Annotated in this window: 50 protein-coding genes (2 of these 50 cut by a window edge); 18 read left to right on the top strand and 32 right to left on the bottom strand. The window is 56.8% G+C overall.

Annotated elements, in window-relative coordinates; all coding sequences use genetic code 11:
* From ACR0I1_RS07590 to ACR0I1_RS07575, 4 genes are all read right to left on the bottom strand, one after another.
* Nucleotides 1–57 carry the beginning of an EF-hand domain-containing protein gene (locus ACR0I1_RS07590; RefSeq protein WP_480705697.1) on the bottom strand. It extends 198 nt beyond the left edge of the window, so 57 of the gene's 255 nt are visible here — the first part of the coding sequence; the start codon lies at nucleotides 55–57; its stop codon lies off the left edge, out of view.
* A 603-nt stretch (nucleotides 58–660) separates the two neighbouring features.
* Entirely contained in the window at nucleotides 661–1,932 is a 1,272-nt protein-coding gene (locus ACR0I1_RS07585; RefSeq protein WP_480705695.1) for a pyridoxal phosphate-dependent decarboxylase family protein, read from the bottom strand.
* A 588-nt stretch (nucleotides 1,933–2,520) separates the two neighbouring features.
* A complete protein-coding gene (locus ACR0I1_RS07580; protein ID WP_170799680.1) occupies nucleotides 2,521–3,060 on the bottom strand; it encodes a GNAT family N-acetyltransferase in 540 nt (179 codons plus the stop codon).
* A 199-nt stretch (nucleotides 3,061–3,259) separates the two neighbouring features.
* Nucleotides 3,260–4,048, bottom strand: coding sequence for a WD40 repeat domain-containing protein (locus ACR0I1_RS07575; RefSeq protein WP_480705693.1), 789 nt, complete (start codon nucleotides 4,046–4,048; stop codon nucleotides 3,260–3,262).
* Between the two features lie 261 nt (nucleotides 4,049–4,309).
* Here ACR0I1_RS07575 and ACR0I1_RS07570 point away from each other — a divergent pair, with 261 nt between their 5' ends.
* Together ACR0I1_RS07570 and ACR0I1_RS07565 are read left to right on the top strand one after the other, a co-directional pair.
* Nucleotides 4,310–4,735, top strand: a complete 426-nt coding sequence (locus ACR0I1_RS07570; RefSeq protein WP_480438842.1) for a CAP domain-containing protein — start codon at nucleotides 4,310–4,312, stop codon at nucleotides 4,733–4,735.
* A 1,091-nt stretch (nucleotides 4,736–5,826) separates the two neighbouring features.
* Complete coding sequence (locus ACR0I1_RS07565) at nucleotides 5,827–7,920, top strand: 3-hydroxyacyl-CoA dehydrogenase NAD-binding domain-containing protein (protein ID WP_170636480.1); 2,094 nt, start codon at nucleotides 5,827–5,829, stop codon at nucleotides 7,918–7,920.
* 153 nt (nucleotides 7,921–8,073) lie between these two features.
* On the opposite strand, the gene rpe is transcribed toward ACR0I1_RS07565, so the two are convergent.
* The 8 genes from rpe to ACR0I1_RS07525 form a co-directional block, all read right to left on the bottom strand.
* The gene (rpe, locus tag ACR0I1_RS07560) at nucleotides 8,074–8,763 is read right to left on the bottom strand and encodes a ribulose-phosphate 3-epimerase (RefSeq protein WP_170511244.1); all 690 of its coding nucleotides are present in this window, start codon (nucleotides 8,761–8,763) and stop codon (nucleotides 8,074–8,076) included.
* A gap of 125 nt (nucleotides 8,764–8,888) precedes the next feature.
* Nucleotides 8,889–9,365, bottom strand: coding sequence for a class I SAM-dependent methyltransferase (locus ACR0I1_RS07555; RefSeq protein ID WP_480705691.1), 477 nt, complete (start codon nucleotides 9,363–9,365; stop codon nucleotides 8,889–8,891).
* 19 nt (nucleotides 9,366–9,384) lie between these two features.
* Nucleotides 9,385–10,137, bottom strand: a complete 753-nt coding sequence (locus ACR0I1_RS07550) for a polysaccharide deacetylase family protein (RefSeq protein WP_480705689.1) — start codon at nucleotides 10,135–10,137, stop codon at nucleotides 9,385–9,387.
* The gene (locus ACR0I1_RS07545) at nucleotides 10,134–11,276 is read right to left on the bottom strand and encodes a glycosyltransferase family protein (RefSeq protein ID WP_480705687.1); all 1,143 of its coding nucleotides are present in this window, start codon (nucleotides 11,274–11,276) and stop codon (nucleotides 10,134–10,136) included. Before ACR0I1_RS07545 ends, ACR0I1_RS07550 begins: the two co-directional genes overlap by 4 nt.
* A gap of 2 nt (nucleotides 11,277–11,278) precedes the next feature.
* Entirely contained in the window at nucleotides 11,279–11,857 is a 579-nt protein-coding gene (locus ACR0I1_RS07540) for a histidine phosphatase family protein (RefSeq protein ID WP_170404636.1), read from the bottom strand.
* Entirely contained in the window at nucleotides 11,857–12,930 is a 1,074-nt protein-coding gene (locus tag ACR0I1_RS07535) for a glycosyltransferase (RefSeq protein WP_170404633.1), read from the bottom strand. The genes ACR0I1_RS07540 and ACR0I1_RS07535 overlap by 1 nt, the downstream gene beginning before the upstream one ends.
* Nucleotides 12,930–14,177 carry a glycosyltransferase gene (locus ACR0I1_RS07530; RefSeq protein WP_480705685.1) on the bottom strand — a complete coding sequence of 416 codons (1,248 nt, stop codon included), beginning with the start codon at nucleotides 14,175–14,177 and terminating at the stop codon, nucleotides 12,930–12,932. The genes ACR0I1_RS07535 and ACR0I1_RS07530 overlap by 1 nt, the downstream gene beginning before the upstream one ends.
* A complete protein-coding gene (locus ACR0I1_RS07525) occupies nucleotides 14,174–15,388 on the bottom strand; it encodes a hypothetical protein (protein ID WP_170424455.1) in 1,215 nt (404 codons plus the stop codon). The genes ACR0I1_RS07530 and ACR0I1_RS07525 overlap by 4 nt, the downstream gene beginning before the upstream one ends.
* A 382-nt stretch (nucleotides 15,389–15,770) precedes the next feature.
* On the opposite strand from ACR0I1_RS07525, the gene ACR0I1_RS07520 reads away from it, so the two are divergent.
* Nucleotides 15,771–18,167 (top strand): mechanosensitive ion channel family protein, encoded by a 2,397-nt coding sequence (locus ACR0I1_RS07520; RefSeq protein WP_170397663.1) that lies wholly within the window; start codon nucleotides 15,771–15,773, stop codon nucleotides 18,165–18,167.
* Nucleotides 18,168–18,254: 87 nt separating this feature from the next.
* Here the strand turns inward: ACR0I1_RS07520 and ACR0I1_RS07515 are convergent, their stop codons facing one another.
* The 5 genes from ACR0I1_RS07515 to ACR0I1_RS07495 are packed head-to-tail and all read right to left on the bottom strand — an operon-like array spanning nucleotide 18,255 to nucleotide 25,480.
* Complete coding sequence (locus ACR0I1_RS07515; protein WP_480705683.1) at nucleotides 18,255–19,610, bottom strand: CoA transferase; 1,356 nt, start codon at nucleotides 19,608–19,610, stop codon at nucleotides 18,255–18,257.
* Nucleotides 19,607–20,761: an ABC transporter permease gene (locus ACR0I1_RS07510; RefSeq protein WP_170663923.1), complete on the bottom strand. Its 1,155-nt coding sequence runs from the start codon at nucleotides 20,759–20,761 to the stop codon at nucleotides 19,607–19,609. The genes ACR0I1_RS07515 and ACR0I1_RS07510 overlap by 4 nt, the downstream gene beginning before the upstream one ends.
* Nucleotides 20,758–21,786 carry an ABC transporter permease gene (locus tag ACR0I1_RS07505; RefSeq protein ID WP_170397654.1) on the bottom strand — a complete coding sequence of 343 codons (1,029 nt, stop codon included), beginning with the start codon at nucleotides 21,784–21,786 and terminating at the stop codon, nucleotides 20,758–20,760. The genes ACR0I1_RS07510 and ACR0I1_RS07505 overlap by 4 nt, the downstream gene beginning before the upstream one ends.
* Before the next feature lie 15 nt (nucleotides 21,787–21,801).
* Nucleotides 21,802–23,715 (bottom strand): ABC transporter substrate-binding protein, encoded by a 1,914-nt coding sequence (locus ACR0I1_RS07500; RefSeq protein WP_480705681.1) that lies wholly within the window; start codon nucleotides 23,713–23,715, stop codon nucleotides 21,802–21,804.
* Nucleotides 23,708–25,480: an ABC transporter ATP-binding protein gene (locus tag ACR0I1_RS07495; RefSeq protein WP_480705679.1), complete on the bottom strand. Its 1,773-nt coding sequence runs from the start codon at nucleotides 25,478–25,480 to the stop codon at nucleotides 23,708–23,710. The genes ACR0I1_RS07500 and ACR0I1_RS07495 overlap by 8 nt, the downstream gene beginning before the upstream one ends.
* A gap of 228 nt (nucleotides 25,481–25,708) precedes the next feature.
* Here ACR0I1_RS07495 and ACR0I1_RS07490 point away from each other — a divergent pair, with 228 nt between their 5' ends.
* From ACR0I1_RS07490 to ACR0I1_RS07465, 6 genes are all read left to right on the top strand, one after another.
* Nucleotides 25,709–26,206, top strand: coding sequence for a class I SAM-dependent methyltransferase (locus ACR0I1_RS07490; RefSeq protein ID WP_170564502.1), 498 nt, complete (start codon nucleotides 25,709–25,711; stop codon nucleotides 26,204–26,206).
* 93 nt (nucleotides 26,207–26,299) lie between these two features.
* Nucleotides 26,300–26,929 carry a glutathione S-transferase gene (locus ACR0I1_RS07485; protein WP_170564505.1) on the top strand — a complete coding sequence of 210 codons (630 nt, stop codon included), beginning with the start codon at nucleotides 26,300–26,302 and terminating at the stop codon, nucleotides 26,927–26,929.
* 98 nt (nucleotides 26,930–27,027) lie between these two features.
* A complete protein-coding gene (locus ACR0I1_RS07480) occupies nucleotides 27,028–29,430 on the top strand; it encodes a GcvT family protein (RefSeq protein ID WP_480705677.1) in 2,403 nt (800 codons plus the stop codon).
* A 2-nt stretch (nucleotides 29,431–29,432) separates the two neighbouring features.
* Nucleotides 29,433–30,977 (top strand): trimethylamine methyltransferase family protein, encoded by a 1,545-nt coding sequence (locus ACR0I1_RS07475; RefSeq protein WP_480705675.1) that lies wholly within the window; start codon nucleotides 29,433–29,435, stop codon nucleotides 30,975–30,977.
* Entirely contained in the window at nucleotides 30,978–31,661 is a 684-nt protein-coding gene (locus tag ACR0I1_RS07470) for a TetR/AcrR family transcriptional regulator (RefSeq protein WP_170397633.1), read from the top strand. It begins immediately after the preceding gene.
* Entirely contained in the window at nucleotides 31,648–32,952 is a 1,305-nt protein-coding gene (locus ACR0I1_RS07465) for an FAD-dependent oxidoreductase (RefSeq protein WP_170736580.1), read from the top strand. The genes ACR0I1_RS07470 and ACR0I1_RS07465 overlap by 14 nt, the downstream gene beginning before the upstream one ends.
* On the opposite strand, the gene ACR0I1_RS07460 is transcribed toward ACR0I1_RS07465, so the two are convergent.
* Nucleotides 32,949–36,344, bottom strand: a complete 3,396-nt coding sequence (locus ACR0I1_RS07460) for an indolepyruvate ferredoxin oxidoreductase family protein (protein WP_480705673.1) — start codon at nucleotides 36,342–36,344, stop codon at nucleotides 32,949–32,951. The two genes, ACR0I1_RS07465 and ACR0I1_RS07460, sit on opposite strands and share 4 nt — an antisense overlap.
* Before the next feature lie 146 nt (nucleotides 36,345–36,490).
* On the opposite strand from ACR0I1_RS07460, the gene ACR0I1_RS07455 reads away from it, so the two are divergent.
* Nucleotides 36,491–36,952: an Lrp/AsnC family transcriptional regulator gene (locus ACR0I1_RS07455; RefSeq protein ID WP_170511280.1), complete on the top strand. Its 462-nt coding sequence runs from the start codon at nucleotides 36,491–36,493 to the stop codon at nucleotides 36,950–36,952.
* Nucleotides 36,953–36,955: 3 nt separating this feature from the next.
* Here ACR0I1_RS07455 and ACR0I1_RS07450 read toward each other — a convergent pair whose 3' ends face one another.
* A complete protein-coding gene (locus ACR0I1_RS07450) occupies nucleotides 36,956–37,345 on the bottom strand; it encodes a DUF3307 domain-containing protein (protein ID WP_170397621.1) in 390 nt (129 codons plus the stop codon).
* 169 nt (nucleotides 37,346–37,514) lie between these two features.
* Here ACR0I1_RS07450 and ACR0I1_RS07445 point away from each other — a divergent pair, with 169 nt between their 5' ends.
* Nucleotides 37,515–40,556, top strand: coding sequence for an ABC transporter transmembrane domain-containing protein (locus ACR0I1_RS07445; protein ID WP_480705670.1), 3,042 nt, complete (start codon nucleotides 37,515–37,517; stop codon nucleotides 40,554–40,556).
* A gap of 23 nt (nucleotides 40,557–40,579) precedes the next feature.
* Here ACR0I1_RS07445 and ACR0I1_RS07440 read toward each other — a convergent pair whose 3' ends face one another.
* The 7 genes from ACR0I1_RS07440 to ACR0I1_RS07410 all read right to left on the bottom strand — a co-directional run bounded on the left by ACR0I1_RS07440 (nucleotide 40,580) and on the right by ACR0I1_RS07410 (nucleotide 47,216).
* Nucleotides 40,580–41,812 (bottom strand): mandelate racemase/muconate lactonizing enzyme family protein, encoded by a 1,233-nt coding sequence (locus tag ACR0I1_RS07440; protein WP_480705668.1) that lies wholly within the window; start codon nucleotides 41,810–41,812, stop codon nucleotides 40,580–40,582.
* Between the two features lie 21 nt (nucleotides 41,813–41,833).
* On the bottom strand, nucleotides 41,834–42,928 hold the full coding sequence (locus ACR0I1_RS07435) for a Zn-dependent alcohol dehydrogenase (RefSeq protein WP_480705666.1): 1,095 nt from the start codon (nucleotides 42,926–42,928) through the stop codon (nucleotides 41,834–41,836).
* 214 nt (nucleotides 42,929–43,142) lie between these two features.
* The gene (locus tag ACR0I1_RS07430; RefSeq protein WP_480705664.1) at nucleotides 43,143–43,856 is read right to left on the bottom strand and encodes an alpha/beta fold hydrolase; all 714 of its coding nucleotides are present in this window, start codon (nucleotides 43,854–43,856) and stop codon (nucleotides 43,143–43,145) included.
* Nucleotides 43,857–43,867: 11 nt separating this feature from the next.
* The gene (gene pcaD / locus ACR0I1_RS07425) at nucleotides 43,868–44,656 is read right to left on the bottom strand and encodes a 3-oxoadipate enol-lactonase (protein ID WP_480705662.1); all 789 of its coding nucleotides are present in this window, start codon (nucleotides 44,654–44,656) and stop codon (nucleotides 43,868–43,870) included.
* Nucleotides 44,657–44,731: 75 nt separating this feature from the next.
* Entirely contained in the window at nucleotides 44,732–45,706 is a 975-nt protein-coding gene (locus ACR0I1_RS07420; protein WP_480705660.1) for a threonine ammonia-lyase, read from the bottom strand.
* Nucleotides 45,703–46,530, bottom strand: coding sequence for an alpha/beta fold hydrolase (locus ACR0I1_RS07415; protein WP_480705658.1), 828 nt, complete (start codon nucleotides 46,528–46,530; stop codon nucleotides 45,703–45,705). Before ACR0I1_RS07415 ends, ACR0I1_RS07420 begins: the two co-directional genes overlap by 4 nt.
* On the bottom strand, nucleotides 46,530–47,216 hold the full coding sequence (locus ACR0I1_RS07410) for a haloacid dehalogenase type II (protein ID WP_170511492.1): 687 nt from the start codon (nucleotides 47,214–47,216) through the stop codon (nucleotides 46,530–46,532). The genes ACR0I1_RS07415 and ACR0I1_RS07410 overlap by 1 nt, the downstream gene beginning before the upstream one ends.
* 124 nt (nucleotides 47,217–47,340) lie before the next feature.
* Between ACR0I1_RS07410 and ACR0I1_RS07405 the strand changes: the two genes are divergently transcribed.
* Complete coding sequence (locus tag ACR0I1_RS07405; RefSeq protein WP_170397592.1) at nucleotides 47,341–47,769, top strand: FKBP-type peptidyl-prolyl cis-trans isomerase; 429 nt, start codon at nucleotides 47,341–47,343, stop codon at nucleotides 47,767–47,769.
* Between the two features lie 11 nt (nucleotides 47,770–47,780).
* Here the strand turns inward: ACR0I1_RS07405 and ACR0I1_RS07400 are convergent, their stop codons facing one another.
* Genes ACR0I1_RS07400 through fabA form a run of 4 tightly spaced genes read right to left on the bottom strand, consistent with a single transcriptional unit; the run spans nucleotide 47,781 to nucleotide 50,595 of the window.
* A complete protein-coding gene (locus tag ACR0I1_RS07400) occupies nucleotides 47,781–47,969 on the bottom strand; it encodes a hypothetical protein (protein ID WP_480705656.1) in 189 nt (62 codons plus the stop codon).
* Nucleotides 47,970–48,028: 59 nt separating this feature from the next.
* Nucleotides 48,029–48,820 carry an enoyl-ACP reductase FabI gene (locus tag ACR0I1_RS07395; protein ID WP_170397587.1) on the bottom strand — a complete coding sequence of 264 codons (792 nt, stop codon included), beginning with the start codon at nucleotides 48,818–48,820 and terminating at the stop codon, nucleotides 48,029–48,031.
* 5 nt (nucleotides 48,821–48,825) lie between these two features.
* On the bottom strand, nucleotides 48,826–50,055 hold the full coding sequence (fabB, locus tag ACR0I1_RS07390; protein WP_170397584.1) for a beta-ketoacyl-ACP synthase I: 1,230 nt from the start codon (nucleotides 50,053–50,055) through the stop codon (nucleotides 48,826–48,828).
* A 30-nt stretch (nucleotides 50,056–50,085) separates the two neighbouring features.
* Nucleotides 50,086–50,595: a bifunctional 3-hydroxydecanoyl-ACP dehydratase/trans-2-decenoyl-ACP isomerase gene (fabA, locus tag ACR0I1_RS07385; RefSeq protein ID WP_170397581.1), complete on the bottom strand. Its 510-nt coding sequence runs from the start codon at nucleotides 50,593–50,595 to the stop codon at nucleotides 50,086–50,088.
* 187 nt (nucleotides 50,596–50,782) lie between these two features.
* Between fabA and irrA the strand changes: the two genes are divergently transcribed.
* Nucleotides 50,783–51,199, top strand: coding sequence for an iron response transcriptional regulator IrrA (gene irrA / locus ACR0I1_RS07380; RefSeq protein ID WP_170397577.1), 417 nt, complete (start codon nucleotides 50,783–50,785; stop codon nucleotides 51,197–51,199).
* Between the two features lie 3 nt (nucleotides 51,200–51,202).
* On the opposite strand, the gene ACR0I1_RS07375 is transcribed toward irrA, so the two are convergent.
* Nucleotides 51,203–52,099, bottom strand: coding sequence for a LysR family transcriptional regulator (locus ACR0I1_RS07375; RefSeq protein ID WP_480705653.1), 897 nt, complete (start codon nucleotides 52,097–52,099; stop codon nucleotides 51,203–51,205).
* An 85-nt stretch (nucleotides 52,100–52,184) separates the two neighbouring features.
* Here ACR0I1_RS07375 and ACR0I1_RS07370 point away from each other — a divergent pair, with 85 nt between their 5' ends.
* Nucleotides 52,185–52,982, top strand: a complete 798-nt coding sequence (locus ACR0I1_RS07370; protein WP_170564552.1) for a phytanoyl-CoA dioxygenase family protein — start codon at nucleotides 52,185–52,187, stop codon at nucleotides 52,980–52,982.
* 3 nt (nucleotides 52,983–52,985) lie between these two features.
* Here ACR0I1_RS07370 and ACR0I1_RS07365 read toward each other — a convergent pair whose 3' ends face one another.
* Nucleotides 52,986–53,849, bottom strand: coding sequence for a hypothetical protein (locus ACR0I1_RS07365; RefSeq protein WP_170609068.1), 864 nt, complete (start codon nucleotides 53,847–53,849; stop codon nucleotides 52,986–52,988).
* Nucleotides 53,850–53,969: 120 nt separating this feature from the next.
* Between ACR0I1_RS07365 and miaB the strand changes: the two genes are divergently transcribed.
* The 4 genes from miaB to ybeY form a co-directional block, all read left to right on the top strand.
* Entirely contained in the window at nucleotides 53,970–55,289 is a 1,320-nt protein-coding gene (miaB, locus tag ACR0I1_RS07360; protein ID WP_170397564.1) for a tRNA (N6-isopentenyl adenosine(37)-C2)-methylthiotransferase MiaB, read from the top strand.
* Between the two features lie 165 nt (nucleotides 55,290–55,454).
* Nucleotides 55,455–56,219, top strand: coding sequence for an outer membrane beta-barrel protein (locus ACR0I1_RS07355; protein ID WP_170397562.1), 765 nt, complete (start codon nucleotides 55,455–55,457; stop codon nucleotides 56,217–56,219).
* A 146-nt stretch (nucleotides 56,220–56,365) separates the two neighbouring features.
* A complete protein-coding gene (locus ACR0I1_RS07350) occupies nucleotides 56,366–57,388 on the top strand; it encodes a PhoH family protein (RefSeq protein WP_170404555.1) in 1,023 nt (340 codons plus the stop codon).
* A gap of 41 nt (nucleotides 57,389–57,429) precedes the next feature.
* Nucleotides 57,430–57,671: the start of an rRNA maturation RNase YbeY gene (gene ybeY, locus ACR0I1_RS07345; protein ID WP_170404552.1), read on the top strand. The gene runs 253 nt beyond the window's last position; only the first 242 of its 495 coding nucleotides appear in the window; it begins with the start codon at nucleotides 57,430–57,432; its stop codon lies beyond the right edge, outside the window.

Genomic DNA, 57,671 nt, shown 5'->3' with positions numbered 1-57,671 from the left:
CAAAGTGGGTAATGCAAAGGCGACTGCTGCAAGAACTGCGACTTGTTTGGTTTTCATTGTATTCGCTCCTAAGCAAGAATTGAGCATTTCTGTCCTGACACGGACTAGAAATATGCTTGTGCACGCAGCGTCGCCCGTCATACGTGAATCGTAAGTGTATGCGCCAATCTCCGCGTGTTTTCTTGAGTCGCTCGCACAAAGATCTGCGGGGCAAAAAATCCCCTAATATGGCTAGGTAATTAATGCCCGAGCTGAACCGTGTAACATGGCAATGCTCCGCTCAAAGCCTCTGACATGTTTGGTTTCGCGAGTGGTGGTCTTCAATAATGCTGAAAACCATCAGGAATGTTGAGATCGAATATCATTTAGTGGACAAAGCGGCCTTTGACTGCTGCTGTGCCAAAAGCCGCATCCATGATACGTTTACTGTTTTCCTCCTATTAGAACGCGCGACTTAGTTTCTCCAGCATGTTGTCAGCTATTTGATCAAACAAACTTAGTTTCTAGGGCGCGGGGCAATGGAAAGATGTCGTGAAAAATGAACTGGAAAATGTCCTTCCAAAGTTCAGATATTGAACGACGTACTTTTGAGTTAATTGCCCAGGTTCCTTGCAAAAAGAACATGATTGGTTGCTCAGACCCGATTGCCTGCGTCAAGCACTATTTGTGACGTCTGACCGCGCGTTCAACGGCTTGGATTGATTGACGAATATCCTCGGATGTTGTGCGGTGATTGACCAAGGCTGCACGTAGACACGCCTTGCCTTTGATGACGGTTGTTGAGAATACGGCATCACCAGAAAGCTGAAGCTCGGCTGCGATTTTGTTCACGTCTCCATAGGCAATGTAGAAACAGCAAATATTAGAAGTGACGGGAAACGAAAGGTCCAAAACATCAGATGCCTCGACCAGCTCAGCCATCAATGCAGTCTGCTTGCAGTTGTTCGTAATGGACGCAGAGAAGGCCTGTGTTCCGATCGATTTAATCGCGGCCCAGACCTTAAGGGCGCGAAATCCGCGCGAAAGCTCCAGCCCATAGTCGCAGAACCACAGATCGCCTCCTCCAAGCCCTTCATTTTGTTGTTCAAGGTAGCTAGGGCGTGACGTAAACGTGTCGAAATGCAGGGAGCGATCGTAGATCATGCAGGCTCCGCAGTCATAAGGAACGGACATCCATTTGTGAAAATCACATGAGATCGAATTTGCCCGTTCCATCCCGTCAACAAGCTGTGCCCAAGGATGATCCGCGAGTCGTGTCCAAAATCCAAAGGCGGCATCCACATGAAGCCAGATATTTTGGTCTACACAAAAATCCGCAATCTCGTTTAAACTATCAAACGAACCTGTGTTGACCGAACCCGCTGTGCCAATCACGGCCAAAGGAACGCGATCAATGGACTTGTCTTTTGCAACAGCGCGTTTCAATGATGCAATATCCATCCTCATGTCATCGTCTGTGTCGACAACATGAATTGCATCTGTCCCGTAGCCCATCGATTCAAGCGCCTTACCGATACACGAGTGCGTACCGCGGCGCACGTAGACAGCTACGCTTGGCAGCGCTCGAATACCGGTCTTTCTAACGTCATGACCAAATTGCTTGTTTCGCGCCGCCGTCAGCGCTAAGATCGTCGCTTGCGACGTACCAGTCGTTAGAATGGCAGATGCACTCTCGGGCAATCCAGAAACGCCAAGCAGCCAATCCAGCGTGACCCGCTCGACTTCGATGGCCCCGTGATCGCGGCCGCCGCAGTTGCTGTTCATCGTGGCTGCAACCAATTCTGCCCCAACGGAAACCGGCAGTCCGGCCCCATGCACCCAACCGAAGAACCGTGGATGCGTGTTGCCGGTCGCGTAGGGCATGATGTCATCAGCCAACTGAGCGAACGTTTGCTTAATACCAACACCAACGGCCTCTCGCGTCAGGGACAAGCGACCGGCAAACCCGTCAGGCTTAGGTTGCCAAGGCAAGTCCCTCGCGCATTTCATTCGAGCTATGCATTGATCCATTAACTTGTGCAAATGATGGCTAAAATCATCCCAGTCTTTCGGATCCAAATGGTTGCCTTCAGAAGTCATAGCAAAGCCTTTTTTGATGGGCGATTGTCGATAGCATTAGAACATCGCAGATCTGCGATACAAGCCGCGTTAGGTTTGCGGTCTTCAGATGGGGCGGGTCAATTGAGACCTGCCGCCGATCTTACTGAGATCATCCGCTTTGCTATGAGGCGCAGAGCTAACGAAAGCCGACTTTGGTTCAGTCTGTAGGAACAGTAACTCTGGGCTCAAACCAGCCATCTGACATATTAGGTTGGAAATTAACGCGGTTCTAACGGTTTGATGCCTGCCTCGCGGACAAGCCATCGTTTCGCTACGCCTGCTCAAAGGCCCACTTCATTAAAATGCGCCAGCGCTAGAAAGTCGTTTCTGCCAGTGAGTGAAGGCAACGGGTATGTCTATACTACAAAGAGAAGGAACCCCAGTTCTTGAGCAGGAAGCCTTCATTTACCGACTCACGCACTACCAGTGGTTTGGATTATCTAGTGGACCAACGCATCGAGAAGTGCCTTTGAGTGGGGTGAATTGATCTGCTGTCAGGGATTGACCAAGCCATCCCTCCGGATACTGGAGTGGCAAAGGCGGCTGAGCATCGGCTTCTGTAATGTGAGCGAAGCCCACCTTCGAATAGAAGTTGTTTTCCCCGTAGGTCAAAGCAACATCAACCCCACTGTCTCTTAGAGCTTGAAGCGCGTGACCAATCAGGCGTTGCCCAAGCCCTTTACCCTGCCGATCGGTTGAGACCGCGACTGGCGCCAGAATGAATACCGTTCGATCATCTTCCGGATATGTCATCCGTGTGAAGATGATGCTGGCCAAGACGTCCCCGTTCTCAACCGCAGAGAACACGAGCATGTCGTTAGTGGTCAGCGAAGACAGCATTTCGGTGACCAACGCCTTTATCAGTCCGCCAGCTTTGGGTCCTTCCGATGCGGAGAATGTGTCCAAAAACATCGAGATAATGTCATCAGTTATTTCATTGTATTCAGTTGTGATTTCCATGGTCTTTCACTGCGGATCAGTTTATCTTTGGTTGAACCCCAGTCCAGTCCGACAATGGAACGAATGTCGGGTATGCGGGACAAAGCTGCCTTTTGCTGGTGCAGCGTCATTTGCCTTATTGAAGCGAGATTGCCAATGACAGTCTTCACAGCGCCGGAGTATCACTGCGCAAGCCTGCATCAATAAATCGTGAATAGAGTCACTGCGATCTAAGGCTGGCGCAGACATCATCGCGTGCCGCTCCCAGATATTGCTCGTGTTGTTGCGTCCCTAAAACGCCATCGCTCAGGTTGCATGCTGCCTTGGTGCTCAGAACATCCCAAATACGCACTATTCCGTCTTCACCGGAACTTGCAAACTGCTGCCCATCTGGATGATTTGCTAGACGCCAGATGGCTCCTGCATGTGCATTTGGAATGCGGCCAATCAATTTTCCAAAGCTCAGGTCCCAGACATGTTGCCCACCGCTTCTGTCGGATGCTACTAGGCTGGCGCCATCGTGCAAAAAAAGGAGGTCCGTGGCTCCGCGGGCATGGCCTGTGAAGTTCTGCAGTCGCATTCCATCTTCCAGACGCCAGACTGACACTGTTTCGTCGCTGTCCGCAGCGGCCAGCAGTGATCCATCGGGGTTGAAGGCCACTGACCAAACGAGATTATCCGATACCTTCAAAGTCAGGGGCATTGCAGTCTGGTCAGTTGGCCAAACGAGCACTTCACCCATGCTTGTGGAAACCGCTATTCTAGATGAATCAGCGTGCATGGTTGCTCTGGTAACACTACCGTAGTCGTGCGCAAAGCGACGCAGTGTTTCAGCGGTTGAAACATCAATCAGATGCGCACCACCTTCCGCACCAGCTAGAAGGCTACTTCCATTTGATGTGAAAGATAGCGACCAGATTGCTTCGCCGAGCGCAGGAAATCTAATTTGAGCGCCCAAAAAGTCAGGCGACGAAATTACGATCTGCCCTTTGCGGTCCGCGGTCGCCAACTGCCTGTAGACCCCTTATTTTCTTATCTCAGACACAATTCAAACACGCTGCACCGATACAAGCAGGTGAGGCGCGTCGTGATGGGATTAGCGATTTCAATGAGGGGGTACGAGTTTGACGCGTCGTAACTCCAGCCTGTGGGGCTACCCTCTAGGAAATTGAATCTTTGGTGCGATAGCTTAAGATCGTCAAGAAGTGCGAGAAATCACATGCTCTCAATTAACCCGCGTGGGCCATTATAGACAGAACTTGGTGGAAAAATGCTGACGCGTTTGTTGTTGATTCTGGCGATTCTTTTGCCCGCGCCACTCGCTGCAAATCCTATAGCAGCGGACGAACTAAACACGTTTCGCAAAAGCCAAGGGCTTCAAGGGTTAGTCTATAGTCGGAAGTTGGAGAAAGCCGCCAAGTCTCATGCTGAGGACATGGTGAAGAAGGGGTTCTTTTCGCATACCGGCTCCAATGGGTCTGACGTGGACCAAAGGGTGCGCAAGGCAGGCTACGAATGGTGTTTTGTGGCTGAGAACATCGCCAAGGGGCAGAAAGGTTTGGACGCTGTGATGTCAGCTTGGGCGCAATCGCGGGGGCATCGTGCTAATATGCTGTCACGCAAGGCCGAAGAGTTCGCGCTGTACGAGGCGGCGGATCGCATCTGGGTGATGGTTCTAGCCGCCCCGTGTCGGTAGTATTTGGGAGATAGCCTTGTTTTCTCGCTTAAATATGCAGCAACAAAACTGCAAAGCGTCACCAGCTTCAAACCACTGACTACATCCAACGAAACGCGATGATTTTAGTATCGTCCGACAGGCCTTTCATCCACCGAACTTCTTGGACATGGGCATTAAGTTGCTCTTCGGTCAGTACCGGCTCCACCCATGTGTAGTGTACCTTCGATTCTAATGAATGCACTTCGAGCTTCTGTAGTCGGTTAGTTAGATTAGGCATATGAACCTCCATTGCCTTTGAGTTCGGCTAACAAATTCGGATCGTGCGCTGAAATGAACGCATCAAGCGCTTCTCCGCACGCTTCAAGCGTCGGAGTATCCAACTGTTGATAGAATGGGTCACCATTTCCCGAACGTGTCTGAACCGATTCCAAGTGAACACGCTGCCGGAAGTCGGATTCAGCCTCATCATCAATTCGATTTACGCGTGCCAATCCAAGCTGTGGTAAGGTTTTCAAGGTATCTGTTCGTTAACATCTTCTTCATCGCTCTGGGGGACTCATGGGGACAAAATCAACTGGATTGTGGCGGACAATTATGGACAACTGTAGACAATAACTATTCGGGGAAAAATATATAGAGCTCGGTATTTACAAACTAAATTGGGGTAGGGTTGGATAATTGTGGACGGCCATAGACTGTAGAGACTTACAGCGAAATCAGTAGGTGAACGGAATCATAATCCGCGTGTCGGGGGTTCAAGTCCCTCCTCCGCTACCAGAACTTCCCAAACAAGTGCTAAGGCCCTGTTAGCGGCGTTTCCATTTGGATCGCGCCCTCGGGTTCCGTGCGAATTCAGACCAAGCACTGCAGTTCTTTGCGCTTCGTTGCTCTGAGGCCGCGAAGCAAGTTCTACCGCAACGTAAAAGGTTAGTTCCGGGCATGAACCGCGTGATTATGGTACTAAATCCGAGAAAATCAAATAAACCGAACGATCGGTCGAAAATGTAGTTGAATACGAACGCAGACCGGGCCAGTCTTTGATCGCGCCGTGTCCGGGGATTCCCCGATTTACTACTGGCATCGCATTTCGTCTGAGGAGGCACGATCATATGACCCAAGTCATCGGGTATGAGAAAGTGGGCGATATCGCCGTTTTGTCGGCTGAGAACCCACCCGTTAACGCGCTGGGCGTGGATGTGCGCCGGGGTTTGTTGTCGGCGATCGAACGCGCCGAAACAGAGGGCGCGCGCGCGGTTTTGATCTATGGTGAGGGGCGGACTTATTTCGCAGGCGCAGACATTCGCGAGTTTGGCAAGCCGCCACAGGATCCGTGGCTGCCCGCACTCTGTGATCGGATTGAGGCGTCACCCTTGCTGGTGGTTTCTGCGTTGCATGGAACTGCGCTTGGTGGTGGGCTTGAGGTTGCTTTATCCTGTCATTATCGCGTTGCCGTGCCGTCTGCGAAGGTGGGGTTGCCCGAGGTTAATCTTGGTATCATTCCTGGCGCTGGCGGCACCCAGCGCTTGCCGCGTGTTGCCGGAGTCGAGGCTGCATTGGACATGATCACGACGGGGCGGCACGTCCGAGCTCCAGAAGCGCTTGAGATGGGTGTGCTGGACAGAGTTCAGGATGGTGATCCGCGCGAGATCGGCCTGGCCTATGTCAGAGAGCTGCTTGCAACTGATGCAGCTCGGCGCCCTGTTTGCGATATGGCCCGGCCCGCCCCAATCGATTTTGATGCGGCCTATAACGCGGTGCTGAAGAAGGGCCGGGGCCAACTGTCGCCTGCGATTGCAGTGCGGGCAATACAAGCCAGTTGCGAGGCCGAGGATTTTGCATCCGGTTTGGCTCGCGAACGGGAATTGTTCATGGACCTGATGGCCTCGGATCAGCGCAAAGGGTTGATCCACGCATTCTTTGCGGAACGTGCGGTTGCAAAATTGCCCGAGTTGAATGGGGTCGAGCCGCGGGACCTGCAACAGGTCGGCGTCATCGGCGGCGGCACGATGGGCGCTGGGATTGCCACCTCAGTTCTGCTGGCGGGGCTTCCTGTCGTGCTGCTTGAGATGTCACACGAGGCAGCGCGGTCCGCTAAAGATCGTATCGCGGCAAATCTGGCGGGCGCCGTGAGGCGCGGAAAGCTGAGCCAGGACAAACATGATGATATTCTGCAGAACCGGCTGACCCTGGCCACGGACTATGACGCACTGAGTGGCGTCGATCTGGTGATCGAAGCCGTGTTCGAGGACATGGCAGTGAAGAAAAAGGTTTTTGCGCAACTGGATGCGGTCTGCAAAAGCGGTGCGGTATTGGCGACCAATACCTCATACCTTGATATCAACGAAATTGCCGGATCGACCGAAAGGTCACGGGATGTCATCGGTCTGCATTTCTTCTCCCCAGCACATGTGATGAAACTGCTTGAGATCGTGGTGGCGGATCACACCGCGCCCGAAGTTGTGGCAACGGGTTTCGCGTTGGGCAAGAGGTTGGGCAAGGTGGCCGTTCGGGCAGGTGTGTGCGACGGGTTCATAGGTAATCGGATTTTGGGCACATATCGGAACTGTGCTGATCACATGGTGCTGGATGGGGCGAGCCCATTCCAGATCGATGCTGCGCTGACCGGGTTTGGATTTGCGATGGGCCCCTATGCAGTGTCAGACTTGGCCGGATTGGACATTGGCTGGGCGGCGCGCAAGCGGAAACGGGCCGCAGGCCAGGATCCACGCGTTCGCGACAGTTTCTATGCCGACAAGCTGTGCGAGGCCGGACATTTCGGCCAGAAAACCGGCAAAGGCTATTACATATATGAAAATGGCAAGCGGGGTGGAGAGCCGAACCCCGAGCTGACATCATTGATCGAAGCCGAGCGTGCGGCTCAGAACATAACTCCACGCGCGTTTACGGATGAGGAGATCATACGTCGCTATATGGTCGCGATGGTGAATGAGGCGGCGAAGGTGGTAGGCGACGGCATCGCGCGTAGACCGCTGGATGTGGACGTTACGCTGCTCTATGGCTACGGTTTTCCGCGCTACTGGGGTGGGCCGCTGAAATGGGCAGATTTGCAAGGTTTGCCGGGCGTATTGAACGATATCCGCAAGTGGGCTGAAGAAGATGCCTATTTCTGGCAACCTGCACCCCTGCTCGAACAACTGGTGGCCGAGAACCGCTGCTTTGATGATCTCAACAAAGATGCCTGAAGTCTCGGGGCAAAGGCTCCCGTGCCTGCGCAACATTGGCTGCGCCAATATTGCTAGCCGCCTTGGGCCCGGCATCGCGCAAAGCGCAATGCCGGGCCCAACAGGAGGAGGCGTTTCGTAAGAAATGTAGACGACTGGCGGGAGGGTTTGTTGTTAACCCAGTGCACCTTCGGCAGCAGTCCGCACAGCGCGAATATTGTCGCCATAGACTGACGGGTTTGAAACTGACCCGCCTTTAAAAACTGCTGATCCGGCGACCAACACGTCAGCGCCTGCAGCGGCCACCAGAGGCGCTGTTTTGGGATCAACACCGCCGTCGATTTCGATATGCACCGGCCGGTCGCCGATCATCTCGCGCAAACGTTGCACTTTTGCGGTCATGTCGATGAATTTTTGCCCCCCGAAGCCGGGGTTGACGGTCATGACGCACACCAGATCAGTCAGGTCCAACAGATGTTCGACGGCCTCGGCGGGCGTCCCGGGATTCAACGCGATCCCTGCTTTCATTCCCGCAGCGCGTATCGCCTGCAGCGTGCGGTGCGAATGCGGCCCCGCTTCGACGTGCGCGGTCAGCACATCAGCGCCCGCATCGGCATAGGCTTGAATATAAGGATCGACCGGAGTGATCATCAAATGCACATCCATGACGGTCTTAACATGTGGGCGAAACGCTTTGACCGCTGGGGGACCAAAAGTGAGGTTTGGGACAAAGTGGCCGTCCATCACGTCCACATGAACCCAATCCGCCCCTTGCGCTTCGATGGCCTGAATCTCCTGTCCGAAATTTGCGAAATCGGCTGACAGGATCGAGGGAGCGATCTTGATGGAACGGTCAAAGCTCATGACTGGCCTCATGTGGGTGTGCTGTTGCGGTGGCGTATACCCTCGACTCGCGTCAATGCATAGGCCTGACTGCGGTGAATCTGATCGATAGATTCAATATACAAACCCGCCAGTTCAAAGCCTGCTCAGGCGCGATAGAAAAGATATCGATCTGGCGCGATGGTCTCGGGGCCTTCAATCTGAGCAAAACCCGTCAACGGTTGCCCTGAAATCAACAACCCACCGGGTCGCATGACCTGTTTGATCAGAGGGCTGAGGCGCGCCGCTTCCGCAACATCTTCGGACTTGATCCCGCGGCCGAAATCGTAGTGCGCCAGCGCGATTGTTTGGCCTGCGTCCGCCAGTTTACGCAACATCGGCTCAGCCTCACCCTGTAGGAAATCCTGTGCCGGTGGCGTGCTGTCGGGATGACACTGCAAGACGCGATCCATCACCCATATACGCCGAGAGGGCAGGATCTCACGCAGATGATCATAGGTACGTCCGTTACCTAGCCCCAGGTCCAGAACGTCCCCTTCCATGGTGCCGATCTGTGCGACGGCCCAGTTTAGCCCATCGCGTTGCGCCGTCAGGCGGCGCAGCATGGAATCCAGTCGGCTCATTCGGGCTCTCCTTGCGAGTTCAGTTGCGTGGTGCGGTCCAGGGTGTGCCCGGTCCATCAAGCAGCCTGAGCAACAGATCCTGTGTAAACGTCCAGATGTCCTGATCATGGACTAGATGATGCGTCAACACCCCAAATGCTTCGGCATCGTCTGCGCGACCGGTGCGTCGGTCATGCAGCAGCTCAACTGTCTGTGCGATCAGTCTGTCAGGGTCGATCAAACCGCGCGTCCCGCGCCAGTCGATTGGATCGAGATGTGTGTTTATCTGCGCGAGGCCGGGCGCCGCGAGCGGTATCTTTCGGGGGGTCGCCGTCGACAGTATCCGATAGCCCAGCCCGTGAAGCTGCATGGCAACTTTGGAGTCGATCCGATTCCACGGGGGCACAAACATCGGACGCAAGTTGTCACCGAACAAACCTCGCAGCCGGGACAATCCAGCCTCGGCATCTGCAACTACCGCTTCAAGGGGCCGGTGCAGGCGAAATTCGGCTTTCTTCTCGTCTGCAGGCGCGTGGTTCTGATGCGCCCAGCCATGCACAACCGGGATCAAAACAGATTGATCTGACACATACTCTGCAAGTGCCGCTTGCGCATCACGCGGGATCACAGCCAGATGGACGGGTAGGCCAAGCGTGCCCGACATGGCGGATAGCTTTTCAAGCTGCGGTGTCACCGCAACTGCATCGTCATCACGCCACCACAAGGGCAGGGTCAATCCTGCGTCCTGCCACTGCTGCAACTCGGATTGCAATGTGTGCCAATCAGGCCTCATCGGCTAGCCTCGTACAAGCTCTCTGCAATTTCCACCGACCGGCGTGCACCATCAAACCCGTTGGTCATAGGGGGGCGTTCAGCACCCGAAATGACATGCTCCAGCGCATTGGCCAGCGAGCCGGCGGTCAGGTCAGAACTGTTAAGCACCTCGATCCCGTTCAACTGCGAAAGAGATCGCGCGCGCAAAGATTGCTCAACCTCTTTGCCATCATCGAAGGGGATCAGAACCGCCGGGGTACCGCTTTGCAGCAGGTCCATGGCCGTGTTGTAACCGCACATGCTGACCGAAGCGGCGGCAAGCGGCAGCATTTGGCGAAAATCAGGGCGGACGGTTTCAAGAAGAACCGATGAACCCTCGGCCATTTGCGAAAGCTCGGCGATCCGCGCATTGGCATCCTGCCCGCCCACCAACAGGCGCCAGCGCCTGTTGGGCATCTTTCGGGCGGCCTCGATGGCCGCTTGAAAGATCGGCTGGCCGACCGACCCGCCACCCGCGCTGACCAATATCTCGCCCTGGCCTATGCCATCCGGATGACTTGGCGCAGCACTTGGGGCCACGAAACCGGTGTAATGCAGGCGCGATGCCAGTTGATCCGAGACAGGCCAACTGATTTCAAGTTCGGTGATCTTGGGGTCGGAATGGACCAGAACGCCGTCGTAAAACTCTGCGATAACCTCATCCGTTTGAGTTACCTTTGCGGGCTTCGATGGCGGCGCAAGAATGTCACGGATCGAACCAAGGATGACGGGTGGCCGAGGTAGGTCTCGTGCGGCTTTCAATGCAGATTTGAACTCCGCGGCCAAAGAGCGCCGCCCGAACGGATAAAGCTCGGTGATCAGAACCTGCGGCCCGAAGCTGCTTACCGCCTGCGTCAAGGCGTTTGTGCGCGCAGCGAAGTAGGCCAAGTCGGCCACAGCGCCATTCTGATCAAGCAGGCGGGTGAAATCGGTGCCATCAGACCGCAGCGGCGGTAAATTCAGTAATGATAATCCACGTGTGCCAAGCTGAGGCGCAGGCATGCCACCCGAGACCACAAACACCTCGTGGTCCTGTTCGGCGAACGCGCGCCCCAATGTAAGGGCCCGGCTAAGGTGTCCGGTCCCTAACAGATGGGTAACAACGATCATCACCTTCATGGTCAAACCTCACGCGCAATCAATCGAACGGGTTCGGGTTCAGGCCGCATTTCGTCCAGGTTTACGATAAACAGTCTGTTACGCTTGATCTTAAACGGTGCGGGTCCGGCAAAATTCCAGCCCCAGGCCTTGGCCAATATTACCCTCATGATTCCGATGTGGCAGACAGCAAGATTGTCTCCCCGCAACTCGGTCAACCATGGATTAAGCCTTGCCCATAATTCAGCCGGGCTTTCACCGCCCGGTGGCCGATAATCCCAGCCCCAGTCTTCGATGTGGCGGTAACCGCTATCGGGTGTCTCGATCAGCTCAGCACCGCGCTGTCCCTCCCATTCGCCCCAATTCATCTCGGTCAGCGCCTGAGATGTTTTGGGCGCTTTATCCGATACCAACTGCGCTGTTTCAGACGCGCGGCTTAGCGGGCTGGACCAGATTGATGCTGCGTTCCACGGCGATGGCAGGCAATACCCCGCAAGTTCAGCCCGCGCGTCGGTATCCAACGGGATGTCGCTGCGCCCCTGAATGCGACCCGCGCGATTCCAATCCGTGTGTCCATGGCGCAGAAGGGCGAGACGGGTCATCAACTTTTCTCCAACAAGGGGCGCACAGTGGTCCAGAACCGCTCGGTGGCGGATGGCATCAGATGGCGGTGCGCGACATAGGCGCGGGCACGATTGCCCTCAGACTGGCTCAGGTCGGGATGGTCCAGAAACCTCTGTATACGCGCGGCCAACCCTTTGGCACCCGATCCGGTATCGGGATGATCGGAAGGTATCAGCACATCACGAACACCGGGGCGATCTTGCGCTGCGACGGGAACGCCGCAGGCCTGGGCCTCAAGATAGACCATACCATAGGCTTCGTTGACCCCAGGCCAAACGAACAAGGACGCTTGGCTGTACCGGGCCCGCAACGCGTCCCGATCCAGCTGACCCAGAAACCGGACACGAGGTCCGAACCGCGCCATCAGCGCCTCGACTTCCAATCGGGCCGGGCCATCGCCTACCACGTCCAACGCCCAATCCCCTGTCAGATGTTCCAGCGTGTCGGCCAGAATGGCGTACGAGGCCTGCTTGTCCCCCGGCCGCATCATGCCCACGGTCAGCATCGGCCCATCACGGGTCGAAACAGGGGGTAATTCCGTGATGGGAAGAAACGGAGGCAGCTCGACGAGCGCCTGCGTACCGAACCTTTCCCGTTCTAACGTGATCAGATCGTTGGCAGTGTGGTAAAAAATCACCTCCGCAGAATCGCACGCGTCGTGCGCCGCTTGCGCAAAATCAGCCCATGGGCCTGCAAGCCGGCTGGTGGCGCGGGTACTTTCCAGCTGCACATACGGGATGTCTCTTGCGCGGCTCACGGCCGGGCCGAGCAGGTCGGGGGCCTTGTAGTAGTTGTGATAAGTCACCCACAGGTTCGTGTCAGAGGGCAGTTCCTCAGCCAGTCGTGCAGCCTCGGCATTTGCCTTGCGGCGGAATTCGTCCTGAAGCGCGCGGTCGCCTGCTTTGTCGTAAATCCGCAAATGCGAGGCCAAGTCGACAATGTCTCCCTGAGCGCCGAGGGCCTGCATCAGGTTGCGGGCCATTTCGCGATCACCCGAGGGCTTGGGACTGTCGGGGGACTTCATCGGTGCATAGAAAGCCACCCGCGCCATCAGGGTCCGTCCGCGCACAAGGCGCTGAGCCGCTCGGACAAGCGACGTATGCCCGGGTCCATCCGGAAGTCGGCGATCAACCGGTCATACGCGGCCTCAGCCATCTCGGCCGTTCTGGTCGGGTTCTGGGCGAGATCCGCAATAGCCGAGGCCAGAGAGGTCGGGTCATCTGCTGACAACTGACCGTGAACACCGGAATCAATGAACTCCGGGATGGCTGACACCGGCGTTGACAGGATCGGGAGGCGCTGGGACGCGGCTTCCATCAAAACATTGGGTAAACCATCGCGGTCGCCGTCGGCAGCAATTCTGCTGGGTAGGACAAACAGATCAGAGCGGCGCATCTCGGCAATGACTTCCGGTTGATCGCAAGCCCCCATCCACGTGATCCGATCGGAAATCCCTGCGGCATCGGCTTGTGCGCTCAACTCATCGCCCAGGTTTCCGCCGCCGATATGGGTCCAATGCCAATTCAGCGATCTGGGGAGCAGCGCGAAAGCTTGGAGAAGCCGGTCAAAGCCCTTCTTTTCGACAAGACGCCCGACCGACAGCATGTGAAAGGGTGCATCCGCTGCACGCGAACACTGCTGGGGAGGTGCAGGAAACCGCGACAGGTCCAGCCCATGATAGATCAGTTCTACCCGCGCAGGATCATCAGCCAGTTCGCGCAGATGTGCGGCACCAATGGCGGTACAGGTTGCCCCGAAGATGGCGCCGTGAGAGGCCAGTTGCAGCTTTTCCCGCTTTTCCCAGTCTGGTGAGGTCCAGATATCTTTGGCATGCGCCGAAAAACTCCAGGGCAGGCTGCGCATGATAGACGCATAGCGGGCGACCGAAGACGGAGTGTGCATGAAATGCGCATACAGCGCCCGCGTTTGATCGGGCAGCTCAGCGGCCAATACGCAGGCCTGACCAAACCGGCGAATTCGGTTGTGAGTCGGGTCTCGGTGAAGGTCTTGCCGCCAGACCTGGTAAGCTTGCGCGTATCCGGGCAGACGAGCTGCAATGTCTCGCGCAGTCGCCAGCCGCTCAGGCTCTTCATAAAGGTATTCCGGCAGGTAATGCACCTGCCCCTTGAAGCGATCGTGCAGAGGATGGCGCTTGGTATCGGTCGGATGGCGCAACGACCAGATATCGAAGCTGTGCCCTGCCTCCTGCAAGGCCACCAATTCTTGCGCGATGAACGTCTCGGACAGGCGCGGCCAGCCTTTGACCAGCACCGCCAGCTTGGGGGGTTCGCGCGTCATCCGGTGGCGCGCTCTTGTTCCGCGCCTAGCAGCGCGTTTATACGATGAGTGACGTAGCTTAGCCCGTCCAACAACCCTGCGCGAATGGCCTGCGAAGGCAGCGGCTGATGGGGCAAGGCGCGGATCGCGCGGATCATTGCATCCGCCGTCAGACCGTCACGGTTTTCATCCAGCATGCGTACCAGACCCAGATCCTCGGCGCGCGAGGCACGAATCCATTGCTCCAGCCGCGGCGTCGTGCGCGGAACAATGACGGCGCGTTTGTCGAAGGACAAAACCTCGCAGAAGGTATTGTACCCGCCCATGCAGACCACACCAGCAGCGCCCGCGAACAGCGTTTCGATCTGCGATTCAAAGCCAACGGCGGTCACACGGCCATTTAGGGCGGCGACACGGGTTTCAAAATCTTCGCGTAGTTCGCCTGACAGGAAGGGCCCATAGACCAGCACAGCGCGGGGTGACAGATCCGGGTCTTTTTCATATGCGGACAGCACCAAATTGACCATCGCCTTGCCATCGCCGCCACCACCGGGGGTGATCAGGATATACGGTTGTTCTGGTGGCTCACCAACCGGCCCAAGATCGCGACGTAGATACCCTGTCCAATGAATGCGCTGTTGCGTCGCCGGGCTGAGGGGAAGGCCTTGTGTAGGATCGTAGACCGATCGCAACCCATATACCCAGATCTCATCATAGAATCGTTCAGTCGCCGAGATCGCGTCCTTACGCTCCCATTCGGCGGCCAGTACTTCGGGCTCATCCAGAACGTCGCGCAGGCCCAGAACCAATTTGGTTGAGCAGGAGTTTTCAAGATACTCAAGCGTCGGCAGCAGCTCACCGCGAAAACCGGTAGGCTCTTTGTCGACGATCAGCACATCGGGGTCGAACTGTTCGACAGATGTCTGGATCAGGCTTGCGCGCAACTCGGTCACATCATCGATGCCCATGCCGATGGTCTGCGAAGCATACGAGCCGTCGGCGCGTTTGGTGACCCCGGGTAGACGGACATGGTCAACGCGACGCGGAAAAGTAAACCGTCCGGCAATGGGTGAACCGGTCAATATGAGGGCCGAAGCGCGTTGATCGGCTTGTGTTATGGCCGCAGCCAGCGCGCGTGACCGGCGCAGGTGACCCAGGCCGAACGTGTCGTGACTATATAGCAGGATGCGCGGTGCGCGGCCGTGATTTTCGTTTTTGATCCCTAGGCTCATGCCTTCGCCTGTTTCGGTTCCGGTGCAACTCCGCGCGTCTGCACCTGATTATCGTAATTCTGCCAGACCTTCTTGCCAAAGGCACAGATTCCGCCGTCCAAATGCGCCAAACATTGCGAATTGGCAACAGCATAATGCCACCGCCGGCAACAGGCGCACCTTGCGATATGCAGGCCGATGGTTCTTCATGCACAAGCCAATTCCGAGACCGGACGCCTCAGGTGGTCATATTCAATTTTTGTTGTCTTGGAAACACTTTATCCCATCCATTGCGTCAGGAACACGGGCTCTCACGATGTTGACACCGCGTGTGCGGATGATTTGAACAGCCTTCTGAGGTTCTATAGTCTTGGACGCAGCTACGAATTGGATGCGATATACGATGAAAATGAATGTTCTGGCCGGGCTGATTTTGGTGATTTGGGCGGCGATGCTGGCCAGTGCAACCGACGCGGTTGCGCAAACTTCGCTTATTCCGGGATACCCAATAGGATCAAGCGAGGAAACCGGTTCTTCAAGCTCTGCCGCTGACAGCGATCTGGCGGCGGCCATTCGATCCGCTTCCGAGGCGGGCGCAAGCGTAATCGTAATCGACAGCGCCGGGCAGGTTGTATCGGCAGCGGGCAATAGCGCCGACGCGACGCCAGAGGCAGATAGCATTGATCACATGGCTGAGGGTTCTCAGCTGATGAAGGCGCAAGAGCGGTTCTCAAAGTTCCGGGATTCCGTACGCTCGCGGATGGAGGCGCTGCCCTATTCGGTCTTTGAGGTCCAATACATCCTCAGACAGACCAGTCCGGACGGGCGGATTCAGACCTATGTCGAGGTGTTGGTCCTGAACGTGTTGTTCCTTTTGCTGGGGCGATGGTTGTCGATCGAAATCTACGGCAAGCGCATCGCGAAGCGTTTGGTGGTTGCGCGCATCAAGGAAAACCCGGTTGGCTATCGTGAAAAGATGCCTTTCCTTGTGTATCGTTTCGTGATGGGCATTGGCGGAACGATCTTTGCCATGCTCATGGCGCTGATCGTTGGCTATCTGTTCTTTGGTGAAGCGGAAGACATATCAATCCAGTTTACCGTTACGGCAATCTTTACCGCATTTTTCCTTTCGCGCACCGTCTCGGACTTGTGGCGGATGGTTCTGTCGCCTTACCTTAGCCAGTATCGCTTGCCGCCTTTTTCAGACCGGGACGCCAAGCGCCTGTATGTTTGGGCGTCAGCACTGGCGACCTATGACATCTCGGTTGTTCTGTTCTCGACATGGGTCGCGGATTTTGGGCTGAACTATAACGTCTATGCCATGGTCTATGGTAGCCTGACGCTGATCGGGGCGCTGGGCAACATACTGATGATCCTGTTCAATGCACGCGCGATCTCGAACGCTATTCGTGGCGGGCGTGCTCCGGATCAGGTGTCTTGGATACTGAAGTTCATCTCTTTCGCCTGGGCGCCGGTTCTGGTGCTTTATATGGTGTTCAGCTGGTTCAAACTGGCCGTTGATCTGGTGCTTGAGGTTCAGGATTCGATCCCGATCGTGGCCAGCAGCTATGCCATCTTTATGTCCGTCGTCGTGGCCTACGGCGCGATGAACTATCTGCTTGAAAGGTATTTTGATCGCAATCGCAGAATTGAGGTGATGAATGCCGACGCAGAAGCGGCTGAGCAGATCGAGGATGAGCTGGTGGCTGATACGCCGCAGGCCGAAAAGCGCAAACACGCCATTCTGACGTACGAAGACCTTGCCCGTCGTGTGGCAGGAATTCTGGCCTTTGTGGTGGGGCTCTATGCGCTGGTAGTGATCTGGAACCCGCAGGCCAATTGGTCGGATGACTTGCCGATCGAGCGGGCGCTGGATGTGATGGTGATCCTGTTTATGGGTTACATTCTGTTTCACTTCTTCCGCGTCTGGATAGATAGCAAGATCGCGGAAGAGACGGATGACGGCGGTGCTGAAGCCGAGCTGGGCGACGAAGGAGGCGAAGGCGGGCAGAGCCGTCTTGCAACTTTGTTGCCTCTGTTCCGCGGGGCCATTCTGGCTGTGGTCGTTGTGACCATCGCGCTGATTGTATTGATGGAACTGGGGATCAATGTCAGCCCGCTGTTTGCCGGTGCAGGTGTTGTGGGTCTGGCCGTTGGTTTCGGGTCGCAAACCTTGGTCCGCGACATCTTCTCGGGTGCGTTCTTCCTGATGGATGATGCTTTCCGAAAGGGTGAATACATCGACATTGGTGATGTGAAAGGGACGGTCGAAAAGATATCGGTCCGGTCCTTCCAACTGCGCCACCACCTTGGTGCGCTCAACACGATCCCGTTTGGAGAGATCAAGGTTCTGACAAACTATTCCCGCGACTGGGTTATCATGAAGCTGCCGTTGCGGGTGACCTATGACACCGATGTCGAAAAAGTGCGGAAGCTGATCAAGAAGCTGGGTCAAGAGCTGCTGAGCGATCCGGTGATTGGTGATAACTTCATCCAGCCGCTGAAATCGCAGGGTGTGATCGAAATGCAGGATTCTGCAATGATTATCCGGGTCAAGTTTATGACCAAGCCGGGCGATCAGTGGCTGGTGCGCAAGAAAGTCTATCAGGATATTCGTGAGCTGTTTGCCCGTGAAGGCATCCGGTTTGCGCATCGGGAAGTCACCGTGCGACTGGCGGATGACAAAGAGGCCGAGGACCTGACTCCCAAACAACGCGAGGCTGTCACAGGGGCCGTTCAGGCCGCGATTGACGAAGACTATCTGGACGATATCGGCCCCGGCGGTGGTGATGATCGCTAGGAGGGCTCCCGCCCCTTTGGTTTGCGTCTCTGGCGAGACGTCAACCAAAACGTTGGGCCGGGCCGCGCGTCCCGCGCGGCGGCAGCTTTAAGCGGTAAGTGACGGCCAAGTGGGCTGCGAAGTTCCCAGTTTGGACGCAGGCAAAGCCCAGTGCATCTTTGCGGATCCAACGGTTAGCGCCGGCTTCAATCGATAGCCGGGCCCCCACCCGGAAGGTTCGAGCGCATCCGCATAATCGACAGGCAGCGCCTCGGTAATTTCGTCACCGGGATCGCTCTTGGCGAGGGTGGCCAGCAATTCGGCGGTGCGCGCCAGCGAGAGCCTGGCATCCATAACAGCGTGTCCAGATGCGGCTTCGGCGAGCGCCGAGAGCAGGGCGGCTGCCATCAAGTAACCAGTTGCGTGATCCAGTGCCTGAACGGGTAACGGAGTTGGCTTGTCGGCCCCCGCCCAACCCATCCCTGCATGTGCGATTCCGGAACTCATCTGTACAAGGCTGTCAAAACCGCGGCGCGCTGCCCAAGGTCCTTGCCAGCCATAGGCGTCTAGCGTGACTTCAACCCTGTTGGGGGCGAGCTGATCCCGCGTGTTTTTACCCAGACCGAGTGCGTCCAAAGCGCCGGGCCGATACCCGTGGACAAGTATGTCCGCTTGGGCCAGCAGCTCTTGCAGTTTTGCTTTTCCATCGGGTGATTTCAGGTTCAGATAGGCGCAGTGCTTGCCGAGAGAAATGTCAGGAATGACGCCAGGTTCATCCCAGCCGGGTGGATCGATCCTCAGGACCTCGGCGCCAAAACCCGCAAGTGTTCGTGTCGAGACTGGCCCGGCCAGAATGCGGGTCAGATCGAGCACACGCAGCCCAGAAAGAGGTCGCGCGGCAGTCGCCTGAGGCCGATCACGTAGTTGAATATTGCGTGGCCCCTGCCATCCGATCAACGGCTCGCGGGCCAATATGCGTCCTTGCGGATGGTCATGCCACTCAGAGCGGCTGCGCATTGCGGCAGCGACGCCGCCCTCGGCGACAATCGCGGCTTCCAGTTCAGAGATGCTCCAATCCCGAACTGCGCGCGATACCAGCGCACGGTCCGGCGCGACTTGCAAAACACTAAGGGCGGCGGCGCGATGACTGGGCAGGTTGGTGTGCAGCCTGATCCACCCATCAGAGGCCTGATAGTCACCAGCAATCGCGTCCCAAAGGCTGGGCATATCCCACCCTTTGGGTTTGAAGGAAAAGCCATACCACAAGGAGGCCAGTCGATGATCTACGGCCACCTCCAGAGGTGTAGGCGCCAGGTTCAAGGCTGTCACAAGGCGCGACAGCTCCTGCCCGACTGCCGCAAAACTGGCCGTCGCCAGTTCCGAGACCGCAAAGGCGCTGGGCCGCGCACCCGCCCCGTTGACTCTGTAGGTGTCAGTTGAGGGGAGGGCGGACAGCAAGCTCATTGCTGATAGGGGTCAAGACTGTCGCGCAACCCGTCGCCAAGGAAGTTGAAGGCCAGCACCACGACGATGATCGGTAGCATCGGAATTGCGGTCCATGGATAGATCTCGATCGAAGCAAGGTTCTGCGCATCGTTCAGCATCACGCCCCAACTGACCGCCGGGGCGCGCAGCCCAAGGCCAAGGAAACTGAGGGCGGTTTCACCCAGGATCATCGCAGGAATTGATAGCGTGGCCGAGGCAATCAGATGCGACATGAAATTGGGTAGCAGGTGCTTTCGGATCACACGACCCGAACTTGCGCCCATCATCTCGGCCGCGCGTACGTATTCCTCTTCTCTAAGAGACAGGAATTTTGCGCGGACAGATCGGGCAAGGCCTGGCCAATCGAGAATACCGAGGATGATCGAGATGATGAAGAATACCGCGACCGGGCTCCAATTTGATGGCACCGCGGCGGATAAGGCCAGCCAAAGGGGAAGTTCCGGCAGCGAGCGCAGGATTTCGATCACGCGGTTGATGGTCCAGTCGATGCGCCCTCCGAAATACCCGGCCATTGATCCGAACAGGATGCCGAGGAAGAAGGAAACCGAAATGCCGATCAGGCCCACTGTCAGCGACAGTTGCGCGCCATATAGGATGCGGCTGAATACATCGCGGCCCAGACGGTCCGAGCCCCACAGAAACAGCGTGGCCCCTTCGGGTGCGCAAAACAGGTGCGTATCGGATTTGATCAGCCCTGCGAGTTTGTATTCTGACCCTTCGCAGAAGAACCGGATTGGGCGCGGATCTTCCGTGTCAGCGACGAATTTCCACTGGAAAGTTTCAAGGTCCGCCTCTGCAACTATTGGATAAATGTAGGGGCCGATGAACTTCCCCTCATGAAACCAGTTGACCGACTGGGGTGGAGCGTACAGGTGCTCTCCGTTCCGGTCATTGGGGCCGTAGGGGGCAATAAAGCCCGCAAAAGGCAGCATCAAGTAGCAGAGCAGCAAGAAGAGGCCAGAAATCAGACCCAGCTTGTGGGTCCTGAACTTGCGCCAGACCAGCACCCAATTAGGGGCATCGAGATCTGCGCGCTCAAGCTGCTGAATAGAGGCCTGCGGGTCAAATGGTGCGTCGTCGACATAGCGACCATCGGGTTTATCGGTCATGCTTCGCGCCCCTCGTAACGAATGCGCGGATCAAGCATGACCAGCAGGATATCGGAAATCATGGTGCCGATCAGGGTCAGCAGAGCCACGAACATAAGAATGAAGGCCGACAGGAACTGGTCCTGCGTTTTCAAGGCAGTCAGCAGGGTCGGGCCGATTGTTTGCAGACCCAGAACCACCGAGACCAAAACCGACCCGGAAACCATCGAGGGCAGCAGGTTTCCAATGTCGGCGACAAACGGGTTGAAGGCCACGCGCAATGGGTATTTCGTCAGCATCCGCGATGGGGACATGCCCTTGGCGATTGCTGTTTCGACATAAGGTTTCCCTAGTTCATCCAGCATATTGGCGCGCAGGCGCTGCATCATGGCCGAAGCACCCGAGGTTCCGATGACGAAGGTCGGAACGATCAGGTGGACAAGGATGGATTTCAACTTGTCCCAACTCATCGGTTGTCCCTCAAAGGAAGGGTCCATCAGGCCGCCGATGGGCAGGTTGAAATAGCGATGGCCATAGTAGAATAGGATCAGCGCCAACAGGAAGTTCGGGGTCGCAAGACCCAGATAGCCTACAAAGGCAGAGGTATAGTCGATCCACGTCCGTGATCTGGCCGCAGCGATGACCCCCAATGGTAGAGCAACGGCATAGACGAATAAAATGGCAGCCAGATTGACCACAACCGTCAACCAGAGCGTATCGCCCACGATCTCGCGCACGGGGCGGTCAAATTCGAAGGACCAGCCATAATTGCCCTGTAACAGGCCCTCGAACCCATGCGGTCCGGGCCAGAAGCCCATCCAGATCAGGTACTGCTCGGGCAACGACCGGTCCAATGAGTATTCCTTGCGCAGAAACTCGGCCTTGGCGACACCGGCGGACTGTCCTGAAGCCTGTAGTTCGGCGATCTGGTTGCTGAGATAGTCGCCGGGGGGCAGGTTGATGATCACGAAAATCAGAACCGACACCACCAGCAATGTCAGCAGCATCGTGAAAAAGCGATACACCGCGTAGCGCAGCATGACCATTTAGCTGCTCCTGAATTAGTCGGCGAAGAAGAACTCGTCGGGACGGTGAATGCCGAAGTGTGCGCCGGGTTCCCATGCCCACATGGCCTGCTCAGGCACATTGCGCAGGCGGTTCGACACGACAATAGGCTGCGGTGCGCCGTTCAGGATTCCGATCGCATAAAGCTGGTCGGCGTGAATTTTCAGCATCTCAGACCAAACAGCGCTGCGTTCTTCATCCGTGGAGGCGATTTCCCAATCGTGGGCAAGCTTCATGAGAAGTTCGGCCTCGGGCATGTCTGGTGGTTCGCCCGACCCTCCATTTGTCTGATAGTATTGGCCCCATTTAGGCCACGCCAGAAAGACCTGATCGGTCGGGGCGAGATAGGCCGGCGATGTGTGGCTTTGCGGAATGCCGTCATCCCAGCCGAACCAGACCGACGCCATTGTATTGCCCGAGAAGACCCGGTTGCGCAGAATGTCTCGATCCAATGGTCGCATGACCAGTTCGACTCCGATCTCACGCCAGGTATCCGTGACGATCTGCAGGGCGTTTTCAACCTCTTGCCGCTCACCTGCGGTTTCGATGATCAGCTCCATCGGACGCCCGTCGGGCAACAGTCGGATACCATCTTTGTCACGCTCGGTCAGCCCAGCCTCATCAAGCAGAGCATTCGCCTTGTCGACGTCATACTGTGCCCAAGCCTGCGCATTCGCTTCGTCGTAGAAGGGCGATGCGGGCAGAACCGACATCGCGCCGGGTTGGGCCAGCTTGAAATAGAGCGCCTGATTGATCGTCTTGCGATCAATGGCGAGCGACAGTGCCCTGCGTACACGTACATCGCGCAGAACCTCGCGCCACGCATCGTCAGTGTAGTTCAAATTGGGATAAATCGCGATCTGCGACGCGACGCCTGTTTTCCACAAAAGCGTCTTGTATCCACCTTCAGCCTCGCCCTTTTTCAAGATCGAGGCATCGCGGAATGCCAATCCGCGACCTTGCAAGTCGGTTTCACCCGCATTTGCTTTGGCCGCGACCAAACCCGGTGCGACGATTTCCATTTCGACTACGTCGATATAGGGCAGCTGAACCCCATTTGAATCCACCCGATGGTAATAAGGGTTACGGACAAAGTTGTGCCGGATTTTCTTGCCCGAACTTGCGTTGAGCCATGGCTGCAACGTCGGCAGTTCATGATTGTCGTACTTATATAGATTGTCCAACTTGTTATGCAGCGCCGCCCAGCTTTTTACCCGCGCATCTTCGACCTTGAATGCCAGTTCTTCGGGGTCCGCAAACTTCTCGTGATATTGCTTAAGGAACTCAGACGGTCGATAGATAAAGGGCGGCCGCGCCTGAGCAAGTGATTGCAGGAAATTCGGGTTGGGGTCATCCCATTCGAATACAACTGTTGTTTCGTCGGGGAAGGTGACGGTGGGTGTTTTGCCTTCAACCAGCAGGAAATCTGGTGGGCCTGAAGGGCTGAGCAATTCGTTGTTGGCCACATCCTCCCACCAATACCGGAAGTCTTCGGATGTGAACGCGGATCCGTTTGACCATTTGTGGCCGGGTCGCAGGTTCAAAGTAAATTTGCGATTGTCTTCGTTTTCGAAAGAAGCCAGCAAATCCGGGACGATGTTGTAATCCTGATCGAAGCCCACAAGCCTTGCGTAGCCATAGACCACCATTTGCCGAATATCTTTGGACCGGGTGACCATCGTGCGCAGTGTACCGCCGGGTACGCCGAATTCGCGACCTTTGGCGGCTAAGTCCACGATCAGTGGATCTTGCGGAATACGTTCAGCAACCGGTGGCAGGTCACCGCTTTCAACCTCGGTTTGCCAGAACGCGTTTTCCTGAAGATTAGACGGAATTTCTGCCACAGCGGGCAGCATACCTGCGATGGCCAGCGACGCGGCCAGAATCAATCGGTGAGTGGTCTTAAACATGGCAACGTACCTTATGGCCGGGCTCCAACTCTACCAAAGAAGGTATCACGGTGTCGGAAAATCGAAAGGCGTCATCCCAACTGTCGGGCGAACCGGCACCAAGCGCAACCAGTTTCAGATCAATCGGGCGATTGATATCCGGTTCGGGCTGGGCGGCAATCAGTGCCTTGGTATAGGGATGACGTGGATTGTAGAACAGAGTTTCGGGTGGGGCTTGTTCCACCACAAGACCCCGGCGCATGACGGCGACCTCGTCGGCAATGCGCGCGACGACGGCCAGATCATGTGAGATGAACAGGTAAGACAGGTTCAGACTGTCCTGCAGTTCTTCGAGCAGGGTCAAAATTTGCTCTTGAACGGATACATCCAGTGCCGAGGTTGGCTCGTCACAAACAATCAGCGCCGGGTCCAGCATCATCGCGCGGGCGATAGATAGGCGCTGTCGTTGTCCACCAGAAAACGCATGCGGATAGCGTTTGAGCATATCGGCATTCAGCCCGACCCGCTGCAACATCGCGGCCGCTTTGTCGCGCTGCTCTGCCACGGTGCCGAGGCGGTGTATCTCCAACGGCTCGGTCATGGCATCCTGAATGCGCATACGGGGGCTAAGAGAGCTATAGGGATCCTGAAACACCATTTGCGCCTTGCGCTGAAACGCGGTGCGTTCGGTCCGTGTCATACTGTGAACCGTTATCGGTTTGGAATCCCTTGTTGTTCTGAACAGAACTTCGCCGCCCGGGTCGGGCAGTTCAGCGCCCAGAGCGATTCTGGCGGCGGTTGTTTTGCCAGACCCGCTTTCGCCAACGATTGCAAGCGTCTTGCCGCGCGCCAGCTTCATATCTACGCCCCGGCAGGCATGGATCAGTTTGTCGGCTTTCCAACCTTTGCTCGATCGCATCGTGTAGGTCTTTGAGACCCCGGTCATCTGCAGAATTAGGTCCTCGTCGGGCATCGGTATGCCGACGGCATCCTGATCGGGTATCTCAGGCGCAGCGTCGAACAGCTGCTGCGTATAGGGGTGCGCCGGATCGTTCAGAATTGGTGCTGCCGGGCCAGCTTCCATCACGCGGCCTTTGTGCATGACGACCACCCGCTCGGCCATGTTAGCAACTACACCCAGGTCATGGGTGACAAGGATCAGCGCCATACCGGTCTCGCGCTGCAGCTCTTTGATCAGCCCAAGAACCTGCGCTTGGGTGGTAACATCCAGCGCTGTGGTTGGCTCGTCCGCGATGAGCAATTCAGGCTTGGACACCATCGCCATGGCAATCATGGCGCGCTGGCGCATGCCGCCGGACAGCTCGAACGGATAGCTGTCGTAGGCGCGGGCAGGGTCGGGGAAACCAACCCTCTCAAACTGGGTCAGAACTTCTTTGCGGGCCTGTGCATCGGATGCGCCGCGATGCAACCAAAGAACTTCGCTGACCTGATTTCCGATTTTATGAAGCGGTGACAGAGATCGCATCGGTTCCTGAAAAATCATAGAAACCCGATTGCCGCGAATACCACGCATCTGTCTTTCACTCAGTTCGATCAGATTAGCGGTGCCTTTGGAATCGTTCAGCGTGATCGTTCCGCTACGGATCTGGGCGGTACGCGGCAGAATACGCAGTGCAGCGCGACAGGAAATCGTTTTGCCCGAACCGGATTCTCCAACCAATGCAAGTGTCTGCCCGGGTTCGACCTCGAAGCTGACATCTTGGACAACGGATGGACCCGTGCCAAAGCCGATGCTGAGATCCCGAACGGACAACAACGCACTCATGCGGGTTTTCCACCCGTCTGGCCGCTAGAAAACATCGGCTTTGTGAACTCCCTGTCTTTTTTGAGCAGTTTCGCGCGGTTGGGGCGGCGTAGTCAAACACCTTCTTCACCCGAATTGTCGCGGAATCGTGAAACTCGGGCCGTATGGCTACACAAAGTCTTGAGTTTTTGCCATCAAAGGCGCAATCGCCCCCCGACTGGTGTCGAATGATTTTGAAAGAGGTGCCCCGTGTCCGAGCAACAAAGCCGATTGGATCTGTTCATTGACCGAATGGTCTCGCAACGTGCTTGTCTGGACTTTGCCATCGCGCAGACCACGGGGCAGCCTGGTCCGGTTTTTGAGCTGGGATTGGGAAATGGGCGCACATATCACCACATGGTTAAGCACATTCAGGACCGTCCCGTTTATGTTTTTGAACGGGCCGTTGCGTCTCATCCCGATTCGACACCGCCCGATGATCTGGTGATTCTCGGTGATGTGCGCGAAACATTGCCTGCTTCGGTCACGCGATTTGGCGCGTCAGCCAGTCTGATCCATGCCGATCTTGGGGGACACAACCGGCAAAAGAATGATGCTTTTGCCCGCCTCGTCTCACCTTTGATCGAACCGCTTCTGGCGCGGGACGGACTGATGGTTTCCAGCGATCGTATGTATTTCGAAACACTGACCGAGGTGCCGCTGCCAGAAGGGGCGGTCGACGGGCGCTGTTTCATCTATCGGCGTTGATCTGCCGTAGGGTCACTGTGTGATCCGACTCGCGCTGTAGTACCGGGCCGGTCTAACGTCTGAGGCGTGAAGCTTTGGAGGGGACCGTCAAAAATGCTTTTCTACGATTGCTCGACCGCGCCAAGCCCGCGCCGTGCTCGGATGTTTATCGCGGAAAAGGGGCTGAAGATTGACACCCGCGATATCTCAATCGCCAAGGGTGAACAGCTTAGCGATGCTTTCCGGGCTGTGAACCCTGGTGCAACGATTCCTGTGCTTGTTACGGATCAAGGTACCACGCTTACAGAAAATCTTGGCATCGCCACCTATCTCGAGGCGCGCTTTCCGGAACCTGCCTTGATGGGGCAAACGCCGGATGAAAAAGGCGAAATTCTGATGTGGAATGCCATCGCCGAACAACAATGTGGCGCACCAATCGCGGAAACTTTGCGCAACACCCATCCTTCGTTCAAAGGCCGCGCGATCACCGGGCCTGCAAACCACGCGCAAATCCCTGAACTAGCGCAGCGGGGGGCTGAGCGGGTGCGTGCCTTCTTCGATTTGCTTGAGGCCCGTCTGCAAGTGAGCGGTTTCGTTGCGGGTGACATGTTTTCACTGGCCGATATCACCACATTTGTGTTTGTCGATTTCGCACGTGTCATCAAGATGCGTATCCCAGAAGAGAACACGGCCACACGCGCCTGGTTTGATGCCGTTCAGACACGCCCGAGCGCCCGGCTTTAAGCTGATCCGGGTGCTGTCCCTCGAACTGTACAGAAATGTCTAGACAGAAGTGAACAGTGCCTCTAGCGTCCTCTGCGAGTCATGCAGGGGAGCGCAGGATGAAATCTCAGTATCGTGTCGTAGTCATCGGTGGCGGCGTTGTCGGCGCCTCGGTTCTGTACCATCTCGCCAAGTTTGGCTGGTCAGATGTGGTCATGCTGGAAAGGCGGCGTTTGGCCTCGGGGTCTTCGTGGCACGCGGCGGGAGGCATCCATGCGCTGAACGCAGATCCGAACATGGCGTCGCTGCAGGCCTATACGATTGATCTGCTCAGCGAGATCGAAAAAGAGTCGGGTCAGAATATCGGCCTGCACATGACCGGCGGCCTGACGCTGGCGGGCACGCCCGAACGGTGGGAGTGGCTGCAGGCCAACTACCGCATTTTTCAGTCCATCGGCATTGACGACTGTGAGTTGTTGTCGCCAGAGGAGGCGCAGAAACGCTGCCCGATCATGTCCACCGACGGCGTGCTGGGCGCGATGTGGGCGGATCGCGAAGGTTACATCGATACAACCGGTACGGTTCAGGCTTATGCAACTGCGGCCAAGAAACGTGGCGCGGAATACTACGAAGAAACCAAGGTCGAAAGCCTGACACAGACTGCGGATGGTTGGGAAGTTGTGACCGACAAAGGCACTATCACTTGTGAACATGTGGTCAACGCTGCTGGCCTCTGGGCCAAACAGGTGGGGCGCATGGCCGGAGTGGAGCTGCCGGTTTCGCCGCTGAAACACCACTATCTGATCACCGATACGGTGCCTGAGGTGGCCGAGGCGGATTTCGAGATGCCGATGACGGTTGATCTTGAAGGCTTCACCTATATGCGACAGGACCAGAAGGGCGTTCTGGTGGGCATCTACGAGGTCGATCACGAGCACTGGGCTATGGACGGTGCGCCGTGGAATTACGGTGAAGAATTGTTCCAGGAACAGCTCGACCGGATCGAGAACGAGCTGACGCTGGGCTTTGAACGGTACCCGTCGATCCAGAATGTTGGCATCAAAACATGGGTGAACGGCGCGTTCACCTTCTCACCCGATGGCAACCCGCTGGTCGGTCCGGTCCCAGGCAAGCGCGGTTATTGGTCAGCTTGTGCGGTGATGGCCGGATTCCTGCAGGGTGGCGGCGTTGGTAAGACGCTGGCCGAATGGATGATCCATGGCGATCCTGAGGCCGACGCATGGCCTATGGACGTGGCGCGCTATGGCGATTTCGCTCAGAACAAACGCTACATCCGCGAAACAACCGGTCAGTTCTATTCCCGTCGTTTCGTGATGACTTACCCGAACGAGCAACTGCCCGCAGGTCGCCCGCTGAAGATGGCCCCAGCCCATGATGCAATGACCGAGGCGGGGTGCAAATGGGGCGTCAGCTGGGATCTGGAAGTACCGCTTTACTTTGCGCCCAAGGGCTTTGAAGAGACGCCGACGCTGAAACGCTCGAATGCGCACGACATCGTGGCTGAGGAGTGCAAAACCATCCGCGAAGGCGTGGGACTACTGGATATCTCGGGCTTTTCGCGCTTCGAGGTCACAGGCCCAAATGCCGAGGCTTGGCTAGACAGGATCATGGCGTCGAAACTGCCTGCACCGGGGCGTGCCAAACTGGCTCCAATGCTGGGTGAGAACGGTCGCCTCAAGGGTGATCTGACCGTGCTGAACTGGGGCGACGGGACCTGGTGGATCATGGGCAGCTATTATCTGCGCGCATGGCATATGCGCTGGTTCAATGATCACATGATGGACGCCGTGAATATCCGCGATCTGGGCGAGGAATATTGCGGTTTTGCCGTGGTTGGGCCGAAATCGCAGGCTGTGGTCGAGAAACTGGCCGAACAGGATATCTCGGGCCTGAAATTCATGGGCTGCGGCGACTTTGATATCGGTCTGGTGCGTGCCCGTGTGGCGCGTATGTCTGTGACGGGCGAAAAAGGGTATGAGATAAACTGCCGCTATGGCGACCATATCAAACTGCGCCGGATGCTGCTTGAGGCTGGGGCCGGGGACGGTATCCGCGAATGCGGATTCAACGCGATGCTGTCGACGCGGCTTGAGAAGAGCTTTGGTATCTGGTCTGCAGAGTTCACTCAGCTTTACACGCCAGGCATGACCGGAATGGATCGCTGGATCGACTGGAACAAGGATTTCGTTGGCAAAGAGGCTGCGCTGGCTGAACGCGATGGCAACGGTCCGGCGCAAGTTCAAGTGACGCTTGAGGTTGATGCGCTGGACGCAGATGCCAGTGGGTATGAACCGATCTGGGCTGGGGATGAGCGCGTTGGATTTGTGACTTCGGGTGGCTATGGCCACTACACGGGCAAGTCGCTGGCCATGGCTTTGGTCGACCGCGACAAGGCTGAACCAGACACCGAGTTGTCGGTGCATGTGGTCGGTGTCGAACGCCCGGCCCGCGTGATTGCGCCGTCGCCCTATGACCCGCTGGGCAAAGCGATGCGAGGTTGACCATGTCGGACTTGGGCCAAAGACGCCGACGGCGCGGGCGCGGGACCGATGTCGCCCCGCAATCTAGTCGCGAGGTGAATTATCGCCAGTTGCGCAATCCGTTTCCACAGATGGAAGTGTTCCCGACGGATCAGATTGCAGATATGCACGACACCGCATTGCGCACACTGGAAGAGTTGGGCGTGAAAGTTCTATTGCCCGAAGCGCGGCGAATCTACGCGCAGGGTGGCGCCCGCGTGGATGAAGACAGCGAAATGGTCTTCATCGGGCGGGATATGGTTGAGGCTGCGGTGGCCTCAGCTCCGAAATCCATCGGCTGCCGGGCGGGCGCGCGGCACCGGGATTTCACTTTGGAGCTGGGCTCTTTGGTGTTCCAACCCGGGGCTGGCGCTCCAAACGCGACCGATCTGGAACGCGGTCGGCGGCCAGCGAGTGGGCAGGATTATCTGGAGTTCCTAAAGCTCACTCATCACTTTGATGTCTTCCAGATGATCTCACCGCAGGTCGAACCGCAGGACGTGCCAACCAATGTGCGGCACTATTTCACCACACAAGCGCAGATGGAGCTGACGGATAAGTTCCCGTTCTTCTTCTCGCGGGGCACGCCGCAAGTGATGGACTGCTTCGAGATGCTCTCAACGGCGCGAGGTCTGTCTGACAAGGAGTTCCGCGCTAACGCCCATTGTTACACGATTATCAACACCAACAGCCCGCGGACGCTGGATATTCCAATGGCTCAGGGGCTGATCGACTTTGCGCGCCATGGTCAGATGTCGATCATCACACCCTTTACCCTGATGGGCGCAATGGCTCCGATCACGGTGGCCGGGGCCATCACGCTGTCCCATGCCGAGGCACTTGCGGCCTTGACGCTGACCCAGCTTACCAACCCCGGTGCGCCGGTGTGCTATGGGACCTTTACCAGCAATGTCGACATGAAATCAGGGGCGCCTGCATTCGGGACACCCTCGCATTTTCAGGCGTCTTTGGCGGCGGGCCAGTTGGCCCGGCATCTGGGCCTGCCCTGGCGGTCTGCGGCGGGGTCTGCGGCAAATATCAACGACGTTCAGGCCGCCAATGAAAACCAGTTCGGCCTGTGGGGCTGCCTGATGGCCGGGGCGACGGTCATCATTCATTCGGCCGGATGGCTCGAAGGTGGCCTGACCGTATCTTTCGAGAAGATGATCTGCGATGCCGAGGTGTTGAACATGGTGGCCGAGCTTTGTGCAGGGGCACAGGCCAATGGTGCAGAGATCGGGTTTGATACTGCGCTGAGCGAGGTTGAACCCAGCGGACATTTCTTCGCCACGAGTCAGACGATGGAGCGCTATAATACCGCATTTTATGAGCCGCACCTGCATGATTACGCAAATTTTGGCACCTGGACCGAGCGTGGCGCGATCGACGCCAACCATCGCGCGACCGGTGTATGGAAGGAAATCCTGGCAAATTTCAAAGCACCGGCATCAGATACGGATCGCCTTGGTGCGTTGAAGGATTTCATAGCGCGCCGTACAGAAGAGGGCGGCGCACCGCCGGAGAGTTGAATGAACACCAAACCCATCCTGCACCGGGACGATCCCGAAGCTGAGCCACTGATTGGTAACGTCAAGGTCACGCGCGATGATTGGCTGAACGTGGCCATGGACGTCCTGATTTCGGACGGGGTCGAGCAGGTGAAAGTCATGAACCTTGCCGAGCGGATGGCGGTCTCGCGCTCATCATTCTACTGGTACTTCAAGTCGCGGCAGGAATTGCTGGATGCGCTGCTGGCGCGATGGCAGGCGACAAATACGGCGGCCTTGATCGCGCAATCCGAATTGCCTGCTGAAACGATCACGGCTGCGGTGTGCAATGTGCAGCGCTGCGTTGTGAATACCGAACTATTTGATACGGCGCTTGATTTTGCTGTGCGGGATTGGGCACGAAGATCGGGAAAGGTGCGGCGTATGCTGGACCAGTCCGATGCCCGTCGCCTGGCCGCGCTGCGCGCGATGTTCATCCGGTTCAACTATGATGAGACCGAGGCAGAGACGCGGGCGCGGGTGCTATATTATATGCAGATCGGATATGATCTGGCGCAGTTAAACGAACCATTGGCGATCAGGCTGTCGATGGTTCCACACTACCTTTATGTTTTTACAGGGGTCGAACCGCGACCCGAGGAAATCACCGAATTCAGCGCGTATGCGAAACGTTTCTGGGAAGGGGCAGGACATGAACCAACCTGACGCAATCATCATTGGCACCGGTGTGATCGGCGCCGCCATCGCGTTCGAGATGTCCAAGGCCGGTTGGAAAACTCTGTCGTTGGATCGCAATGCGCAGGTTGGGCATGGCTCGACCGCTGGCTCTTGCGCGATAATTCGGATGCATTATTCGACCCTCGATGGAACCGCGTTCGCCTGGGAAGGTTATCACTATTGGCGTGATTGGGCGAACTATCTGGGCTTGCCCGACACAGCCGATTTGGCGCAGTTTCGTGAGACCGGTTGTTTGGTCGTCAAGACCGAGGCCAATGGATTTCTTGAGAAACATAAGAAGTACAGCGCCGAACTGGATTGTCCGTTTGAAGAATGGACACCCGAGCGGATTACCGAACGTCTGCCGATCTATTCTCTGGACAGCTTTGCCCCGGCGCGGCGCATGGATGATCCGGAGTTCGGCCAACCGAACGGAGATCGGATTCAGGGCGCAGTGTTCTGGCCGAAAGCAGGCTATGTGACCGATCCGGCCTTGTCGGCGCAAAACCTGATGGATGCCGCCAAGCTGCATGGTGCCGAAGTGCGAACGGGCGCAGACGTGCGCGAAATCCTGTTGCAGCAGTGGCGCGTCGCAGGTGTCAGACTTGCCTCTGGTGAAGAAATCCACGCCAAAGTGGTGGTGAATGTTGCCGGTCCCGGGTCAGCGCTTGTCAACGAAATGGCCGGGGTTCTGGGTGACATGACTATTCAAACCCGCCCGCTGCGGCAGGAGGTGGTGCATGTACCCGCGCCCGAAGGATTTGATTTCGAAACGCAAGGAACAATTGTCTCGGATAGTGATATCGCGCTGTATTGCCGTCCAGAACATGGCAATCATATTCTGATCGGCTCCGAGGATCCGGCTTGTGATCCGCATCAATGGTGCGAAGATGATGTAAGCTATAACCACGATTTTACGGATCAATGGACCACGCAGGCCATGCGTTATGCCCAACGGGTCCCTAGCTTGGGGATACCCTCCAGAACCCGTGGGGTGGTGGATTTGTATGATGCCTCGACTGACTGGATTCCGATCTATGACAAGTCCAGCCTGCCGGGGTTTTACATGGCCTGCGGCACCAGCGGAAACCAATACAAGAACGCGCCGATTGCGGGCAAAATGATGGCTGAACTGATTGACTACGTTGAAGGCGGTGCGGATCATGACGACAAGCCGATGCAGTTTGAACTGCCTTGCATTGGGCGCACAATCGACACCGGTTTCTATTCCCGCAAGCGACCGGTCAATACCGATAGCAGTTTCTCGGTGCTTGGTTAACGCGCCATCGCGCGCGCGTTCTCATAGCTTTCTTCCCGTACTGGACCGAAACCGCGTATCTGGTCCGCAGCTGACAGCACGTCCAGCCACTCGGTCTCGGAATGGGCGGAGGGGTTTGTCAGATACATGTCCAACAGCGATTGGTACCAGTTTAGGATATCTCGATGCAGTCGCGCTTCGGAGTGATAGCCGAAGGGGTTCAGGACCGAGCCACGCAAACCACGTAGACGGGACAGTCCCCGCAGAACCGGGCGCATCCATGGACCCAGTGCAAACTTGAGGGGGCGGCCCCGTTCGTCCTTGCGCCAGCTGAGCATTGGCGGGGCGAAGTGGTAACTGGTTTTGAAATCTCCCTCGAACTGTTGCTTCAGTTCGTTGTCGAAGTTTTGGGACGTTTGCAGCCGGGCCACTTCGAACTCGTCCTTATAGGCCATGAAGCGGAACAGGTTACGGGCTACGGATTCTAGAAGATCGTCGGATATTTTCGGGTTCGACGCGCGGATTGCTTCAATCTGTTGCGCATAGCGATCCGCATATGCGGCATCCTGATAATCTGTCAAAAACGCCACCCGACGCGCAATCACCTGATCCAAGGTGCCGTTTGCCTCTTCGGGTAGTGCCAGCCCGTGAATGCGGTCGGGGTCAGCCGCCAGACAACGCCCAAGAGCAAAGGCCAGCCGGTTTTTTTCGACGGCAACACCGTTCAGCAAGATGGCCTGAGCCAATGCAAGGTGCGATACCGGAACCAGCTCGTTTTGCCATGCATAACCCAGCAAAATGACGTTGGCGAAGACGGAATCCCCCAGTAGCGCCTCAGCTATTGCATTTGCGTCAAGGCTGGCGAGATTGTCCACCCCAACCACATCTGCGATCGCCTGTTCCCGCTTATCGACCCGCAATTGGGCATCGCGACGCAGGACAAGATCGCCGGTGGGCATCTCAGCCCTGTTCAGCACAACGCGTGTCCCGCGGGCATAATGAGCTGAGGCTTTGGGGGCCGAACTCACCACCACATCACAGCCAATCACCGCATCCGCAGCGCCTTGATCTATGCGTACTTGGTTAAGCGCATCCGGAGCTGCGCCAAGGCGGATGTAACTGAGTACCGTGCCGAATTTCTGCGCAAATCCGGTGAAATCCAGGACCGAGGCACCTTTGCCTTCCAGATGCGCGGCCATAGTGATCAGGGCCCCAACCGTGACAACCCCAGTGCCACCCACGCCTGTCACAAGCAGATCAAACGGTGTGTCCAAAGATGGAAGCTTTGGGTCCGGCAGGCCTGTTTCAAGCGCATTGAAGTCCATTTCGATGGCGCGCTTTCGTCGGGTTGCGCCCTCAACGGTCACAAAACTCGGACAGAACCCGTTCAAGCACGAAAAATCCTTGTTGCACGAACTTAGATTGATCTTGCGCTTGCGCCCTAGCGGGGTTTCTCGCGGCTCAACGCTCAGGCAATTCGATGCGACCGAACAATCGCCGCAACCTTCGCAGACAAGATCATTGATCCAGACGAACGTCGAGGGGTCCTCCATTGTCCCACGCTTGCGGCGGCGGCGTTTCTCGGTGGCGCAGGTCTGTTCATAGATCAGGACCGTGACTCCGGGTATGTCGCGCAGTTCGCGTTGCAGGCTGTCCATCTTTGCCCGGTCGTGGAATGTGGTGCCAGCCGGGAAATCGGATCGGTGAAACTTGGCAATGTTGTCCGAGACCAGCGCGATCCGCGCAACGCCTTCAGCCCGGCAGGTTTGGGCAATGCCTGCAACGCTGACAGGTCCATCCACTGGTTGCCCTCCGGTCATTGCGACCGCATCATTGTAGAGGATTTTATAGGTGATATTTGTCCCTGCCGCGACCGCCTGACGGATCGCGAGTGATCCAGAATGGTACCACGTCCCTTCGCCAAGGTTCTGGAAGATATGCTTTCCGCCATTGAATTGTGAGGCCACCACATGGGGTACGCCTTCGCCTCCCATCTGTGCATAGCCGACCGTCTCGCGATCCATCCAAGATGCCATTACATGACAACCAATGCCGCTGGCAGCGGTAGAGCCTTCTGGAACCTTGGTTGATGTATTGTGCGGGCAGCCCGAGCAGAAATAGGGTGTCCGTGTTGCGCCCGGGACGTTGATCACGGGCGGTTCTGTCTCAGTCAGTGCACGCGCTTTGGCAGGCAGGTTTTCTTCAGGGAAGAACGTGTTAAGTCGGGCGGCAACAATAGGGGCCAGCATGAAAGGGCTGAGTTCCCCGGTCCATGGGATCAGCGGTTCGCCATGGCTGTCATATTTACCTACCATCTTATGGGGTTTGTCGCCGGGCCAGTCATAGAAGTATTCTTTGAACTGGCTTTCGATGATGCCGCGCTTTTCCTCGACGACCAGAACCTCGGCCTTGCCTTTCACAAAGCGCAACGCGTTGCGACGGGCCAGCGGCCAGACCATGCCAACCTTGTAGATGTCGATCCCCAAGCGGCGACAGGCGGCTTCATCAAGGTCCAGCAAACGCAGCGCCTCCATGAGATCGAGGTGCCCCTTGCCGGTGGTCACGAAGCCGAACTTCGCACTGTCGATGTCATAAATACGCCGGTCGATGGGGTTTTCTTCGGCAAAGGCCCGAACGGCGCGCAACTTGTGCTGGATGCGGGTCTCGATCTCGGGCGAGGGCAAATCGGCAGTGCGGACGTGCAAGCCGCGTTCGGGCAAGTCGATCTGCGGCAGGGAAAAGCTGCGATCCGGGTGCAGATCGACGGACCGCGCGCTTTCGACCGTTTCCGAGACCGCCTTGAACCCGACCCACGTGCCTGAGAAACGGGACAGAGCGAACCCGTACTCGCCGAATTCCAAATATTCCTCGACCGAGGCTGGGTTCAATGTCGGCATGAACCACGACATGAAGGCCACATCCGACTGATGGGGCATCGAAGAACTGACGCAACCATGATCATCGCCTGCCACGACCAGCACGCCACCTTTTGGCGCAGACCCATATGCATTCCCATGTTTCAATGCATCGCCTGATCGGTCGACACCGGGGCCTTTACCGTACCACATCGAAAAGATGCCCTCGACCTCGCAATGCGGGTCCAAAATGGCCTGTTGCGCACCCAGAACCGCCGTTGCGCCGAGGTCTTCGTTCACGGCGGGCATAAACGTGATGCGATCCGTCTTCAGTCGGTCCTTTGCGCGCCATAGCTCAAGATCCAGCCCGCCCAGTGGCGATCCGCGATAGCCCGAGACAAACCCCGCCGTGTTCAGCCCGGCCTGACGGTCGCGTCGGGCCTGGTCCATCATAATCCGCGCCAGGGCTTGCGTGCCTGTTAGAAAAACCCGGCCCTGCGTCAGGGTATTGCGGTCTTCAAGCCGATAGGTGCGGGGGGAGGGTTCGTGGTGGCTCATTGCTGCGCGTCCATGGGTTTTTGTCTTTGGTGTTCGGTTATTTTAACCCCCCAAAGGTGAATTTCTGTTTCAGATTTTGTGCGAGTTCCGCAAAATATGATATAATTCACCAGATTTAGTTAAAATTACGGATGAATCTTTCTAAGATGACCACTCTTGATGATCGGGACCGCCGCATTCTGACGCTGCTTCAAAATGACAGCCGGGTTTCAAATGCCGAATTGGCAGATGCAGTCGGCATGTCGGCCTCAGCCCTATGGCGCAGGGTGCGCGCGCTGGAAGAGGCTGGGGTGATCGAACGGTATGGCGCTTTGGTGAACCCTGCCGAGATGGGGTTGACGTTCGAAGCAATCGTGCATGTTCACCTGACCCGGCATGACCCGGACAAGATTGTTGACTTCATCCGTGCCGTCGAGATCAGCCCCGAAGTGCAGGAATGCTACGCCACGACAGGTCAGGCGGATTATCATCTGCGTGTCTTGTGCAGGAATCTGTCTGCTTACAACACGTTTCTGGAAGATTTCTTGTTTCGATTACCCGCCGTCGCCAGCGCGCAAACGAATGTCGTGCTGCGGACGATCAAGCGGAACCGACCGGTGGTACCCTGAAGCTTAAGCCGCGAAAGCCACCCAAGCCCAAGCCATGCCAATATAAGTAAGGTTGTGAAACAACTGATCCAGACCAGCGGCACGCCAAAAAGCGGCCTGATTGGGTTGCAACTGTTTGCGGTCAGAATAGTTGGCTTTGGCAAAGTCGATGTGGAAATGCACGATCCATTCCAACGCAGCGATGATCAGTATGAATTCAATCGGGGCGCGAAATAGCGCGAAAATCACGACCGAACCCACAACATGCACAGCAGCATGTTGCGCGCGCCCCATGTGGAAATACGTGCCTCGCCCGGAAAGCATCTTGGGCGTCTGTAAATAATAGTCGGCGAACATGTGTTTGATCTGAAGCAGGCACAGCAACAGAAACACAGCGCCAAAGCTGGCAGGCAAATGAATCCTCCCGATATCGTCCTGAATCAGGAGATTAGGGGGTAAACGCGAAACGCGCAAATGAACTTGTTCACACAACGCAAATTAGGCGCAAATCGGAAATTCATTTGCGTCCGAGGATACGATTGCGGTAAATTCGGCCCGTTGTATTCACGCCAAAATCAGTGATTTGAGCGGCGGATCGTTAGTAGGGGCGGGTTCAATAGAACGATCGATCTTTCAGTTCATCTGGAAATACTCGAAGCGCGACCAGTTGATTTTGCTGGCCGTGACGTCGACCTTGTTTCCTTTGCTTTACCTGACGTTGGAGCTGCCCAAGCGCATCATCAATGACGCAATCGGCGCGACAAGTCAGATTGTCGATGTCTGGGGTTATAGCCTGTCGCAGACCACTTTTCTGATGATCCTGTGCTTTGCCTTTCTGGCTGCGGTGCTGGCGCACGGGCTGATGAAGATGCGTATCAACACCATGAAGGGTGTTCTGAGCGAGCGTATGCTGCGTCGCTTTCGCTATCAGTTGATCAACCGCGCGCTTCGCTTCCCACAACCATATTTTGAGCGGGTCAGTCAGGGCGAAATGGTCTCGATGATAACCGCTGAAAGCGAACCGATGGGTGGGCTGATGGGGGATGCGATCAGTCAGCCCGTGCTGCAGGCCGGACAAATGATCACGATCCTGTCCTTTCTGTTCCTCCAAAGCGTTTGGTTCGGACTGGCCGCGGTGGCGTTGATCCCGCTGCAGGCCTGGCTGATCCCGCGATTGCAACGCCAGATCAATCTTCTGAACAAGAAGCGCATTCAAGAGGTCCGCGTTTTGGCTGCCCAGATCGGCGAGAACGCTGCCGGTGCTTCGACCCTGCGCGCCAATGGCGGTTGGCGTTATCGGCGGGCGATGATCTCGGATCAGCTGGGGCGCCTGTTCGCCATCCGCTTTGAGATCTATCAGAAGAAGTTCTTTATGAAGTTCATCAACAACTTCATATCGCAGCTGACGCCATTCATGTTCTACCTTGTCGGTGGCCTGCTGGTGTTGCAGGGGTCTGTTTCGCTGGGTGCTCTGGTGGCTGCGCTGGCGGCTTACAAAGACTTGAGCTCACCCTGGAAAGAACTGCTGACCTATTATAATCAAACGCAGGACATGTCGCTGCGATGGGATGTTGTGATTGATCGTTTCGCACCGGATGGAATGATTGATGAGGCCCTGTTTGACGGAGAGCCAGCGGATCGTACACATCTGAATGGCGATATCGTACTGAATCAAGTCTCGGTTCGTGATATCGACGGCAATCAGGTTTTGGATGATCTGGACCTGACGTTCCCAGCAGGTAAAACGGTCGGCATTTCGGCCACCAGCGAGGAAGATCGCCATGCGCTGACCGAGTTGCTGACCCGCGAGATTCTGCCAACCTCTGGCCGTATTGAAATCGGCGGCATCAATATGGCTGGCCTGCATCAAAGCGTTGTTGCCCAACGAATAGGTCTAGCAACCTCGCGCCCCATAATGTTTCAAGGCACGTTGGGTGAAAATGTGATGATGCCGATGCGGTCACATCCATTGTCCAAGTCCACGGAGGATCCGGATTTCCCCGAGACGCTGAGGGCAGGTAACAGTGCTGATCCATTCCACGTCGAATGGCTAGATCCAGGATCGGCAGGCTTTGACGATACAGCACGGCTGCGCGATTGGTGGCTGAAACTGATCGATGGCATGGGCTCGGGCGCTGCGTTGTTTCAGCGCGGTGCCGAGCAGGTGTTTGATGCGAATGAACGCCCGGAACTGGCAGCAAAACTGGTCGAATTGCGCCCTCGGGTTCAGAAGGCGGTGCGCGAGGCCGGGCTTGATCAGCAGGCGCTGATTTTCGATCGCTGCGCGTATAACCCTGCGCTACCCGTTGCTGAGAACCTGTTGTTTGCCACCCCTTGTGTTCCAGTGACACGGCAATTGCTGGCACAGCAGACCGTGTTTCTGGGCCAGTTGCGCGAGTTGGGGTTGGATGAAACCCTGATCAGCCTGACACGCGACGTAATTGAGATGCTGCGCCAGATATTTGGGCTTGATGGAACAGATCATCCTTTGTTTCGCAAGCTGGGGCTTGAGGCCCAGACCTACGAGGCCGCGGTTGAATTGGTCGAGCAAACCCGCAAAGAAGGCGCAAACGGGCTGGATGACGGACAATTGGCTAGCTTGCTTTCGGTGCCATTTGTGATCTCGGCCGAGCAGATTGGCCCGGCGTTTTCGGATGAGCTGAAGAACCGCATTCTTGAGCTTCGCCACAGCCACTCGGCCAAATTGCTGGAACCGTTGCACGATGTATTCGTCCCGTTGGATGAAGATGCCTTTGCACCCGGTTTGACGGTCATGGAAAACGCACTGTTTGGCAAGGTCAGCCAGATCGGCGGTGCGCGGACCGACGAGGCGCGCAAACTGATCGTCGATGTTCTGGCCGAGAACGGGGCGCGACCGATGGTGGTGGAACTGATCTATGATGTTCCGGTCTCGATTGGCGGCCAGAACTTGCCTGCGGTATTTGCCGAACCGCTGGCCTTTACCCGCGCTGCGATCAAAAAGCCGGATATTCTGATCCTGGAAACCGCGCTTGCCAGCTATGATATGGAGACACAGGTCGCAGTTTATAAAAATCTGCGTGAATTGCTGCCCGAAACTACTGTAATCTATCTAAATGATGCGTTCGAAAATCCAGATGTTTTCGACATGTATGTTGAAATCCGTCAGGGCCGGGTCGTGACGGGTGAAGGCCCAACCGACGTCGACGGCGACGGTGCGGCGTCTGCCGATCTGGTACGCAAATTGCGTGCGCTTGAGCAGACCCCGTTGTTCTCTGGGCTCGACCGTCGCCAGCTTCGACTGCTGGCCTTTGGTGCGCGCTGGTTCGAAGCGAAACCTGGCCAGGTGGTGTTTCTGAAGGATGATCAGCCAACCGATGGCGCCTATGTCATCCTTGAGGGCGAGGCAGGATTGTACCTGCCGCGTTCGGGCGAGGCCGATCAACTGATCACAACGGTTGGTGCGGGCGCGTTGGTGGGAGAGCTGGGGTTGATCCGAAAAGAGCCTCGGGCGTTGAGCATGGTGGCTGAAACGGAACTGTCCTGCCTACGGATCGGTGAGGAGGAATTTCTGGCGGTCGTCGAGAACGATGCAGCCACAGCCTTTAAACTGTTGCAGGTCATCGCGGGGTATGTCTCGAACTGATCGGCTTGCTCGCCTGTCGATTGTTACCCTTCGGTTGCGGGTGCACCGCCTTGAAACGCATTCCCATTTGCATAGTCACATGGGGTTTCCTGCATCTGTAGGTGCAGCCCGTCACCTTTGTAGGGATGGGCTCGGGCAAGGCCTTCATCGACCTCGATACCAAGGCCGGGCTCGATCGGAGGAGTGACGAACCCCTTCTCGACGCGGATGCTTCCCTTTATTAGTTGATCGTGGAATGGGGTCTCGATGCTTTCAAGCAGCAGCAGGTTCGGGATCGACGCCGCAAGATGAATATTCGCCGCCCACTCGATCGGTCCCGCATACAGATGGGGTGCCATCTGGGCGTTGAAAACCTCGGCCATTGCGGCGACTTTCTTCATCTCCCATATACCACCAGCGCGTCCCAACGCAGGCTGAAGGATTTCGGCGGCCCCGGCGCGCAGGACCGCGCCAAATTCCGCCTTGGTTGTCATCCGTTCACCGGTTGCGATAGGGATACGGACAGTGCGCGCCACACGGGCCATATCCTCGATCATGTCGGGGGGTGTGGGTTCTTCGAACCACAGTGGTGAAAAGGGTTCCAGCGCTTGGCCCAGACGTATAGCTCCGGCTGTGTTGAACTGACCATGAGTACCGAACAGCAGATCGGCCTTGTCTCCAACTGCCTCACGGATCGCTTTGCAAAACGCTATCGACATTGAGATATCGGACATAGCGGGCATGTGCCCACCGCGGATCGTATAAGGCCCGGCAGGATCAAACTTGACGGCGGTATAGCCGCGCCGGACCATTTCAGCAGCACTTTCTCCGGCCTGCTCAGGTGAAGTCCAGAAGTCCGTCAGGTTATGCTGAGGAAGTGGGTAGAGATAGGTATACGCCCGGATACGGTCGTTCATCCGCCCACCCAGCAGCGCATAGACCGGACGATCACGATCCTTGCCCAAAATGTCCCAGCAGGCGATTTCGAGCCCCGAGAACGCACCCATGACGGTCAGGTCTGGTCGCTGAGTGAAGCCGCTGGAATAGGCGCGGCGGAACATCAACTCGATATTCTCGGGGTTTTCGCCCTGCATGTGCCGTTCGAATACATCGCGAATGACATGGGTCATGGCTTCGGGACCAACCGAGGACGCGTAGCATTCCCCCCAACCGATCACGCCCGTATCCGTGGTGACCTTGACCAAAATCCAATAGCGCCCACCCCAACCCGGTGCCGGAGGCGCGGTGACAATGACATCGAGATCTTGCAGTTTCATCGGGTGTTCCTTTTGCGGGGTTCAGTCGCGATCAAACAAGATTACATTGCGTTTGGCCGCACCGGACTTGGTGTCTTCGATGGCCTCATTGATCTGCGACAGGGTCCAGCGACCCGAGATCAACTCGTCCAGTTTCAGCCGCCCCTGTTCATACAGATCGATCATCCACGGGATGTCGCGCTGGATCACTACATCGCCCATTTTTGAGCCCACCATGCCCTGGCCAAGCGCGGCCAGCACGACGGGTTCGTAACTGGACATGTCACCAGAATGGGGCATCCCGATCATGATCGCCTTACCGCCCCGACCAAGATAACGCGGGGCCTGATCATAGGCGGGGATTGCACCAACAGTAATCAAGACGGCGTCTGCGCCACGTCCGCCCAGCGCCTTGTAGGCGGCTTTCCACGGCTCTTTCTGGCTGGCCAAAACACCATGGGTCGCGCCGAACTCCATTGCGATATCCAGCTTATCCTGTGTCATATCGACCGCAACGATACGGCGAGCTCCGGCAATACGTGCGCCTTGGATTGCGTTCAAGCCGACGCCCCCGGCGCCGATGACAACCACGTCCTGCCCGGGGCGAAGCTGGGCGGCGTTGACTGCTGCACCAACACCGGTGATCACCCCACAGGACAGCAGGCTGGCAAGGTCCTTGGGCAGCGTTTCGGGAATGCGGACGATTTGTCGGTGGCTGACAACTACCTTTTCGGCAAAGGCCCCGCATGCCATGGCCTGTTCCAGCGCATCACCTTCGGCAGTCTGCAGCGGGCCTTTGACCGTGTCATACGGTGTCTCACAAATGGTGGGCTTGCCACCGGCACAGGACGGACAGCTTCCGCAGGCGCGGATCAACGTGACCACGACGGGATCACCAAGTTTGAAATCCCCTGCGCCCTCGCCAACGGCAGAAACGAAGCCTGCCGCCTCGTGCCCATAAACCGCGGGCAAGTGGCCGCCCCATGCGCCGCTTGCAAAGGAAATGTCCGAATGGCAAATCGCCACTGCATCCAGCGTTACCTCGACCTCGCCCATGCCGGGTGGTGCGATCAGGATGTCTTCGATGACCAGAGGTTCGCCGAAGGCCCGGCATACGGCTGCTTTGATGGTTTGCATGTGTTTTCCCGCTCCCTAACGGGATCACGGTGACCCGTCCCGGCGGGACCTGCAAGGTGGAAACCGTCACGGATGTGTCGTTGTTCTGCCAAAGTGGGGTAGACGCAAAAGAATCCACCTATTGATAAGCATTGTGTGGGTCATCGGTTCAGTGTGCGACAACCAAACAGATCGGCGCACGGCGTATCGGGGTCGGGACATCGACGGTGGCTGGCTACATTCGTTGCGAGATCTGGTGCATCAACCCGGCAAGATGCTCAGGATGCGAAAAAAACGGCGAGTGAGAGCTGTCTATCGTAAGGTGCATATCAGGGTCCGCGCAGCCCGCCATCTCGGCCTGATATTCGGTCGGAACGATTCTGTCATCGGTAGTTCTGATGTACCCTTTTGGAACGCGCGCGAAGTTATCGCCGACGTCTAGGGGGGTAGTCTGCGGTGCAATCGCCTGGGGGCACAGGCGCGCGAATGCATAGGCAACCACCTCGCGCGCGCAGTCGTGATAAAGCAGGTCGTGCACCTGATCCGGTACCACCGAATACGACAACCCGTCGCCGGATACTTCGACGGCATTTCCGATCAGTTGGCGTGGGGCTCGTTTGCGCATTTCGACCATAGATAGCCCGGATTTCGGAACATAGGCACTTAGATAAATCACACCTCGCATGGCGTTCGCGTCGGTCTCGGCAGCCGCACTTACGGGATATCCACCCCACGAGTGCCCTAAGATGATGGTCTTTGGTGTCGAAGCCTTCAGCACGGCATCTCTGCACGTTCCAAGGGTTACATCGCGGATAGGCGTCGGGTCCGAGCCGTGGCTTGGCATATCGATGGCGCGGGCGGTATGTCCGAATGTGGTCAATTCCGGGATCAGATCGCGCCAGCACCAGGCACCGTGCCACGAGCCATGTACAAGCAAGAAATCTGCCAACAATCCCTCCTTCAAATATGTCCGATCTCTGTCAGAAAATCACCGATCAGTTGGGCAAAGTCCTGAGGGCGCTCGACGCAAGGCAGGTGGCCTGCCTTTCGGATCAGCGCAAAGCGTGAGCCAGGGATCAGATCGACCGTTTCGCGCACCAGATCGGGCGGGGTTGAGCCGTCTTCGCTGCCCGCAATCCCCAAGGTCGGCAGGCGCAATCCGCTGGTTGGCGTATAGAAATCGGTGCCAGAAATTGCACTGCAGCAGCCCAGATAGCCATCGACCGGTTGTCGGACCATCATGTTGCGCCAAAGCGTCATCTCGGCGCTGGCCCGAAATGATTTCGAGAACCACCGATCCATAGTGGCATCCGCCAGTGCCTCGATCCCGCCTTTACGGACAGCATCCATACGCTGCTGCCACATCTCGGGAGTGCCGATCTTGGCGGCCGTATTCGACAGCACCAGCGCGCGGATCTGATCCATACGCTTGACCGCCAGGCCCTGCGCAATCATGCCACCGACGGACAGACCCACGAATACGCAATCCTTGACCTCTAGATAATCCAGCAATTGTTCGGCGTCGCGCACCAGATTTCCCATGGAATAGGGCGCTGAGGGTGCTGTTGACAATCCGTGCCCGCGTTTGTCGTACCTAATGATGCGCAGCCCTTTGGGCAGTAGCGGCAATATCGGGTCCCACAGCCGCATATCCGTGCCCAGTGAATTAGCAAACACGATGGGGGCGCCAGCGGCGTCGCCATCAATTCGGTAGTGTATCCGAACATCTTTGAGGTCAGCGATATGCATGTTTAGCGTCCCCGTCTGCTCAGGGTGTCGGTTAAAACGACTACAACCGGATTTTGCACCGGCTGTAAGCGATTGTCAGGTAAGGAATTCCAACGCCCGTTCAAAGATCTGCGGATCCACGTTGCCGCCCGAGGCGACTACGATCACCGCATTCCCATCAATCTGATCCTTGCGAAACAGGGCAGAGGCCAGCGAAACCGCTCCTCCGGGTTCCAGCACGATCTTCAGACGCAGAAACGCAAAGGCCATGGCGCGTAGGGATTCCTGTTCAGATACCGACAGACCAGGGCCGCAAAGCCGCTGCAGGATGGGAAAGGTTATCTGCCCCGGCTGTGGCGTCAGGATTGCGTCGCAGATGTTTCCCGAAGTAGCGTCGTTGCTTTGGATCGTCCCGCTTGCCAGCGAGCGTTTCACGTCTTCGAACCCTTCAGGCTCGCATGGACGAGGGTGCAGACCGGGCGCGTGACGCTCTAACGCCAGCGCGATACCAGATGTCAGCCCGCCGCCGCCACAGCAGATCAGCACGTCACCTTCGGTCACACCCAGCGCCCGTGCCTGACGCGCCAGCTCCAGTCCCGTTGTTCCCTGGCCAGCGATCACTTGCGGTTCGTCATAAGGCCGGATCAAGGTCAAACCGCGCTCGGCAGCCAATGCCTCGCCGATGTCTTCGCGGCTTTCGCTGGCGCGGTCATAAAGGACGACCTCACCGCCCAGCGCGCGGGTGTTTTCAATCTTCAGCTTCGGCGCATCCGAGGGCATGACGATGACGGACGAGATTCCATGTTGAGCCGCTGCATAGGCAACACCCTGTGCGTGATTGCCCGAGGAATAGGCGATGACGCCCCGGTTGCGCGCCGCTTCATCCAATGCCGAAATAGCTGACCACGCGCCGCGAAATTTGAAGCTGCCGGTGTGTTGCAGGCATTCGGGTTTGATCAGAACGCGGCGACCCGCGATTTCATCCAGAAAGGGTGATGACAGAAGCGGCGTCTCGCGTACGTGACCTTTCAGCCGCTCGGCGGCGGCTTCGATCATGTCTATGTTGCTCATTTGGCGTCCAGTATCTTGCGGATCAGGTCTAGGGATTGAGGCTCGTTCAGGAACGGGACATGTCCTCGGCCCGGCACTTCGGTCGAGATCAATTCGGGGTGGTGTGCGTGCATCTTCTGCACCGTGGCTTTGCTCAACAAGTCGGAATTTGCACCGCGGATCACGCCGGTGGGGATCGTGCTCAGGGCGTCGAACAAAGGCCACAGGTCCGGTGCCGGGGTGATGGCGGCCTGCTCGATCAGCGCTTGTCGCAATGCGGGGTCATAACGCAGCTGTAGCCCGGTATCGATTTGAATGTATTGATGTTCTACCTGCTGTTTCCAGACGTCCTGAGCGATGCCCGGGAACTGAGGTGCCATCATCGCGTGCAGGACCTGCGCAGCCTCATCATAGGATTGTGAACTTGGGGGATTGCCGACATAGTCCATAATCTTGGCAATGCCACCGGGTTCGATCACCGGGCCAACGTCGTTCAGGATAACACCTGCCAGCCGGTCAGGATGGCTGGCGGCCAGCGCCATGGCGACCAGCCCCCCGCGTGATGTGCCCAACAGGGTCACTTTCTTCAAGCCCAGTTGATCCAGCAGTTCAACCGCATCCAGCCCCTCGCGCAGGATGTTGTAATTCATGTAGTTCGCATCAAAATCGGACTTGCCGCGCCCGCGATAATCCATCGCAATCATACGAAGATCACTCATATGTGGCGCAAGAAATGAAAAGTCGCGGCAGTTGCGCGTCAAACCGGCCAGGCAAAGCAGAGGATGGCCCGTGCCGGTATCTTCATAGTACAGGCGTTTGCCGTCCGAGGTGGTGAAATATGCCATCAAAGTCCTGCCAATTGCGGGATCGTCGTCAGGTCCGGCAGCACATGTGCAGGTTTCCACGGCAGGCGATCCATTGGTTCGCCAGCGCGGTTGACCCAAGCTGTGACAAATCCATAGCCGCTTGCCCCGGCAGCGTCCCACCCGTTTGAGCTGACGAACAGCACTTCATCGCGCGCGCAGCCGAAGCGGTTCTGCACCAGATCGTATACGCTGGCATGGGGTTTGAAGACCCCCACGCTTTCGACCGACAGAACATCATTCAGCACATCACCGATCCCGGCAGACTGCACCGCCCCGTTCAGCATCGGGGGTGAACCGTTGGACAAGATGGCGGTCTGCAACCCACCGGCCTTCAGCGCCTTCAACATATCGGGGACCTCGGGATAGGCCTGCAACTCCCAATACAAATCGAGCAGACGCTGCCGAAGGGTGTTATCCCCCTGAAGGCCTACCGCTTCCAAGGCCCAATCCAGCCCATCTTGCGTGACATCCCAAAAGTCACAATGCGCATCAGCGACAGCACGCAACCATGTATATTGCAGTTGCTTCAGACGCCAGTGATTGGCCAACTCGGGCCATTTGCTAGCCAACGCTTCAAATCCGGGCTCTGTTGCGGCCTGCCTGGCGGCGGCGGCCACGTCAAACAGAGTACCATAAGCGTCGAATACACACGTGGTGATAGCCATCCGATCCTCCCCTGATCGGGCGCAGATAATCACAACCGGTTCCGGGGTTAAAGAGGGCAGGGTTTACAATGCTGTGTCAGCCTCTAGGCTGCGCCGTTCATTTCTTTTCAGGCCGGAGGCCATCATGACCGCAATCAAACAAGGCGACACGGTTCGCATCCACTACACCGGAACTCTGCTGGACGGCAAAGTCTTCGACAGTTCCGAGGGGCGCGATCCGTTGGAGTTTGCGGTTGGTTCCGGGCAGATCATACCCGGTCTGGACGCTGCCCTGCCGGGCATGGAGATTGGCGAGAAGAAGCGTGTCGAGATCGATTGCGTTGACGCCTATGGCCCGATCAATCCGGGCATGCGGCAGCAGATCCCGCGTGAAGGCATCCCGGATGACATTCCGCTTGAACCCGGCACGCAGTTACAGATGCAAACTCCTGACGGTCAGGCATTGCCAGTGACTGTCGTCGAGGTAGATGAGGCGACAGTGACCTTGGATGCAAATCATCCACTAGCGGGGCAAGATCTGGTCTTCGATATCGAAATCGTTTCGATCAACTGATGCTGATTGGATCAAAGGCCCGGCATATGTGACAACAACGGCTCAATCGCATCGCGCACGGGCGGTTGGGTCAGAAACACAAAGGCAATCAGCAGCGATGTGAGAATCAGCAGCAAAAGACGCGCACGTCCGCTTCCTGATTTGCGTTTCAAAGCTGGCGAGCGCGTGTTGCTCGCAAGGATCTGTTCAAGTTTGCTCATATCGTAATCCCTGCGGGGCAAAGATGTTCAAATCTTGGCACCCGCAGGGAAAGATATAGTCACATGGCCTCTGGCTGGGGCATGCCCAGAATATGATACCCGCCGTCGACGCGGATGATCTCACCCGAAGTATAGCTGCCGGCGTCGGACGCAAGATACACGGCGGTGCCTCCGACGGCCTCCAGCGTGGCATTCGAACGCATCGGTGCGTTCTGGTCGCAGAACTTGTAGGTCTTGCGTGCACCACCAATAGCCGCACCCGCCAATGTTTTCATCGGGCCGGGCGAGATGGCGTTCACGCGAATACCCTCGGGGCCCAGATCGTTCGCCAGATAGCGCGTCGCCGATTCCAGCGCAGCCTTGGCGACGCCCATGACATTGTAGTTTGGCACAACCTTGTTCGATCCCTGATAGGTCAGGGTCAACAATGTGCCGCCATTGTCCTTCATCAGCGGATAGGCGCGACGTGCAACTTCGATGAACGAATAGGCCGACACATCCAGCGAGTGTTTGAAGTTTGCCCGCGTGGTGTTCAAGAATCGACCGGTCAGTTCGGACTTGTCCGAATAAGCGATAGCGTGGACAACAAAATCTATTGTTGGCCAGCGGGCGGACAACTCGCCAAACGCGCGATCCAGTGAATCATCATCGGTCACATCCGCATCGACCATGAAGTCGCTGCCCAAGCTTTGGGCCAGCGGTTCAAGCCGTTTGCCAAACGCCTCGCCCTGATAGGTGAAAGCCAGCTCAGCGCCTGCTTCGTGCATGGCTTTGGCGATGCCCCACGCGATAGAGCGGTCATTAGCCACGCCCATGATCAGGCCGCGTTTACCCTTGAGAATATCCGACATCTTGTTCACCCGTTATACTTCGACAGAACCATGGATCCGTTGGTGCCGCCAAAGCCGAAGCTATTGGTCATCACGCTGTCCAAGCCTGCGTTTTCAACCACTTGAGTTGCAATTTCACCGGGCAGGATGCCGTCGGCAAGTGTGTCGACATTGATCGACGGAGTAATGAAATCATGTTCCAGCATGAGCAGGCAGAAGATCGCCTCAAGCGCGCCCGCTGCGCCTTGCGCGTGACCGGTCATCGATTTTGTCGATGAAATCGGAGGCACACTGCCTTCACCAAAGATACGGCGTACGGCTTCGACTTCTCCGACGTCGCCCACTGGGGTCGAGGTGCCATGGGCATTGATGTAGCCGACCTTGCGGCCTTCGGGTACAGTCGACAGCGCCAGACGCATCGCGCGCTCGCCGCCTTCGCCGGATGGTGCCACCATGTCGTGCCCATCAGATGTCGCGGCATAGCCGGTTACTTCGGCATAGATTTTCGCACCGCGTGCCAGCGCATGCTCGAGGTCTTCCAGAACCACGATGCCGCCACCGCCGGAAATCACAAATCCGTCGCGGTTCTGATCGAATGCACGCGAGGCTTTATCAGGTGTGTCGTTGTACTTGGACGACATCGCACCCATCGCGTCGAACAGGCAGGACAGGGTCCAGTCCAACTCTTCTCCTCCACCTGCGAACATCACATCCTGCTTGCCCAGCATGATCTGTTCAGCCGCATTGCCGATGCAGTGCAGCGAGGTCGAGCAGGCCGAGGTGATCGAGTAGTTGATACCTTTGATTTTGAACGCGGTCGCCAAGTTCGCAGAAATCGTCGAACACATGCACTTTGGCACTGCAAACGGGCCGATCCGTTTGGTTGCGCCGGTTTTCAGCACGGTTTGGTGCGCGGTCAACATCGCGCTGGTCGATGGTCCACCCGAACCTGCCACCAGACCTGTGCGCGGATTGACCACCTGATCTTCGGTCAGCCCGGCGTCCGCGATGGCCTGATTCATCGCGATATGGGCATAGGCAGCACCCGGACCCATGAACCGCAGGGTCCGCTTGTCCACGTGATCGGCCACATCGATTTTCAGCGAACCGGCGATTTGGCTGCGAAAGCCGTGCTCGACCATCTGTTCGCTTGCTACGATGCCGGATTTGCCTGCTTTGAGCGAGGCGAGCACCTCTTCGGCATTGTTCCCGATCGAGGACACAACCCCCAGACCGGTGACGACTACTCGACGCATGTGCGTACTCCTTATTGCGGCCGGTCAGGCTCAGGCGTCTGACAGAACGACCTTCATATCCTTGACGTCGTATATCAATTCGCCATCGGCTTCGACGATGCCATCTGCCACACCCATGGTCAGGCGGCGCGTCTGGATCGCCTTTTTGAAATCAATCTTATAGGTCAGCATCTTCCGGTCCGGGCGCACCATGCCGGTCAACTTGACCTCTCCGACGCCAACTGCCATGCCACGTCCTTGCCAGCCGCGCCAGCCGAGGTTGAAGCCGGTCAGTTGCCACAAACCGTCCAGGCCCAGACAGCCGGGCATGATCGGATTGCCAGGGAAATGGCAGTCAAAGAACCAAAGCTCAGGTGTGATATCGAATTCGGCCAGCACATGACCCTTGCCATGCGCTCCACCGTCGCCGGAAATCTCGGTAATGCGGTCCATCATCAACATCGGCGGAGCCGGCAACTGCGCGTTGCCAGGGCCAAATAGTTCGCCGCGGGCGCATTTCAGCAGATCGTCCTTGTCAAAACTGCTCGGGAATTGGGCCATTCTGCCGCCTCTCCTGCCTGGGTCCGTTTATTACATCTGGCCTCGTCTATCACCCGTATGCAAGGTCCTGCAAGACCAGCACTCCATATCTTGTTGTGACTACAATATTCTTTGCGAATGAATTTCATTTGAAATTGCAGGCAGGGCACACTTATATTAAGGGCAGCAAAACACAGGTATCGGATTCATGACACCTCAGAGCCGTGAGATCGCTGCAAATTGGTTGGTTGACGCAGGTTTGCGCCCCACGCGCCAAAGGGTTGCTTTGGCCGAATTGCTTGTGGGCGACGGTCTGCATCGTCATGTGACAGCGGAAAGCCTGTTTGAATCCGCAAAAGCCAAAGGTGACGCGGTTTCGCTGGCGACCGTATACAACACATTGCGGGCGTTTTGCGATGCCGGGGTGCTTCAAGAGATAACTGTTGACGGGTCCAAAAGCTATTTCGACACCAACACGCATGACCATCCGCATTTCTATTGGGAAGACGAAAGCCGTCTGAGCGATGCACCATCCGACCAATTGGTGATCCAACAATTGCCGGAAGCTCCTGAAGGCGTCGAAATCGCATCGGTCGATGTGGTGATCCGCCTGCGGAAGAAGTAACCTCTAATCCTTACATAACAACGTAACCAACGCATGCTCAGCCTGCATGATCATTGGATCTGTCGGCCCCGTGCCATGCCGTGCCAATACAACAGATTCGGTTGCATCTGGATCGGTGATCGGCAGGCTTATCACGCGGACCTGATCATAACTGAAGCCGTTTTTAGGGCTGGTATAGCTTATCCCGATGCCTTCCCCATGAGCGGCCAGGCTGCGCGAAAGCTCCAATGATTCCGCTCGGTGCGAGATTGTGGGGTTCAAACCTTTGCGTCTGAAAAGCGCGAGTACATGCTGTGCAGACAAACCCTCTTTAGACAGAATCAGTGGATATGACGCTAGCTCGGTCAGGGTTAGCTGCTTGGCCGCCGCCAGTGTATGATCAGGTGAAAGCAGTGCGTGTGGGGTGCTGTCGAACAACTTCTTGCAGGAAATACCGGCATCCATGCCGAGGTCATAGGTGAGTGCAAAATCGTATCTGCCATCGATCAGGCCGGAAATCAGGCCTTCGAACGTCTCAACCCCGTGTGTCAGGACGACGTCGGGCAAAGCTTCTTGCAGGCGGTGCAGAGATTGGGCCAGAAGAAAGGGTGCCAGATCGACAAAGCATCCCAGGCGTAATCGGCGCTCGCCGGTTATCGGCTGCATTGACTGTTCCAAATGCGCAGCTCGCTTCAACAAGGCCTCGGCCTCTTCGATGAATTTGCGGCCCTGCGGGGTCAGCGCCATCGCGGCACCCCGTCTTCGGGCAAACAGTGGATATCCCAAACGTGATTCGACCCGGGTCAGCGCATTGGACAAGGCAGGTTGCGAGACATTTAGGCGTTGTGCCGCAGCAGACAGGCTGCCATGCCGGCCGATGGCGCAAACATATTCGTACTGGCGCAGAGTGAGGTATAACATAGAGTTAATACCTAATTTGAAAGATATGATTTGAACAGATGTCTTGTTCATGCGCAGATCGGGCGACAAATCTAAGGAGACCGCGATGACTCACCCTCTTGTTTCTCAGGCCATGATCGACAACTTCCAGACGGACGGCGTTGTGTTGGTCAAAGGCCTGTTCGCCGATCATATTGAAACCCTACGGGCCGGGGTTGCCGCGAATATGGCCGAGCCGGGTCCTTATGCTTCGGAGAACAGGAAAGATGGCGAAACCGGCCGTTTTTTTGACGACTATTGCAACTGGTCCCGTATCCCGCAGTTTCGTGAAGTGATCGAAAAATCTCCTGCTGCTGAAGTAGCGGCCGACCTCATGCAGTCGCAATCTGTGCAGATGTTCCATGACCATGTTCTGGTGAAGGAACCCGGAACCTCGATGGCAACGCCGTGGCATCAGGATGGGCCATACTATTTTGTGGATGGTCAACAGAATATCAGCTTCTGGTCACCGTTGGATCCGGTGAAACAAGCGACCTTGCGCTGCGTTGCCGGTTCGCACCGCTGGGAAAAAGAAGTGCTACCTACCCGCTGGGTCACGGAAGAAGGTTTCTTCCCCGACGAGGGGCAGTACATGCCGATTCCGGACCCAGATGCCGAAGGGATGAAGATTGTAGAATTTGAAATGGAGCCCGGTGACGCAGTGGCCTTCAATTATCGCACACTACACGGGGCTCGAGGCAATACTTCCGATAGCCGACGCAGGGCATTTTCGCTGCGATTGGTTGGTGATGATGCACGTTATGTCGAGCGTCCAGGCCGGACTTCGCCGCCATTTCCGGGACATGAAATGGTGCCGGGGCAGCGGCTGCGCGAGGACTGGTTCCCAGTTCTGCTACAGCGTTAGAACCTAGAACCACTGGCCCGATTCGATCAGGCCCAGATCCAGCAATTGGCGCGAGTCCCACTCGAACGGAGTTGAATGGTTCCAGCAGAAGTTGGAGATATCAAACGTCGATCCGGCGTTCGTCTTCAATGCTTTGGCCGCCCGGAACGAACAGATCGCGGCGGTCAAGTTGTTGTGCCACGGGCAGGCGTAGGTGTTGTATTCCGGCTCATTGAAAGTGTGATCAGGCAGAAGTTTCAGATCGGCTTTTGCTTTGAATAGCGAAATCCGATCGATACGGCGTCGTTCATACGGGATATGATCTTCGAACCGCCAACGCAGACCACCGGACATATCCAGTTGCCGCTCTAGCGGCTTGCCAGATGCGTCATGCCGCGTGTGGGCGTAGTATCCGGTCTTGTCCAGCATTGCGTGGTCGGGGGCCACTCCGTTTGGATAGGCCGTCAGATCATTCGCATAAAGATCGATCACATGGGTCAGCATGGCCTGGCGCCGTTCTTCAGAATGGAAGGCCAGCAACTCTCCGACCGAGCGGGTCTCGCAGAAAGGGTAGAACAGATATTCAGAGTTGTAGCAGTAGTATACCCACGTGCCTTGAGCCGCCTGAATGATCCGATTGACGGCCTCAAATACGACGGTTCTGGGCGCGCAGGTCATCGTCACTCGATGAACCCTTTCCCCCAGCGCTTCATCCAGCGTGAATTCCTGGGGCAGGAATGTGATCACGGATTTGAACCCCAGCTTCAAATGATGGTGCAGCGTCCCTTCTAGCTCGACATTATCTTCGGCAAATATCAGTGCCACGGGTCCCTTGCTCAGGATCGACCGATCGGATTTCAGAAGGTGATCAAGGGATTCGTACTGCATCGTTGGTTTCGTTGCCGCCTTGCTGGAAATTCCCGCCAAATTCGGGTAATTGCGCCAGCATTGCAAGCGGCGTTCGATACGTATAGACGACGCCGACCCAGCGACTGCAAAGGCCAACCCATGTCTGAACCGAAAAAGCTGTTTATCAAGACCTATGGCTGTCAGATGAACGTCTATGACAGCGAACGCATGGCCGAAGCGCTGGGCGGACAGGGCTATGTCGAGACCAAATCGCCCGATGATGCGGATATGATCCTGCTCAATACCTGCCACATACGAGAAAAGGCAGCTGAGAAAGTCTATTCCGAACTGGGCCGTTTCAAGGGCCTCAAGGCGGAAAAGCCGGAACTTAAAATCGGTGTCGCAGGTTGCGTCGCTCAGGCCGAAGGCGAGGAAATCATCCGCCGCCAGCCGCTTGTCGATCTGGTGGTGGGGCCGCAAAGCTATCATCGCCTGCCCGAGATGGAGGCGAAGACGCGCGCGGGTGAAAAGGCGCTGGATACCGAGTTCCCCGAAGAAGACAAATTCGAAAAGCTCGAGAACCGCCCCAAGGCCAAGCGCGGACCGACGGCATTCCTGACCGTGCAGGAGGGGTGTGACAAGTTCTGTGCCTTCTGCGTTGTGCCCTATACACGCGGGGCCGAGGTCAGCCGCCCGGCAGATCGCATCCTGCGTGAGGCCCGCGATCTGGTTGAACGCGGTGTGCGTGAGATCACGCTGCTGGGGCAGAACGTAAATGCCTATCACGGGGCTGGACCGGACGGAGACATGACCCTTGCCGGTCTGATCTGGGAATTGAACAAGGTCGACGGGCTAGAGCGCATACGCTTTACCACCTCGCACCCGAACGACATGGATGATGCGCTGATCGAAGCGCATGGCACCTGTGAGAAGTTGATGCCATATCTGCATTTGCCGGTGCAGTCGGGGTCGGACAAAATTCTGAAGCGGATGAACCGCAGCCATACGGCTGAAAGCTATCTGCGATTGATCGAGCGTATCCGAGAAGCGCGCCCCGATATTCTGATGTCCGGCGATTTCATCGTGGGCTTCCCGGAAGAAACGGAAGAGGATTTTCAGGCTACTCTGGATTTGGTCGAAGAGGTCAAATACGGCTACGCCTATTCCTTCAAATACTCGACGCGACCCGGCACACCTGCAGCAGAACGGCCACAGGTCGAGGCCGAAGTGGCGGATGAACGCCTGCAGCGCTTGCAAGGGTTGATCACGCGCCACCAGCGCAAGATTCAGGACTCGATGGTCGAAAGGACTGTTAATGTCCTGTTTGAAAAGCCTGGGCGGCAACCGGGCCAGATGGTTGGAAAATCCGAGTATCTGCATGCGGTTCACGTCGCGGACGCTGATATCGCGAGCGGCGACTTACGTAAGGTAAGGATAAAATCGTCTGGCGCGAACTCGCTGGGTGGTGAGTTGGTCTGATCCCTTGTGGCTGGCCCGCAAAGGGTTTTCGCCTTGAAATTTAACCCTTGATTTATGGCTTGGAACTATGTTCCGAGGAAGGCTAGATTTTTCTGGGCCGAATTTTGGGTGTCGACAAACTCATCGACCCCGCCTGAAGGCCCGCCTTTGCGGAGGGTACGAGTAGTGAGCTGGATACGTTTTCCGAGTGTAAACCTTTCCCGTGTTTTGTCGGCGACTGTCGTGTTGCTATCTTGCGCTGCCCCGACTTTGGCCGGCGATGTCGTCGGGGAAGTCACTGAGCCCGACGTAATCTCGTCTCAGCGTTTCGCGCGCGACGTCAATGCGTTCTATCTGGGGGTCAGCGCCGGACATGCCTCGGGCGGTTCGGACGAGTTTGGCCTGCGCGTGAACGACGGAGACACGTTTGCTGCGGGCGACCTTAAGCCAAGCGGAAATTTCGCAGGTTTTCGCGGTGGCTGGCGCGGTATTCTGCCAGCCAGAGGTGGGCGCGACTATGTGTATGGGCTGGAAGTCGGCTATGACTTTGGCACGCTCGATGACATCACCTCGTCCCGATCCGGCGGGGCAGAGGTCAGCGGCAGATCCGCGATATCGGATGTTTTGTCCATCCGCTTGCGGAACGGGCTGACGAACCGCAGCGGCAGTGTCCTCTATTTCGTGACTGTGGGTTATGTCCGCGGCGATATCACCACGTCAGGTTCACTAACTGATGCAAGCGGGACAAGCCGATTTGAGAGCGAGGACCGCCGACAAGGTTTCTCGGCCAGCTTGGGCGCTGAACACAAACTGAACGAAAATTGGTCGATCACCGGCGAGATCGAGTATCTGCAGTTCGAATCAAAAACGGTCGAACTGGGTCCGTCATTCTCGACCAAATCGACGCCAAGCTATCGCGGACTGCGGATCGGGTTGAACTATACATTCTGATACCCGTGCGATTGGCGTTCATAGATGGCTGTTTCAGCGTTCATCGGCGCATTTGTCATGAGGTGTGCAAATTTTGAAACTGCCGCTTGCGTCTACCTCTTCAGTTTGTCTACGCTCAAGGTGAACCGCCAAGACAGGAGAACGGATTGGCCATCGGTGCCCTGACCCCACCGCAAGATGACATGCCCCAGCGTGAGGCGCTTGTTGAATTTCCAGACAACAGATTATTGATCGATTTGTGCGGAGAGTATGACCGCAACTTGACCGATATCGAACAGAAGCTCTCGGTGCAGATTGTGCGACGCGGCAATCAGCTTGTCGTGCTGGGCGACGAGGATTCGCAAAAGCAGGCGATTGAGGTTCTACAGGCCCTCTATACACGGCTCGAAGGTGGGCGTGATGTGGAAGCCGCAGATGTCGACCGCGAGTTGCGCATGGGCAATTCCGAGGTCGGAACTGGCACGCGCGATGGTGACCAGCTTGAGATGTTCAAGGGTGGCACGGTCGAGATCAAGACACGCAAAAAACTGGTCGAGCCGCGCACCGACGCCCAGAAGGCCTATGTGCAGTCGCTGTTCAACAACGAACTGGCCTTTGGCATTGGACCCGCGGGCACCGGCAAAACCTATCTGGCCGTTGCGGTCGGGGTGTCCATGTTCATTGGCGGGCACGTTGACCGCATCATTCTCAGCCGTCCGGCGGTCGAGGCCGGTGAAAAGCTCGGTTACCTGCCCGGTGACATGAAGGATAAGGTCGATCCCTACATGCAGCCGCTTTATGACGCGCTGAATGATTTCCTGCCCGGAAAACAACTTGCCAAGCTGATCGAAGAAAAGCGGATCGAGATTGCTCCGCTTGCCTTCATGCGCGGTCGTACGCTGGCAAATGCATTTGTGGTGCTGGACGAGGCGCAGAATGCCACAACGATGCAGATGAAGATGTTCCTGACCCGGCTTGGTGAAGGTAGTCGGATGGTTATCACCGGCGACCGGTCTCAGGTTGACCTGCCGCGCGGTGTGCAATCGGGTCTCAAGGATGCCGAACGGTTGCTGAAAACGATCCCGAATATCAGCTTCAACTATTTCACCTCGAAAGATGTCGTCCGCCATCCGCTTGTCGCCGCCATTATCGAGGCGTATGAGGCCGATGCGGGGCGCGAAACCGGATAACTTTCAAGGCGCCGATTGAAGCTGGGCTCGGAGCCAAAGGTATGAATCTGGAAATCACGCTTGAGGATGATCGCTGGCGCGGGCTGGAGCCTTTGGCCACGCGCGCAATTGCTGCTGTTCTGGAGTATTGCGATCTTGAGGCGGATCAATGCGAAATCAGCTTGCTGGGCTGCGATGATGCACGGATCGCTGAATTGAATGCTGAATTTCGTGAAAAATCCACGCCGACCAACGTCCTCAGCTGGCCTGCCGAAGAACTGGCCCCGGATCGGGCGGGAGACAC

This window comes from Ruegeria sp. B11 (assembly GCF_056539785.1).
Note: the sequence above shows the minus strand (reverse complement) of the source record. Positions and strands in the feature narration are given on the sequence as shown.

What these genes read in the sequence shown, in the direction of transcription:
- pcaD (WP_480705662.1), bottom strand. Translation starts at nt 44,656, where the DNA reads ATGCATATCGCTGACCTCAAAGATGTTCGGATACACTACCGAATTGAT.
- ACR0I1_RS07415 (WP_480705658.1), bottom strand. Translation starts at nt 46,530, where the DNA reads ATGGCATATTTCACCACCTCGGACGGCAAACGCCTGTACTATGAAGAT.
- ACR0I1_RS07440 (WP_480705668.1), bottom strand. Translation starts at nt 41,812, where the DNA reads ATGAAACTGCAAGATCTCGATGTCATTGTCACCGCGCCTCCGGCACCG.
- ACR0I1_RS07580 (WP_170799680.1), bottom strand. Translation starts at nt 3,060, where the DNA reads ATGGAAATCACAACTGAATACAATGAAATAACTGATGACATTATCTCG.
- ACR0I1_RS07540 (WP_170404636.1), bottom strand. Translation starts at nt 11,857, where the DNA reads ATGACCCGTCTCGCCCTTCTGCGCCATGGACACACGGATTGGAATCGC.
- ACR0I1_RS07375 (WP_480705653.1), bottom strand. Translation starts at nt 52,099, where the DNA reads ATGTTATACCTCACTCTGCGCCAGTACGAATATGTTTGCGCCATCGGC.
- ACR0I1_RS07410 (WP_170511492.1), bottom strand. Translation starts at nt 47,216, where the DNA reads ATGGCTATCACCACGTGTGTATTCGACGCTTATGGTACTCTGTTTGAC.
- ACR0I1_RS07480 (WP_480705677.1), top strand. Translation starts at nt 27,028, where the DNA reads ATGAAATCTCAGTATCGTGTCGTAGTCATCGGTGGCGGCGTTGTCGGC.
- ACR0I1_RS07435 (WP_480705666.1), bottom strand. Translation starts at nt 42,928, where the DNA reads ATGCAAACCATCAAAGCAGCCGTATGCCGGGCCTTCGGCGAACCTCTG.
- ACR0I1_RS07420 (WP_480705660.1), bottom strand. Translation starts at nt 45,706, where the DNA reads ATGAGCAACATAGACATGATCGAAGCCGCCGCCGAGCGGCTGAAAGGT.
- ACR0I1_RS07400 (WP_480705656.1), bottom strand. Translation starts at nt 47,969, where the DNA reads ATGAGCAAACTTGAACAGATCCTTGCGAGCAACACGCGCTCGCCAGCT.
- ACR0I1_RS07365 (WP_170609068.1), bottom strand. Translation starts at nt 53,849, where the DNA reads ATGCAGTACGAATCCCTTGATCACCTTCTGAAATCCGATCGGTCGATC.
- rpe (WP_170511244.1), bottom strand. Translation starts at nt 8,763, where the DNA reads ATGAGCTTTGACCGTTCCATCAAGATCGCTCCCTCGATCCTGTCAGCC.
- ACR0I1_RS07405 (WP_170397592.1), top strand. Translation starts at nt 47,341, where the DNA reads ATGACCGCAATCAAACAAGGCGACACGGTTCGCATCCACTACACCGGA.
- ACR0I1_RS07570 (WP_480438842.1), top strand. Translation starts at nt 4,310, where the DNA reads ATGCTGACGCGTTTGTTGTTGATTCTGGCGATTCTTTTGCCCGCGCCA.
- ACR0I1_RS07550 (WP_480705689.1), bottom strand. Translation starts at nt 10,137, where the DNA reads ATGAGGCCTGATTGGCACACATTGCAATCCGAGTTGCAGCAGTGGCAG.
- irrA (WP_170397577.1), top strand. Translation starts at nt 50,783, where the DNA reads ATGACACCTCAGAGCCGTGAGATCGCTGCAAATTGGTTGGTTGACGCA.
- ACR0I1_RS07555 (WP_480705691.1), bottom strand. Translation starts at nt 9,365, where the DNA reads ATGAGCCGACTGGATTCCATGCTGCGCCGCCTGACGGCGCAACGCGAT.
- fabB (WP_170397584.1), bottom strand. Translation starts at nt 50,055, where the DNA reads ATGCGTCGAGTAGTCGTCACCGGTCTGGGGGTTGTGTCCTCGATCGGG.
- ACR0I1_RS07485 (WP_170564505.1), top strand. Translation starts at nt 26,300, where the DNA reads ATGCTTTTCTACGATTGCTCGACCGCGCCAAGCCCGCGCCGTGCTCGG.
- ACR0I1_RS07505 (WP_170397654.1), bottom strand. Translation starts at nt 21,786, where the DNA reads ATGGTCATGCTGCGCTACGCGGTGTATCGCTTTTTCACGATGCTGCTG.
- ACR0I1_RS07520 (WP_170397663.1), top strand. Translation starts at nt 15,771, where the DNA reads ATGAAAATGAATGTTCTGGCCGGGCTGATTTTGGTGATTTGGGCGGCG.
- ACR0I1_RS07530 (WP_480705685.1), bottom strand. Translation starts at nt 14,177, where the DNA reads ATGACGCGCGAACCCCCCAAGCTGGCGGTGCTGGTCAAAGGCTGGCCG.
- ACR0I1_RS07500 (WP_480705681.1), bottom strand. Translation starts at nt 23,715, where the DNA reads ATGTTTAAGACCACTCACCGATTGATTCTGGCCGCGTCGCTGGCCATC.
- ACR0I1_RS07515 (WP_480705683.1), bottom strand. Translation starts at nt 19,610, where the DNA reads ATGAGCTTGCTGTCCGCCCTCCCCTCAACTGACACCTACAGAGTCAAC.
- ACR0I1_RS07475 (WP_480705675.1), top strand. Translation starts at nt 29,433, where the DNA reads ATGTCGGACTTGGGCCAAAGACGCCGACGGCGCGGGCGCGGGACCGAT.
- ACR0I1_RS07395 (WP_170397587.1), bottom strand. Translation starts at nt 48,820, where the DNA reads ATGTCGGATATTCTCAAGGGTAAACGCGGCCTGATCATGGGCGTGGCT.
- ACR0I1_RS07535 (WP_170404633.1), bottom strand. Translation starts at nt 12,930, where the DNA reads ATGGCGCGGGTGGCTTTCTATGCACCGATGAAGTCCCCCGACAGTCCC.
- fabA (WP_170397581.1), bottom strand. Translation starts at nt 50,595, where the DNA reads ATGGCCCAATTCCCGAGCAGTTTTGACAAGGACGATCTGCTGAAATGC.
- ACR0I1_RS07525 (WP_170424455.1), bottom strand. Translation starts at nt 15,388, where the DNA reads ATGAGCCTAGGGATCAAAAACGAAAATCACGGCCGCGCACCGCGCATC.
- ACR0I1_RS07455 (WP_170511280.1), top strand. Translation starts at nt 36,491, where the DNA reads ATGACCACTCTTGATGATCGGGACCGCCGCATTCTGACGCTGCTTCAA.
- ACR0I1_RS07465 (WP_170736580.1), top strand. Translation starts at nt 31,648, where the DNA reads ATGAACCAACCTGACGCAATCATCATTGGCACCGGTGTGATCGGCGCC.
- ACR0I1_RS07510 (WP_170663923.1), bottom strand. Translation starts at nt 20,761, where the DNA reads ATGACCGATAAACCCGATGGTCGCTATGTCGACGACGCACCATTTGAC.
- ACR0I1_RS07470 (WP_170397633.1), top strand. Translation starts at nt 30,978, where the DNA reads ATGAACACCAAACCCATCCTGCACCGGGACGATCCCGAAGCTGAGCCA.
- ACR0I1_RS07495 (WP_480705679.1), bottom strand. Translation starts at nt 25,480, where the DNA reads ATGAGTGCGTTGTTGTCCGTTCGGGATCTCAGCATCGGCTTTGGCACG.
- ACR0I1_RS07565 (WP_170636480.1), top strand. Translation starts at nt 5,827, where the DNA reads ATGACCCAAGTCATCGGGTATGAGAAAGTGGGCGATATCGCCGTTTTG.
- ACR0I1_RS07370 (WP_170564552.1), top strand. Translation starts at nt 52,185, where the DNA reads ATGACTCACCCTCTTGTTTCTCAGGCCATGATCGACAACTTCCAGACG.
- ACR0I1_RS07460 (WP_480705673.1), bottom strand. Translation starts at nt 36,344, where the DNA reads ATGAGCCACCACGAACCCTCCCCCCGCACCTATCGGCTTGAAGACCGC.
- ACR0I1_RS07545 (WP_480705687.1), bottom strand. Translation starts at nt 11,276, where the DNA reads ATGAAGGTGATGATCGTTGTTACCCATCTGTTAGGGACCGGACACCTT.
- miaB (WP_170397564.1), top strand. Translation starts at nt 53,970, where the DNA reads ATGTCTGAACCGAAAAAGCTGTTTATCAAGACCTATGGCTGTCAGATG.